General features: G+C 63.9%; 34 protein-coding genes. 19 read left to right on the top strand and 15 right to left on the bottom strand.

What is annotated here, in order from left to right; all coding sequences use genetic code 11:
* On the bottom strand, positions 1-700 hold a 700-nt coding region (locus BLW40_RS16115; RefSeq protein WP_139305640.1), incomplete at its 3' end, for an enolase N-terminal-like fold-containing protein.
* Positions 701-1,038: 338 nt separating this feature from the next.
* Positions 1,039-2,214, bottom strand: a complete 1,176-nt coding sequence (locus BLW40_RS16110; RefSeq protein ID WP_074770402.1) for an amidase — start codon at positions 2,212-2,214, stop codon at positions 1,039-1,041.
* 162 nt (positions 2,215-2,376) lie between these two features.
* Between BLW40_RS16110 and BLW40_RS16105 the strand changes: the two genes are divergently transcribed.
* The 7 genes from BLW40_RS16105 (at position 2,377) to BLW40_RS16075 (ending at position 13,634) form a co-directional block, all read left to right on the top strand.
* Entirely contained in the window at positions 2,377-4,587 is a 2,211-nt protein-coding gene (locus BLW40_RS16105; RefSeq protein WP_074770400.1) for a heavy metal translocating P-type ATPase, read from the top strand.
* 109 nt (positions 4,588-4,696) lie between these two features.
* The gene (locus tag BLW40_RS18100; protein ID WP_280139929.1) at positions 4,697-5,800 is read left to right on the top strand and encodes a divergent polysaccharide deacetylase family protein; all 1,104 of its coding nucleotides are present in this window, start codon (positions 4,697-4,699) and stop codon (positions 5,798-5,800) included.
* 49 nt (positions 5,801-5,849) lie between these two features.
* Positions 5,850-6,050, top strand: coding sequence for a heavy-metal-associated domain-containing protein (locus BLW40_RS16095; RefSeq protein ID WP_074770397.1), 201 nt, complete (start codon positions 5,850-5,852; stop codon positions 6,048-6,050).
* A gap of 250 nt (positions 6,051-6,300) precedes the next feature.
* Positions 6,301-7,800: a glutathione-disulfide reductase gene (gene gor, locus BLW40_RS16090; RefSeq protein WP_074770395.1), complete on the top strand. Its 1,500-nt coding sequence runs from the start codon at positions 6,301-6,303 to the stop codon at positions 7,798-7,800.
* Positions 7,797-10,313, top strand: a complete 2,517-nt coding sequence (locus BLW40_RS16085) for an AsmA family protein (RefSeq protein WP_074770393.1) — start codon at positions 7,797-7,799, stop codon at positions 10,311-10,313. The genes gor and BLW40_RS16085 overlap by 4 nt, the downstream gene beginning before the upstream one ends.
* A 775-nt stretch (positions 10,314-11,088) precedes the next feature.
* The gene (locus tag BLW40_RS16080) at positions 11,089-12,813 is read left to right on the top strand and encodes a sensor histidine kinase (RefSeq protein WP_139305639.1); all 1,725 of its coding nucleotides are present in this window, start codon (positions 11,089-11,091) and stop codon (positions 12,811-12,813) included.
* 365 nt (positions 12,814-13,178) lie between these two features.
* Complete coding sequence (locus BLW40_RS16075) at positions 13,179-13,634, top strand: hypothetical protein (RefSeq protein ID WP_139305638.1); 456 nt, start codon at positions 13,179-13,181, stop codon at positions 13,632-13,634.
* Here the strand turns inward: BLW40_RS16075 and BLW40_RS16070 are convergent.
* A complete protein-coding gene (locus BLW40_RS16070; protein ID WP_074770387.1) occupies positions 13,625-26,152 on the bottom strand; it encodes a non-ribosomal peptide synthetase in 12,528 nt (4,175 codons plus the stop codon). The two genes, BLW40_RS16075 and BLW40_RS16070, sit on opposite strands and share 10 nt — an antisense overlap.
* Positions 26,153-26,601: 449 nt before the next feature.
* On the opposite strand from BLW40_RS16070, the gene BLW40_RS16065 reads away from it, so the two are divergent.
* Positions 26,602-27,837: a radical SAM family protein gene (locus BLW40_RS16065; protein WP_074770385.1), complete on the top strand. Its 1,236-nt coding sequence runs from the start codon at positions 26,602-26,604 to the stop codon at positions 27,835-27,837.
* A gap of 119 nt (positions 27,838-27,956) precedes the next feature.
* Here BLW40_RS16065 and BLW40_RS17720 read toward each other — a convergent pair whose 3' ends face one another.
* Positions 27,957-28,463: an IS630 family transposase gene (locus BLW40_RS17720; protein ID WP_280139930.1), complete on the bottom strand. Its 507-nt coding sequence runs from the start codon at positions 28,461-28,463 to the stop codon at positions 27,957-27,959.
* Complete coding sequence (locus BLW40_RS16055) at positions 28,420-28,869, bottom strand: winged helix-turn-helix domain-containing protein (RefSeq protein ID WP_211656792.1); 450 nt, start codon at positions 28,867-28,869, stop codon at positions 28,420-28,422. Before BLW40_RS16055 ends, BLW40_RS17720 begins: the two co-directional genes overlap by 44 nt.
* An 83-nt stretch (positions 28,870-28,952) precedes the next feature.
* Here BLW40_RS16055 and BLW40_RS16050 point away from each other — a divergent pair, with 83 nt between their 5' ends.
* The 5 genes from BLW40_RS16050 (at position 28,953) to BLW40_RS17500 (ending at position 31,597) form a co-directional block, all read left to right on the top strand.
* Complete coding sequence (locus BLW40_RS16050; protein WP_083386837.1) at positions 28,953-29,273, top strand: hypothetical protein; 321 nt, start codon at positions 28,953-28,955, stop codon at positions 29,271-29,273.
* A gap of 205 nt (positions 29,274-29,478) precedes the next feature.
* Complete coding sequence (locus BLW40_RS18215; RefSeq protein WP_483099578.1) at positions 29,479-29,685, top strand: hypothetical protein; 207 nt, start codon at positions 29,479-29,481, stop codon at positions 29,683-29,685.
* On the top strand, positions 29,686-30,213 hold the full coding sequence (locus BLW40_RS18210) for an IS3 family transposase (protein WP_083386835.1): 528 nt from the start codon (positions 29,686-29,688) through the stop codon (positions 30,211-30,213).
* 83 nt (positions 30,214-30,296) lie between these two features.
* Complete coding sequence (locus BLW40_RS17505) at positions 30,297-30,755, top strand: hypothetical protein (RefSeq protein ID WP_139305636.1); 459 nt, start codon at positions 30,297-30,299, stop codon at positions 30,753-30,755.
* Positions 30,756-30,874: 119 nt separating this feature from the next.
* Positions 30,875-31,597 (top strand): hypothetical protein, encoded by a 723-nt coding sequence (locus BLW40_RS17500; RefSeq protein ID WP_139305635.1) that lies wholly within the window; start codon positions 30,875-30,877, stop codon positions 31,595-31,597.
* 69 nt (positions 31,598-31,666) lie between these two features.
* Here BLW40_RS17500 and BLW40_RS16040 read toward each other — a convergent pair whose 3' ends face one another.
* Both BLW40_RS16040 and BLW40_RS16035 read right to left on the bottom strand, forming a co-directional pair.
* Entirely contained in the window at positions 31,667-32,317 is a 651-nt protein-coding gene (locus BLW40_RS16040; RefSeq protein ID WP_139305634.1) for a helix-turn-helix domain-containing protein, read from the bottom strand.
* Between the two features lie 321 nt (positions 32,318-32,638).
* Positions 32,639-33,304: a hypothetical protein gene (locus BLW40_RS16035; RefSeq protein ID WP_074770377.1), complete on the bottom strand. Its 666-nt coding sequence runs from the start codon at positions 33,302-33,304 to the stop codon at positions 32,639-32,641.
* A gap of 159 nt (positions 33,305-33,463) precedes the next feature.
* On the opposite strand from BLW40_RS16035, the gene murA reads away from it, so the two are divergent.
* Complete coding sequence (gene murA, locus BLW40_RS16030) at positions 33,464-34,762, top strand: UDP-N-acetylglucosamine 1-carboxyvinyltransferase (RefSeq protein ID WP_074770375.1); 1,299 nt, start codon at positions 33,464-33,466, stop codon at positions 34,760-34,762.
* A gap of 111 nt (positions 34,763-34,873) precedes the next feature.
* Here the strand turns inward: murA and BLW40_RS16025 are convergent, their stop codons facing one another.
* Complete coding sequence (locus tag BLW40_RS16025) at positions 34,874-36,247, bottom strand: SGNH/GDSL hydrolase family protein (RefSeq protein WP_139305633.1); 1,374 nt, start codon at positions 36,245-36,247, stop codon at positions 34,874-34,876.
* A 123-nt stretch (positions 36,248-36,370) separates the two neighbouring features.
* Between BLW40_RS16025 and rarD the strand changes: the two genes are divergently transcribed.
* Entirely contained in the window at positions 36,371-37,339 is a 969-nt protein-coding gene (rarD, locus tag BLW40_RS16020; protein ID WP_244511232.1) for an EamA family transporter RarD, read from the top strand.
* Between the two features lie 122 nt (positions 37,340-37,461).
* Complete coding sequence (locus BLW40_RS16015) at positions 37,462-41,100, top strand: vitamin B12-dependent ribonucleotide reductase (protein ID WP_074770369.1); 3,639 nt, start codon at positions 37,462-37,464, stop codon at positions 41,098-41,100.
* Positions 41,101-41,597: 497 nt separating this feature from the next.
* On the opposite strand, the gene BLW40_RS16010 is transcribed toward BLW40_RS16015, so the two are convergent.
* The gene (locus BLW40_RS16010) at positions 41,598-42,197 is read right to left on the bottom strand and encodes a hypothetical protein (RefSeq protein ID WP_139305632.1); all 600 of its coding nucleotides are present in this window, start codon (positions 42,195-42,197) and stop codon (positions 41,598-41,600) included.
* Positions 42,198-42,237: 40 nt separating this feature from the next.
* Entirely contained in the window at positions 42,238-46,011 is a 3,774-nt protein-coding gene (locus BLW40_RS18025) for a hypothetical protein (RefSeq protein ID WP_244511231.1), read from the bottom strand.
* Positions 46,012-48,818: 2,807 nt separating this feature from the next.
* Here BLW40_RS18025 and BLW40_RS15995 point away from each other — a divergent pair.
* Positions 48,819-49,451 (top strand): tyrosine-type recombinase/integrase, encoded by a 633-nt coding sequence (locus BLW40_RS15995; protein WP_074770361.1) that lies wholly within the window; start codon positions 48,819-48,821, stop codon positions 49,449-49,451.
* 108 nt (positions 49,452-49,559) lie between these two features.
* Here the strand turns inward: BLW40_RS15995 and BLW40_RS15990 are convergent, their stop codons facing one another.
* From BLW40_RS15990 to BLW40_RS15980, 3 genes are all read right to left on the bottom strand, one after another.
* Positions 49,560-49,988, bottom strand: coding sequence for an RES family NAD+ phosphorylase (locus BLW40_RS15990; protein WP_074770359.1), 429 nt, complete (start codon positions 49,986-49,988; stop codon positions 49,560-49,562).
* Complete coding sequence (parS, locus tag BLW40_RS15985) at positions 49,989-50,420, bottom strand: type II RES/Xre toxin-antitoxin system antitoxin (protein ID WP_074770357.1); 432 nt, start codon at positions 50,418-50,420, stop codon at positions 49,989-49,991.
* Positions 50,421-50,506: 86 nt separating this feature from the next.
* A complete protein-coding gene (locus BLW40_RS15980; protein ID WP_074770355.1) occupies positions 50,507-51,175 on the bottom strand; it encodes an O-methyltransferase in 669 nt (222 codons plus the stop codon).
* On the opposite strand from BLW40_RS15980, the gene BLW40_RS15975 reads away from it, so the two are divergent.
* Positions 51,174-51,908: a TetR/AcrR family transcriptional regulator gene (locus BLW40_RS15975; RefSeq protein ID WP_425283723.1), complete on the top strand. Its 735-nt coding sequence runs from the start codon at positions 51,174-51,176 to the stop codon at positions 51,906-51,908. The genes BLW40_RS15980 and BLW40_RS15975 overlap by 2 nt on opposite strands.
* Before the next feature lie 270 nt (positions 51,909-52,178).
* On the opposite strand, the gene BLW40_RS15970 is transcribed toward BLW40_RS15975, so the two are convergent.
* Both BLW40_RS15970 and BLW40_RS15965 read right to left on the bottom strand, forming a co-directional pair.
* Positions 52,179-52,832: a hypothetical protein gene (locus BLW40_RS15970; protein WP_074770351.1), complete on the bottom strand. Its 654-nt coding sequence runs from the start codon at positions 52,830-52,832 to the stop codon at positions 52,179-52,181.
* Positions 52,832-53,104: a hypothetical protein gene (locus BLW40_RS15965; protein WP_211656791.1), complete on the bottom strand. Its 273-nt coding sequence runs from the start codon at positions 53,102-53,104 to the stop codon at positions 52,832-52,834. Before BLW40_RS15965 ends, BLW40_RS15970 begins: the two co-directional genes overlap by 1 nt.
* A 22-nt stretch (positions 53,105-53,126) precedes the next feature.
* Between BLW40_RS15965 and BLW40_RS15960 the strand changes: the two genes are divergently transcribed.
* Positions 53,127-53,380: IS5/IS1182 family transposase (locus BLW40_RS15960; protein ID WP_074768779.1), on the top strand; the 254-nt coding region annotated here is incomplete at its 3' end.

Below are 53,380 nucleotides of genomic sequence, written 5' to 3'. Positions count from 1 at the left end.
GGTTGTAATGGGCGTTGATCGCGGCGACCCCCAGCGCCATTTCGAGCGGATCCCACGAGCCAGAAAACTCAGCCAGCTGCTTCAGGCTCATCTTGCGAAATTCGGGCAGACGGCCGATCAGATCGCGGGCATTGCGGGGCAGATAGGCCAGACCGGCCCCGGCCGGACCTTCGACCATCAACCAGCGCGGACCGATCACGATCTGGCGGACTTCGTCGGCGGCGACGCCCAGGGCCAGATCGCGATAGAGCCGCTCCGGTCCCCACCAGCGCCACAAGCCCCGCATCGCAGGCGGGATCAGCGCGCCGCCGGTGCCGACGAAATCGTGCCAGTGCTGGACGCTGCCATCGGGAATGGTGGTCAGGACCGGCATGCCCTGCGACGCCCCCTCGCCGACGGCGGCGGTCAGTTCGGTTGCGGCATGACGGAACGCCTCGAACCCGCCGACCACCGCGAGATCGGCATCGTCGCGCATCGCGGTGCGCAAAGAGCGGGCGGCGGCGTCTTCTCCGCTCATCGCCATCGGCTGTCCGCTGGCGAGATCGACCGTCTCGTCGCCCAGACGCAGGCAGCCGCCGACGGTAAAACCGCGATCGGCGATGGTGCGGGCAAATTTCGCGATCATCTCGTTGACCGGAGCTTCGGGTTCGTGGATGACGACGCCGGGGCTGATCCAGGGAGCCTTGGTCGGTGCGAACATCCTACGAAAATCCTTGAAAACCGGTCGGGATCGAGATCGAAAATTACAAAAGCAAGCGCCATGCCATTCTAAACGATCGCCTTAATCGACGAGAGAGAGCGGCACGGCTGTCCTTCCGGCGCCAGCGCGACGGTTTCGACGCTGTCGCAACCGTGACAGACCCTGTCTGAAACCGGACAGCGGGCTCGGACGGTCGCGGCGGATTGTCGGCAGTCGTTATGTAGCCTGCCTTTATCACGGATTATCGCGCCCCGCACCCGGTCGAACGGCATGGCACGAAAAAGAAAAGGGCGCAGACCGGTCTGCGCCCTTTCGTCTTCGACGCTGACGCTCCAGCGCTACGCCTTGCCGATCCGGCGGGCGGCGGCCAGCAGCAGCGAATCACCGCCGCGCGGCCCGATCAGCGACAGACCGACCGGACGACCGTTGACGTTACACAGTGGCAGGCTGATCTGGGGGCATCCCGCCATTCCGGCAATCGCGGTCAGGCTGATGATGCGCGAGCGGATATCCCACATCACCGAACGCGGGCTTTGCACCGGCGGCGCAGTGACCGGAGTGGTCGGCAGCACCAGCACCGCATGGCCTTCCAGCGCGTCGAGCACCCAACGCCGCGCCCGCAGCCGGAACCCCCGCGCCGCCGACAAGGTGCGGTTGGCGACCCGCGAGCCTCTCAGGAAATTGTCGGCGACCTCGAAGCCAAAGCGGGGGTTCGAGCGGTTGATCCAATCGCCGAACGTCTCCCACGCCTCGCGGCCCTGAATCGCGTTCTGGGGCTCGATCCAGTCGGACAACGGCACCGGCGAGATGCGGACACCGCGCGTCACCGGGGCCACCGCCTCGGCGATCCGGGGCAGCGCCGCCTCGATCACGGCAGCAACCTCGGGATCGGCGGCTTCCAGCGTATCTTCGAGCACGACGGCGCGGGCCGGGCGCTGGTCGGCCACCTTTTTACGCAGCAGAACCTCGCCCATCCGCGCCAGCACGTCGGGATCGGCGGCGAGCAGCCCGACCGTATCGAACGTGTTGGACTGGCCCAACACGCCGTCCATCGGGACCACCCCCAGCGTCGGCCGCAGCCCGAACACGCCGCAGAACGAGGCCGGAACACGGGTCGAACCCGCCGTGTCGGTGCCGAGCGCCATGTCGGCCAGGCCACCAGCGACGGCGACCGCCGAGCCGCTGGACGATCCGCCCGGAACATGGCCGGGAGCACGCGGATTTTCCGGGGTACCGTAATGGGAATTGTCGCCGAAGATGCCGCGGGTCAATTCGTCGGTGTGGGTCTTGCCGACCAGACGGGCGCCGGATTCCAGCAAGGCCGACACCGCCCAGGCGGTCTGTCGGGCCGGTTCGGCCAACCGCCGCCAATCGGGATTACCGGCACCGGTAACATAACCGGCGACGTCGAACACATCCTTAGCGGCAAAGGTCAGCCCGGCCAGCGGACCTTGGCGGGCGCCATCGATATAGACATCGCCGCCGAGAGTGAAAGCGTTATACGGATCATGCACGGCGGGCACCTCTCCAAGGAAAACCTGTCGGAACCAGCCTGAAAATTACCCGTAAAGACAGGGTGCGGTCCAGCGGAATGGCAGGGCGGAGGTTTAGGCTTGACCTCGCCGCCGCCGCCTCCCCATTTAAGAAATGTTCGCAAATCGACGAGGCCCGCAGCGATGACGTCGCACTCTTCCCCGGCGAAAGACTTGGCCGACCTGTCGCTTGGCATCAACGGCATGACCTGCGCCGCGTGTTCGACCCGGCTGGAGCGGGTGCTTGGCCGCGTCGAGGGGGTCGAGCGAGCCCTGGTCAGCCTCGCCGCCGAACGGGCCGACATCCGCTACGATCCCGCCCTGGTCTCGCCGCCGACGCTGGAAGCCGCCATCGTCAAGGCCGGATTCGCCCCCGACCCCGCCCGTTCGGGCGAGGACGAAGACCTTGACCGCGCCGAGGCCGACCGAATCCGGCGAGACAGACGCGATCTAGGGCTGCTGGCGCTGTCGGCGCTGCTGGCCCTGCCGCTGATGCTCGACATGGGGCTGGAGATGGCGGGCGGACACGCTTTGCTGCCGCCCTGGACCCAATTGATCTTGGCCGCCTTGGTCCAATTCGGCATCGGCGCGCGGTTCTATCGTGGAGCCTGGGCCTCGCTGCGCGGCGGGGCGGGCAACATGGACGTGCTGGTGGTGCTGGGAACCTCGGCGGCGTTCGGGCTGTCGGCCTATCGGGTGCTGAGTGGCGATGCCCACCACGGAACGCTGTATTTCGAGGGATCGGCGGTGGTCATCACCCTGGTCCTGCTCGGCAAGACATTGGAAAACCGCGCCCGCCATTCCGCCGCCGGAGCGATCCGGGCGTTGATGCGGCTGAAGCCCGCGACGGCGAGGGTCGAGCGTGACGGACTCGAGATCGAGGTTCCCGCCGCCCTGGTCGGGATCGGCGAAACCGTGCTGATCCGCCCCGGCGAGCGGGTGCCGGTCGATGGCACCATCAGCGCAGGCGACAGCACCTTGGACGAGTCGCTGGTGACGGGCGAAAGCCTGCCGGTCGGACGCGGCGCAGGCGACATGGTGGTAGCCGGATCGGTCAATGGCGAGGGATTGTTGCGGGTTGCCGCCACCCGTGTCGGCGCCGAATCGACGATCGGCCGGATCATCCGGCTGGTGCGCGGTGCCCAGGCCAGCAAAGCCCCGGTCCAGGCGCTGGTCGACCGGGTCTCGGCGATCTTCGTCCCGGTCGTGGTGGCGCTGGCGGCGGCGACCTTCCTGGGCTGGTGGGGATTGGCCGGTGACAGCACGACCGGCTTTGTCGCGGCGGTGTCGGTGCTGGTGGTCGCCTGCCCCTGCGCGCTGGGATTGGCGACCCCGGCCGGATTGATGGTCGGCACCGGTCTCGCCGCCCGTCACGGCATCCTGATCAAGGACGCCGAAGCGCTGGAGCGCGCCCACAAGGTCGCAGCGATTGCGTTCGACAAGACCGGCACCTTGACCGAGGGACGCCCGGCCCTGGCGGCCGTTTGCGCTCTGGACGGCGACCGGACGGCGCTGCTTCGCCTCGTCGCCTCGGCCCAGCAGGGCAGCGAACATCCGCTGGGGCGGGCCACCGTCGCGGCGGCAACAAGCGAAGGACTGGGTTTGGACCCGGTCAGCGAATTTCGTGCCCTGCCCGGTCGCGGCCTGACCGCGATTGTGGCAGAGAGGACAATCGTGATCGGCAGCCGCCGCCTGATGACGGAAAGCGGGATCGATCCCGCCCCGCTGGCCGAAGCGGCCGAGGCGGAAGAGGCTTTGGGCCACACCCTGATGTGGGTGGCGGCGGATAAGGCCCTGATCGGCTTCGTCTCCTTGGCCGACCCGGTCCGCCCGACGGCGGTGGCGGCGGTGGCGGCGTTGAAGCGGATGGGACTCGTCCCGGCGATGCTGACCGGCGACAGCCCCCGCGCCGCCCGGGCGGTGGCCGCGAAAGTCGGGATCGACCGGGTCAGCGCCGGAATCCTGCCCGAGGACAAGGTCGCCGAACTGGCCCGGCTCAAATCCGAATTCGGCGTGGTGGCGATGGTCGGCGACGGCATCAACGACGCTCCCGCCCTGGCCGCCGCCGATATCGGAATCGCGATGGGCGGCGGCAGCGACGCGGCGATGCAGGCCGCCGGGCTGACCTTGATGCGGAGCGATCCGGCCCTGGTGCCGCAAGCTCTGGCGATTTCGCGCGCCACCTCGCGGAAAATCAGCCAGAACTTGGTCTGGGCCTTCGCCTATAATCTGATCGCCCTGCCTGCGGCGGCGGCGGGGCTGCTCAGTCCGGCGCTGGCCGGGGCGGCGATGGCGCTGTCCTCGGTCTCGGTGGTGACCAACGCCCTGCTGCTGAAGCGGTGGCGCCCGTCGTGATCACCGCCTCTCTTGCCTTGGACCGTCCTCCCGCCCGGTCTATAACCGCCGATCAACCGAAATCGTAAAGGAGACCCGGGTGGGCCGACGTGAGGTCAGACGGATGCTGATGGGGTACAGACGCCCACTGTGGCAACGCCCCGGCGTGATCGTTGCGGCTTTGGCCGCCGTGCTGGTGCTCGGACTGCTGCTAGGGCTCGGTCTCGGCCGCTGGTCCGGTCCTCCCCCCGCCCCCGTCGCTCCTCCACCGGTCGCGACGATTCAGCCCGAGCCGCCCCAGACCGCCCCGGAAGCTCCGCCGCTGCCGCCGTTTTCGTCCGAGGAGGAATCTGCCCCCGCCGAATCCGGCCCGCCGCTGATCCAGCCGCCGCCGCCGCGCCCCGATCCCGGTTCGTCGGAATCGCTGGAAATCGGCCGTGCCTCGGACGTGGTGGCGATGCTGCCCGCCCCGCCGCCGTCGGTTCCCTCGGCCAAGCTTCCCCCCGCCGGAGCGGCGGTGTGGATGCGCCATGCCGCACCGTCGCCCCGGGTCGGCGGCCGCCCGATGATCGCGATCATCATCGACGATCTTGGCATCGACCGCCGCCGCGCCGAGCGGATCTCCGCCCTGCCCGGACCGCTGACCCTGTCCTTCATGACCTATGCCGAGGATTTGCCCCGGCTGACCGCCGAGGCGCGCCGTCGCGGCCACGAATTGATGGTCCATGTCCCGATGCAGCCGCGCGGAGCCAATTTCGAAGCCGGTCCCGAGGTACTGGAGGTCGGCCAGACGCCCGAGGAAATCCGCCGCCGCCTCGACTGGGATCTGTCGCGTTTTGACGGTTTCATCGGCATCAACAACCATATGGGCAGCCGTTTCACCGGAGATCCCGCCTCGATGCGGGTGGTGATGGCCGAATTGCGGCGGCGCGGTCTGATCTTTGTCGATTCCGTCACCACCGAGCGCAGCGCCGGAGCCGAAACCGCCCGCCAGTTCGGCGTGCCGTTCGCCTCGCGCCACGTCTTCCTTGATAACGACCAGGGCGTCGCCCATGTCCGCGCCCAGCTCGCCAAGGCCGAAGCCTATGCCCGCCGCCACGGCTTCGCCGTCGCGATCGGCCACCCCCACGACGGCACCATCGAGGCGCTGGCGGGATGGGTACCGGGGCTGGAGGCCAAAGGGTTGGTGCTGGTCCCGGTTTCGACCATCATTCGTACTGGAGCGGGGGGCTAGCAAAACCCCCGCCCGCCGCTTGTGTCGTTTCAGCAGAGGAGAGCAACCGATGTCCACCACCTATCGCGTTTCCGGCATGACCTGCGGCGGCTGCGCCCGCGCCGTCTCCCAGGCTATCGCCGAAGCCGCGCCTATGGCCACGGTCCAGGTCGATCTCGACCGCCAGGCGGTAACCGTCGATGGAGCCGACGAAGCCCAGGTCAAAGCCGCAATTGATGCCGCCGGATTCGGCTTCGAAGGCCGGGTCTAGACCGGAACGCCCCAACCGGCTTCATGGCGGGTATGTGCGGCGGCGCACAAAAAAAGCTTGCCGCAGCGGGGGCAATAGCTGGAATCATGGTCGGAGCCGGGGTTGACCTGCAACGCTGGCTCCCACCGGTCTGGTTCCGCCGCATGTCGGCGTCTGTCGGCCAGACGCCGGAGCCGCGCCTGACGTGGCGCTTCTCGCTGCCGATCCGTCTTGGTAGAAAGAAGGCCTTCCCCGGCCGAAGGATTCACCCATGACTGCCTACGATTTCGACTTGATCACGATTGGGGCCGGTTCCGGCGGCGTTCGGGCCAGTCGGCTAGCGGCCGAAGCCGGGCGTCGGGTCGCGGTGGTCGAGGGATCGCGAGTCGGCGGCACCTGCGTGATGCGCGGCTGCGTGCCCAAGAAGCTGCTGGTGATCGGGGCCGGGTTCGCCTCTGAACTGGCCGATGCCGAGGCGTTTGGCTGGCGAATTGAAGGGGCGGAGTTCGATTGGGCAAGGCTGGTCGCGGCGAAGAACGCCGAACTGAACCGGCTGGAGACGATCTATGCCCGCGTGCTGCGCGAGGCCGGGGTCACCCTGGTCGAAGGACGCGGCACCCTGGTCGATCCCCATACAATCCAGGTGGGCGAGCGCCGCCTGACCGCCGCGACGATTCTGGTCGCGACCGGGGGCAAGCCCTTCCTTCCCACCCTGCCCGGGATCGAACACGCGATCACCTCGAACGAAGCGCTGGACCTGATGCAATTGCCGCGTCGGGCGGTGATCGTTGGCGGCGGCTATATCGCGGTCGAGTTCGCCGGAATCTTCAACGCGCTCGGAGTCGAGGTCACCCAGATTCTGCGCGGCGAGGCGATCCTGCGCGGCTTCGATCCCGATCTGCGCGCGGCCCAGACCGAGGAGATGCGGGCGCTGGGCGTCGATATCCGCCCGCGCACCCTGGTCCGCGCCATCGAGCGCGACCGCACCGGCACGCGGGTTCTCACCGCCGATCCCGAGGGCAATCCGGGCGAGACGATCGAGACCGATCTGATCCTCTATGCCACCGGTCGGCGGCCCAACAGCGCCGGGTTGGGGCTGGAGGCGGCGGGAGTGGAGATCGACGAGCGGGGCGCGATCATCGTCGATGCCTTCTCCCGAACCTCGGTCCGCCATATCTGGGCGGTCGGCGACGTCACCAACCGGCTGAATCTGACTCCTGCGGCGCTGGCCGAGGCCGGAGCCTTCGTCCGCACCGCCTTCCAGGGGTGCCCCACCGCGATCGACCATCAATTGGTGCCGACGGCGGTGTTCGGCGCGCCGCCGCTGGCGACGGTCGGGCTGGGCGAGGACGAGGCACGGCGGCTGTATGGCAGCGTCGATGTCTATCTCTCGCGCTTCCGTCCCCTGCGCCAAGGCCTGACCGGCCGCGAGGGGCGGGCTTTGGTCAAGCTGGTGGTCGAGCGCGACGACGATCATGTGCTGGGGGTCCATGTCATCGGCCCCGATGCGCCCGAAATCATTCAGGGCTTTGCGGTGGCGTTGCGCTGCCGCGCCACCAAAGCACAATTCGACGCGACCCTGGGGGTCCACCCCACCGCTGCCGAGGAATTGGTGACCCTGCGCCAGCGACGGCCCGAACCGGTCCCGCCGTCTGCGCCCGACGCGGACGCGACCGACTCCCCTTCCCTTTCCCCCGCGCCGGAGCCTGACGCCCAGCCCCAGCCGGACCCCGACACTGACCCCGAACAGACGGCCCCTGATCCATCATGACTGTTGTCTCCCTGAAAATCGCCGCAGCAACCCTGGCTGGCGGCGTGGTGGCGGTGCTGGCGGTTCCGGCCTTGATCGATTGGAGTTCGTTGCGTCCGGGGATCGAACGTAGCGCAACGGCGGCGCTGGGCTGGCCGGTGGTGGTGTCGGGACCGATCTCGGCCCGTCTGGTTCCCAGCCCGGTTGTCACCTTGAAGCGGGTCGCGATCGGCACCGCCGGATTCGAAACGGTTCGGCTGGAATTTGGCATCTGGCCGTTGTTGTCGGGGCGGATCGCCCTGGCCGAAATCGGCCTGATCGGCGGACGGTTGGGAGCCGGGGCGTCGCTCGACGGCACGGTGCGACTAGGCGAGATCTTCGCGTCCGGGGGACGGTTGGACGGCGGCTTCACTGCCAGTGGCACGTTGGGATTGGGCGGATTGTCCCTCCCGTTCGAAGCCGAGGGAGCCCGGCCCGGCGGCGGACCTGCGGTTCCGTTGCGCGCTCAATTGCGGCTACCCGATTCGACCGGGGGGACGATCCGGCTCGAATCAACGGTCACCGCAACCAGGGCCGATGGGCGGATGTCGCTCGACCTGCCCTCGCTGGCCCGAGCGGCGGGATCGGACGTGCTGCCCGACCTGCCGTTGACCGCCGAGGGACGGCTGTCGGTAACCCCGGACGAGGCGGCTTTGCAGGAAATCACCGTCGCATTGGGCGAATCGCGGGCGGGCGGCGAGATCGTCGCCATTCTAGGGGCCAGCCCGGTCGCGGTCGATGTCAGCCTGCGCGCCCAGACCCTCGACCTCGATCAGTCGAGTCCGGCTTTGGTCCGGGCCAAGGCCAAGGCCGAGGCTGAGGCAGCGGGAAGCGCAACGACCGCTCCGCCCCCCTCGGCCCCGACCAAGGTCACCAAGGCGACCAGCCCGGCGCTGCGTCTGCCGTTGCCCGCCAACGTCACGGTCAATTTCGACCTTGCCGCCGACACGGTGCGCTGGCGCGGCGGGGTGGTGCGCCGTCCCCGCCTCAGTGCGATGCTCGACGGCGGCATCCTGACCCTCAGCAACGTCTCGGCCCAGCTTCCCGGCGCCACCGCGCTGGGTCTCAGCGGGATAGTATCGACCGGAGAGCGCGGCCCGGCCTTCGAAGGCCGGATGCGGCTCGACAGCGCCGATCCGCCCCGGTTGCGCGCCTGGGTCTGGCCGGGCAGCGGCGGCGGGGCCTGGCCCAGCAATGCCCGGCTCGACGCCACCCTGTCCGGCCGGGACGGGCGTCTTGATCTGTCGCCGCTGGTGCTAGGGCTCGACGACATCCGCGCCACCGGCTCGGTCAGCCTGGGACAGAGCATCGCCGCGCACCTGTCGGTGCGGGGGATCGAGGCGGCGTTCGATGGCGGGCGCGGCGACGACGGCACGCTGGTCGGCGCGCTGGAACTGCACGGCCCCAGTTATGCCGAGGCGGTGCGGCTGCTGGTCTCCGATTATCGTCCCAGCCGCGACGGAGCCTTGAGGGCAAGCGCGACGCTGGGCAGCGACAAGGGCAGCTTGACCCTCGACGATTTACGCCTGACCGCCGGAGCCGCCCAGATCGGCGGCACGGTCCGGATCGAGCCGGACGGCCCGGTGCGGGCAGACCTGACTGCGGGCGAAGTGCGGCTTGACCCCTTCCTGCCGCCGGAAGGCAAAGGCACGGCGCTGGCAGCAGCCCGGGCTCCCCGCCCCGCCGCCGCCGGACACTCCACCCGGACGCGGGGCGAGGAAAGCGCCCCGCCGCCCCCGGTGCCGCGCGGGCGGGTCGAGGCGATGCCGCTGGGCGGGCTTCCCCGCGCCGAGATGACGGTCCGCATCGCCACCCTGATGGTCAAATCCTGGAGGCTGGATGGGGTTTCCGGCCATCTCGCTTTGACCGGAACGGGCAACGGAGCCACGATCGACGGGTTGCGCGCCCAGGCGCTGGGCGGACGTATCGAGGGAAGCGCGCGGCTGATGCCGGGCGGTCTTAGCGGCGATCTGACCCTGTCCGGACTCGATGCCGGCGGTCTCAAACTGTCGGCGGGTGGACTGACGCTGACCGGGGGCAAGCTCGACGGCCAGGCCCGTCTGTCTGCGAGCGGACTGGCTCCGGCGCACTTGGCTGCGACCCTCAGCGGCGAGGCCAAGATCACCATTGCCAACGGGTCGATACAGGGTTTCGATCTGGCCGAGGCCAATGCCAGATTGAGCCGACACGACCTTGCCGGGCTGTTGTCGGGCGGGCGGATCGGGGGCACCACCCGCTTTTCAGCCTTGTCCGGCAGTTTCCGCGCCGAAAGCGGCACCGTCTCCAGCCGCGATTTGACCCTGACCGCCGAGGGCGGCCGCCTGACCGGAACCGGCAGCGTCGATCTGGGCGGACAAGCGGTCGATGCCCGCCTCACGATCGCTCCGGCCAATGCCGGTCTGCCCCCGCTGGGGATTCGCCTGCACGGGCGGCTGGATGCCCCCGACGTCGTATTCGACGCCAACGACCTGATGCGGGCAATGATGAAAAAATAGAAGCACAGGGAAATCGGCGAGTTAATCGCACGAGCCCCTGAATTGCCCTGCTAAACAACACTCAAGCATAGATGAAAGCTAGATGATTGGCAGGGAATTAATGTTTAGTATAACAATTTACATTGAGTAAAATTTCTATTTCCTTTGTTCAAATTTTCCTAACCTGTCCGGTTCAGCCCAACCTCTGGATAGGCCATAGTTCAAAATCCATCGTCGCCGCGTTGGGAAGCACCCGCTGCGCCAGCATCGTCCGCGTCTTGGACGCGACCCATGCGCAGGGATGGCAGGATCACTGGCTCGGCAACGCGCGTCGGCTACCCCAGTGCCGGAACGCTCCAGCCGAATCGCTAGACCTTTCTTCTTCAATAGAAATTTCCGCCCGCCTGGGAAGAATCGGGACGAGGCATCGACCCGTCGCCAGGACGCCTCCGCCTCGTCCGGGTTCGTCGCATCGGGGAACCAACCGGAGGTATAGGTTGAATGTTGTGTAATTTTATTCTTCTTTTCAGGAAATGAGAGGGCAAAATCTGTCGTTTTAATCTTTAGTATGGGGTTGTTTTTCGTCTTAGATTTTTAAATTTATTGAGACATTCCGTGTATTGAAAAAAATATAAAACTATTTCTGGACGATCAACATGTCGGGATAACCCTTATATTCACAGGGTTCTTTTTTGTATGGTGAGGTATGCCAAAAAGTTTGCCTCGCCAGCATTGCGAGAGACTTTTTGACGGATGTAATATTCCTTTCGGATGTTAAACGGGGATTGGGGGAGCCGTGGACGCGATCATAGGGCATCGTCCCGCACGGATGGTCGTTATCGCCGTGGCGGTTCTCTCGATCCTGGTCGCCTGGGTCTCGGCCGTTCTGTGGCTGGCGGAAGATTATCGCAACACCGAGCGCGAGAGGCTGGACGGGCTGGACCGGATGAGTCAGATCGCCGCCGAGCATGTGCGACGTCTGGTTTCGCTGACCGACCTTTTCCTCGGAACGCTCGAACAATCCGTACTGCGCCCGACCGGGCCCGATCCGGTCGCGGCGGCCCGCTTCATGGCGATTATGGGTGATGACGATTGCATCATCCCCGTTGCCGTGATCGGCCATGACGGCGTGTTGCGGACGCTGAGCGACATGCAGGCGTTTTCCGTTGCCGACCGGCCTTACCTGAAAGACGTGCAGCCGGGACGGATCGTCGTTTCCGCTCCGATCGAAAGCCGTCTCAACGGAAAGACGGTCATTCCGCTGGTCCGCGGGGTCGCCGACCCGACCAGCCCGATCGCGACGATGCTCACCGCGATTGATATCGAGGCGCTGGAGCGTCTCTATAACGGTTTTCGGGTCACGAACGGCGGGGCGATCACCCTGTTGCGGAGTGATGGACTGGTCCTGGCCCGCGCGCCGCATGTGCCGGGCGCGGTCGGTCGGGTTCTCGACGCCGATCCGACCTTCCTGCGCTTTGCCGGAAAGGCCGAGCGGGGCACCTTCACCGAAACCTCGCCGCTTGACGGTCTGACCCGGACGGCGGCTTTCAGCGTGGTTAAACCCTATGGGTTGGCCGTGGTGGTTTCGATGTCGCGCCAGGAAATCCTGGCTCCCTGGTGGCGCAGGGTCGAAGTCGGCATCGTTACTCTGTTGGCGGTCAGCGGGGTCATTTGGGGCGGAACCCTGCTGGTGCTGCGCCTGCTCTCGCAGCTTGAGCGTGAAGCACAAAGCCTGGAATGCCGGGTCGAGGAACGGACCCGCGATCTGCGCCGGATGATGGAACGCCGCCGGGTCTTTCTGGCTTCGCTATCCCACGAATTGCGCTCGCCGCTCAACGTCATCTTGGGCTTTTCCGATGCGCTGATGGCGGGACTGCACGGCTCATTGACCCTGGGTCAGCGGGGCTATCTTACCGATATCCATCGCTCGGGCGGGCTGTTGCTCGATCTGGTCAACGATCTGCTCGACAGCGCCGCGATCGAAGCGGGCAGCCTGCGGCTCGAGCCCTCGACTCTCGATCTCGTCGATCTGCTGCACGAGGTCGAGGCGATGCTCTCGCACCAGGCCCGCTCTGCCGGGATCACCGTCAACGTCCGGGTCGATCCCCCCGGCCTCAAATTGTGGGCCGATCGCCGCCGCCTGTTGCAGGTGCTGCTCAACCTCGGCACCAATGCGGTCAAATATGGCGGGCATGGCTGCCGGATCGACATCGTTGCCGCCGCCGCTGCCAATCAGGACTGCAAGATCATCGTCAGCGATAACGGGCGGGGGATGAGCGAGGAAGAGGTGGCCCTGGCCCTCACTCCGTTCGGGCGGTCCAACAGCGTCGCCGCGATCGAGGGAACCGGGCTTGGCCTGCCGCTGTCGGCGGGCATCTGTGCCCTGCATGACGGTCGTCTGACCGTGACAAGCCGGGTCGGCCTTGGAACCCGGATCGAGATCACCCTGCCGCAATCGCGGGTGTGCCTGCCGGACCCGGACGTGGCCGCTGTCCGGCCTACGCCGGTCATGGTCGGCTAAGGACGCGTCCCCGCTCCGGCTATTGTCCCAGGATCGGGGCGGCGCAGGCCGGGATGGCAACCGCGAAATTAAGCATGGAAAAAGCAACACGGATGGCACGGTAAATCATGGGAGAGGCTCCGCTTCTCAATTCGTCTCGGCCGGGATGGCGACGAGCAGAGAGTGCACGCTTTCCCCTGAACCAGCCTTGAACGGCGCGTTCATTCATCCGTTTGCCGCGATGACAGGAAATGATTGACGCGGCGGCACGGCAACCGCAGAACGTGGTATACTACGCGCAGACGTGCGATCGCGAATCGGCGCATTATCTGGTTTCGACTGTCGGCGGGGGATATGGCCGACGGTGGTGCGGGGAGAAGAAGACCATGACGTTGGCAAGGATGGGGCGGATCATCATTGGTGCCGGAATCGGGGCACTGATTGGGGTGGCGTCGATTACCCCCCTTTATCTCTTCATCGCGTCGGTGGGGATGGTTCCGTCCAGCCCGTGGCGCAATGCGATGATCTTCGCGGTTCTGTGCTCGCCGCTCCTGTTCGTCGGGGCCGTTGCCGAACGCTATGAAGGCCCCAACCAGCAGCGCTGGCTGCGCCGGATTGTTCCGTATTGCTTGGCCACGGCCGCCATCGGTGCCGTGTTGTGCGCCGGTCCGGCCTTTGTCGCCAACGAGACCAAGACAGACGCCTCGGTCGTCTGCTTCCTGGCTTTCGGCTGGCTGTCGGGGATGCAGGGAGCGTTTTTCATCCTGCTCGCCCGCAGCACGCCCCGTCGCGCCGAACCGATCATCACCAACGCCTCGGATCGGATCACGCCCTATTGGTGACGTCCCGGCGGGACGTCACGCGACGCGGCAGCCCCCTCCTCAAATAGCCCGGCCGCCCGGCGCAGGACGTCCGCCCATCCCTCGGGCGGAACCGAAGGCCACGCGAACCCCAGTTGCGACAATCGGCTTTGCGTCCGGCTCGACACGATCTCTAACCGACGGGCGCGGGACTGGGGGGAGAGTCCACGGAACAGACCGAAAGTCTCCATCGTCTCGGCCAGCGCCGCCGCCAGGGCCGGATCGTCGATCGCCTGATCCAGCCGGTCGATAAACGCGCCAAAATCGCAGGCCGACAGGTTCGGCATCAGCTCGGCCAGGGTCAGCCGCTCGGCATTCTCGATATGGTGGGTCAGGTGGGGGCTACTGGATTGCTCGGCCAGCAGCACGATCGCGCGCGCCACGCAATCGACATGGCACAACCAGACGTGGGACTCGGCGGGCACCGCACCGAGGCGGAGGAAGGCGCCCACTTGGCGGAAGAAGGCGTTTTCGCCGATGTTGGCCTGGAGCGGCCCGCCCTCGGCGGCGAAGACGACATTGCCGACCCGATGGATTGCGACATTGGCGAGCCGCTCCCGCGCCGCGACGACCAGCCGCTCAGCCTCCTGCTTGCTGCGGGTATAGTAATTCTCGTCCAAAGACTCGGGAACCGGGTCGTCTTCGGTGAACAGCCGGAAGCCGTGATCGGGGGCCTTGCCGCAGACCGACAGGGTCGAGATGAAGTGAAGATCGGCCCCGGACGCCTCGGCCAGCGCGATCATCTTGGCGGTCGCGGCGACATTGTCGGCGGCGAAGGCGCTATACGGCCCGAAATGCTTCACATTGGCGGCGCAATGGAAGATCGCCCCCAGCCGCTTCGTCAGACGGGCGCGCGCCTCCGGCGACAGGCCGAGATCGCCTTGGCGCAGATCGCCCGCCAGGATGGTCAAACGGGGATCGTTGCCCAGCGCCGCCGCCGCCTCTGCCCCGAAATAGTGACGGAGCAGCCCGCCAAGACGGGTCCGGGCCGCGCTATCGCAGGCTCCCCGGACCACCACGGTAACCCGCCGCTCGGGCTCGGCCAGCAAGGCGCGCAGCAAATAGATCCCGAGATAGCCGGTCGCCCCGGTCAGCAGAACCTCGTCATAACTGCGCCGCGCGCCGGTCGCCCCGCTCAGGCAGGCTTGGGTGCGGGCGGCATAGGCCCGTTCCGCTTCGGCCAGCATCGCGGCGCGCCGGGCCTCGTAGGCGGCAAGAGTGTCTTGATAGGCCCGCCAATCCGCCGCCGCATCGCGCAGCAGGCCACGGAGATGCTCGGGCCTGGGACGGCAGCGTTTAGCGAAATCGGCCAGCCGGGGATGCTCGTACAGATCGTTGATCGCGCATTGAACGTTGCGCCGTAACTGGTTGACGACGGCAATCGCCCGCAAACTGTCGCCGCCCAAGTCAAAGAAATCGTCGTCGCGGCCGATGCTGGCGCGGCCCAGATGCTCGGCCCAGATGGCGGCGATCCGGCGTTCCATCTCGTCCTGCAACGGGCTGTCCTTGTCAGCGCCGCCTGCGTCGCTCACCTGCGCCAGCAGTGCGGCCCGGTCGATCTTGCCTGAAACCGTCAGCGGAATATCAGGCACGACAACGACCGCCGAGGGCAGCATGTAAGAGGGCAGCGTCAGCGACAGATACTCCTGCCAATCGGCGGCATTGGGCGGCACCGCGCCGTCTTCCAGCCGGACGAATGCCCACAGACTTTGCCCGCCCGGCTCGGTCGTTTCGACCAGGGCGACGCTGTGGCGCACCAAGGAGTGGGCGTCGAGCCGCCGCTCGATCTCGCCCAGTTCGACCCGCTGTCCGCGCAATTTGACTTGGCTATCGGCGCGGCCAAGGATCACCAACTCGCCCTCGCCGCTCCATTGGCCGAGATCGCCGCTGCGATAGAGACGTCCCTCGGGGCGCTCGACAAACACGGCTTCGGTCAGATCGGGCCGGTTGAGGTAGCCCGCCGCCAGCCCGGCCCCACCCAGCCAGACCTCTCCGATCGCGCCGGGGGGAACCGGCCGTCCGTCGGGATCAAGCAGATGGATGCTGGTGTTGGCAAGGGGACGCCCGGCGGTCAGCCGCCGTGCCTCGGGCGACACTTGGCCGATCGCGGCGGCGGCGGTGGTCTCGGTCGGGCCATAGCCGTTGATATAGCGCAGCCGGGCGGCGTAATGGCGGGCATCGGCCAGGATCGGCGGCTCGCCCACCGTCATCAGAACCCGCAGATTGGGGAAATCGGCTTGGCCGAACAGGCGCAGATAGGATGGCGGCATCGTCGCCACCGACAGGCCCAGCCGGGCCATCGTCGCCGCCATCCCGGCGATATCGTCGATCTCGTCACGCCGGACCGGAACCAGCGCCGCCCCCGCCGCCCAGGCCATCGCCAGATCGGAAATCCAGGCATCGAAGGCGGGCGAAGCCATCTGCAACACCCGGTCCTCAGCGGTTATCCCCAGCGCGGCGGCCAGCGCCTCGCCCAAATTGTTGAGCCCGCGATGGGTGAGGACGACTCCCTTGGGCTGGCCGGTCGAGCCCGAGGTGTAGATGATATAGGCGGGATCGTCCCCGCTTGGCCCCGCCGCCGCCCGACGCGGCACCGGCGCGATGGCGGGCAGGCATTCCGGACGCAACAGGGGCAGGCGGTCGAGACCAGCGGGCAGGTCCAGCCCGTCCAGCGCAACGATCAGCCCCAGCCCGGCATCCTGGGCGATAAAGGCCAGCCGCTCGGGCGGCAGATCGGCGGACAGTGGCAGATAGGCCGCGCCCGCATTCCAGATCGCCAGCACGATCTCGGGCAGAGCAGCGGAGCGATGGGTCAGCACCCCGACCGACCGCCCCCGCCTTGCCCCGTGACGGCGCAGGGCATCAGCCAGATGGAGGGCGCGGGCCTCAAGCGCGGCATAACCGACCTCCCCCGCTTTGGTGATCAGAGCGGGATGATCGGGCTGAGAGACGGCCCAATCGCGGACCCGCTCGGGCAGGCTGGGGGCTGGCAACGACAATACCGGGCCGGTCTGCCAGCGGGCCAGCACCGCCGCCTCGCCCGGCAGCAGAGCGGGCGGTGCGGCCTCGGCATCCAGGCTTCCCTCGCCCCAGACCCGCGCGGTTTCGGCCAGCGACTCGATCCACCGCCGCGCTGTGGCGGCTTCGTACAGGGCCGCATTGACGTACCAATGCAGGACCAGACTTCCGTCGGGCTGGGCCTCGTGAACCAGCACCATGTCCTGGGCGGGGGCATTGCGGCGCAGTTCGTAGCGCGGCTCCGGACCGCTCGGCAAGGTGACGGCGGCAAAGCGGACCGGACCGGGTGCGACCGCCTCGCCCGTGCCGGGATTTTCGGTTACCGCGACATCGAACAAGGGGAACCGGCCCGGATGCGGGGGATGGGACGGATCGCGCCGCGCCTCCTGAGACATCCGGGCGAAGGGATAACGGGCGTGGGGCAACGCCTCGGTCAGCGTCTGCTGCATCGCCCGCAAGGTCGGAGCGAGCGGCGCATCCGCCTCGATCCGGCAGGGCAACGGGATCATGTTGATGCCATAGCCGACCGTCTCCGCCTCGGCCGCACTCTCGCGGGTCGAGGCCGCCATTCCCAGCAGGAAGGCCGACCGTCCGGTGCGGCGTCGCACCTCGCGGGCCAGCAAAGTCAGCATCAGCGCGTGCAGGCTGGCCCCGTTGGTGCGGGAAAGCTCACGCAAACCGGCGGCGGTGGAGGGAGACAGGCGCAAGCTGTAGCAATGCGCGCCGGGCCCGGTTCGGGTCGGGGGACGGGGGAAATCGAGCGGCCAATCGTCGAACGGATGCCCCCCGTCCGGGGCACCATCGCCGAGCGATTCCAGCGCACGCCGCCAATAAGCCGCATCCTCCCGGCTGGCGGGTGATTCGAGGTAGCCCTCTTCCCGACCGACCGAAACGGCAAACGTGTCGGCCAGCGGAGTCAGCGCCTCTCCCCGCAGCAGAGCGGACAGATCCTCGACCAGCACCCCCAGCGAAACGCCGTCCCCGACCGCATGGTGCAGCGCCAGCCAGAACAGCGGCGGTTCCGATCCGGCCAGGGTGACCAGCCCGGCCCGCCACAGCGGCAGGCAATCCATCGCCAACGGTTCGCCTTGGCGGGCGCGGATCGCCGCCAGGGCGGCGGAAAGGTCGGGGGCTTCGCTGACCTCGAACCGGCCGTCGATGTCCTCGGCAACGATCCGGCATAGCACCCCCGATTCATCCTCGGCAAAGCGGGTCCGCAGCGCCGGATGACGGGCGACCAGCGCCGCCCAAGCCCGTTGCCAGAGACACGGCGGTGGCACCTCGCCCTCAACCCGCAGGATCAGCGGGAGGATGAAGCCGCGCGTGTCGAACCCGGCCTGCGCGGCAACCCAGAAATCGCGCTGGCCCAGGCTGGCGCGGTCGGAGTGGCGCGATGCCTCGGGCGGCTGGGTGGCTTGGGCCGCAACGCGGCGGGCGAACCCGGCCAGGGTCGGGTCGGCGAACAGATCGCGGGCCGAGACCGGATGGCCCAATTTGGTTTCGAGCCGGTGCGCCAGCGCGATGGCCAGCAGGCTGTGGCCGCCCAGGGCAAAGAAATTATCGTCGCGAGAAACCGGACCGTGGCCTAGCACTTCGCTCCACAGAACGGCGATCTCGTGCTCCAGCCCCTCTTGGGGCCGCTCGCGCTCAGGCCCCCCTTCCGTCCGGACGGCGAGCCGACGCGCCAACGCCACCTTATCGACCTTGCCCGAAACCGAGAGCGGGATCGCGGCGATCTCGATCAGCGCCGCCGGGATCATGTAAGCGGGCAACGATTCGGCCAGAAAAGCCCGCCATTCCGCATCGGCGGGCAGGGCGTGGCCGGGAGCAAGCCGGACGAACCCCCACAGACTTTGGCTTTGCCCCGCCGCGCCATCCAACACCACCGCCGCCTGGGCGATGGCGGGAAGACGGCCCAGCGCGTACTCGATTTCGCCCGGTTCGATCCGGATGCCGTTCAGTTTGACCTGATCGTCGGCGCGGCCGAGAATCTCCAGCTCGCCCGCCGCATTCCACCGCCCCAGATCGCCCGAGCGATAGCGCCGCCCCTCGGGCGTGTCGATGAAGGCGGCTGCGCTCGCCTCGGGCCGTGCGAGATAGCCCTTGGCCAGCCCAGCCCCGCCCAGCCAAATTTCGCCAATCGCGCCGGGCGGCATTCTGTGCCCTGTTGAGTCGCACAGATGGACGCTGGTATTGGGCAGCGGCCGCCCCGCAATCAGCACGGCCACCGGATCGGGCGACAAAATCCCCATCGTGCTGGTGATCGCGTTCTCGGTCGGGCCATAGGCGTTGAAGTAACGAAGCCGCCCGGCATAGGCCCGGACATCGGCGGCGAACGGAGCCTCGCCCCCCGTCACCAGCGCCCGCAGACTGGGCAGATCGGCCCCGTCGAACAGCCGCAGATAGGTCGGCGTGATGTCGGCGACGCTGATCTTCATCTCGGTCAGGAAGGCGCGGAAACGGCTGGGCGCACTTAAAACCGGATAGGGCACCGGGCACAAAGCCGCGCCAAAGGCCAGCGGCAGCCCGAAATCGGACAGCGAAACATCGAACGAGGGCGAGGCCATCGCCAGGGTCCGATCGTCGGGGCCAAGCCCCAGCGCCTCGCCCGCGCCCAAAATTGTATTGAGGTAGGCATCGTGGCCGATCAGCGTCCCCTTGGGCCGCCCGGTCGAGCCGGAGGTATAGAGGATATAGGCGATTGCGTCGGCCGCGCCCAACGGCTTCGGGCGGTGGAGATGAGTGACACGAAACGCCGGATCGATCGCCTCGGGTCGCAGCGGCGGCGGCAGGATCGCGGCTAGGTCGAGAGGCACCACAAGCCCGTCCAGCGCGATCAGATCGGCGATTCCGGCATCGGCGGCGATCAGCCCCAGCCGCTCGGGCGGGAGGTCGGCGGCAAGCGGCAGATAGACCGCTCCGGCTTTCCACAGACCGAGGAGGGCAGCGGGCAAAGCCGCCGAGCGTTCGGTCAGCACACCAACCACCGCCCCCGGCCCGACGCCCCGCTGCGCCAAGGCATGGGCGATGACGTTGGCATCCTGCTCCAGCGCGTCATAGCTGACAGTGCTGTCCGAGGTCAGGATCGCCGGGCGCCGCCCCTGCTCCACTCCACCCCGGTCGAGCATCTGTTCAAAAAACTGGTCGAAGCGAAGCGGCGGACGGGCCACCGCACCTCCCTGCTCGCAGTCTCTCAGCCACGCCGCCTCGGCGGGCAGCAGCGTCGGCAGCGGCGCTTCGGCCCGGCCGATCTCCTCGCCCAGCCAGCGCGCCCAGCCGGTCAGGGACTCGAACCAGCGCTCTGCATTGTCGCGGCGAAACAAAGCGGCGTTGACATGCCATTGCAGCGCCAGACCGCCATCCTCCGCCCCTTCGTGGGTCAGCACCATATCCTGGCCGGGCGAGGCGTCGGTCCGTTCATAAGGCGCAGATTCCAGCCGGACCAGACGGCACCGGTCAGGCACCGCTGAGACAGGCGGGAGCGGGTTTTCCGTCACCACCAGATCGAACAGGGGAAAACGGGCGGGATGGCGAACGCCGGTCCTGGTGCCGTGCCACTCCTGGTAGATCCGGGCAAAGGGGTAGCGGCCATGCTGCAAGCCCTCGGCCAGCGCCGCCTGCACCGCCCGCAACGCTGCCCCGAACGAGATCGGCCGGGGCAGATGGCACGGCACCGGCAGCATGTTGACATAGCAGCCGACGATCCCGCCCTCGGCCTCGGTTTCCCGGAGCGAGGCGGGCGAGCCGAGCACGATATCGGTCCGACCGTCGCGCCGCCCTGCCTCCAGCGCCAGCAGGGTCAGCATCAAAGCGTGCAAAGACGCGGCATGCGCCCGGGCCAGCGCCTTCAACCCATCGACAATGGCGGGTTCCAGCCGCGCCTCGAAACGATGATTGCCGGGCGGCACCGCCAGCGAACGGGGATGGTCGAGCCGCCCATCCTCGAACGCGGCATCGGGCAAGGCGGCCAGACGCGCCCGCCAGAAGGCGGCATCGGCCGCCGCCTCAGGCCCGGCCAGATAGGCGTCTTCGCGTGCGGCCGATTGGGCGAACAGGCCAGGGGGCGGGGCAAGCCGCTCGCCCCGCAGCCGGGCGGCGAATTCGTCCAGCAGCAGCCCGACCGACTGGCCGTCGCCGATCGCGTGATGAAGCGCGAGCCAGACCAGACTCTCACCGCTGGCCTCGACGCCTACCCGCCCCAGCCGCCACAAGGGCGGGCTCCCCATCGCGAAGGGAACGCCCTGGCGCTGGCGGATATGGCTGCGGGCGGTAACAAGATCAGGGCAAGCCGCATCCTCGATTGTGATCCCCCCCTCCAGCCGGGGGGCAATCACAATCCGCAGATCGCCCGCGTCGTCGGGGTGGAACGAGGCCCGCAACAAAGGATGACGCTCGACCAGATCGGCCCAGGCCCGGCTCCACGCCTCCAGCCCAGGCGGCACCCCCACCATTTGGCGCAGCACCGGAATGGTAAAGGGGCGGGTGTCGAGCCCGGCCTGTTCGGCGGTCCAGAACTCGATTTGGCCCAGGGTAGCGCGGTCGCTGGCATCCTCCCCTGCCCCGCTGTCGGCGGCATCGGCCGCCGCGACCCGCCCTGCGAACTCGGCCAGCACCGGCGCGGCGAACAGATCGCGCGCCGTCACCTTGCGGCCCAGCTCGGCCGACAGACGGTGGGCGATGGTGACAGCCAGCAGCGAATTGCCGCCAAGGGCGAAAAAATTATCCTCACGCCAGATGTCGGTCCCCAGCAACGAGCCCCACAGAGCGGCAATCGCCGCCTCGATCTCCCCTTGCGGCGGGGTGCGGTGGCTGTCGTCGGGGCGCGACCGGGGCAGGGCCAGCAGCGCCGCCCCGTCGATCTTCCCCGCCAGGGTCAGCGGAATCGCCTCGATTGCCAGGATCGCGGCGGGAATCATGTGGTAAGGCAGGCTTTGCCCCAGCTCTGCCCGCCATTCCTCTGGCGACGGCAGCGCCGCACCGGGGCGCAGCCGGACAAAGCCCCACAGCGCCTTGGTCCCGTTCGCCGCCGCCTCGACCAGCACGACGGCCTCTTCGATCGCAGGCAAGGCGCGCAGGGCCTGCTCGATCTCGCCCAGTTCGACCCGCTGGCCGTGCAACTTGATCTGAAAGTCGATCCGACCGACGATTTCCAGCCTGCCGTCGTCGCTCCACCGCCCCAGATCGCCGGTGCGATAGAACCGTCCGTCCGGGCCGGTGATGAAGCGCTGGGCATTCAGGTCGGGGGCGTTGGCATAGCCGCGCGCCAGCCCGGCCCCGCCCAGCCACACCTCGCCGGTAACCCCCGGCGGTACCGGGGTTCCGTCCTCGCGTCGGATCGAAATCCTGGTATTGGCCAGCGGCCGACCCACGGTCAAGGGCCGCGACCGGTCGAAATCGGCGGGGATCAGATCGGCGCTGACAAAGATGCAGGTCTCGGTCGGGCCATAGGCGTTCCAGAACGCGGCCTGACCGGCATGGCAGGCGACATCGTCGAGCGTCGGGGCCTCACCGCCGGTCAGCAGGACCCGCATCCCGCGAAACGGGGTCTGCCGACTGATCCGCAGATAAGACGGCGCATGAAACGCCGCCGTGACGCCATGGCGGGCGTAATAGGCCTTCAACGCCCACGGATCGTCACGCAAGCTCCGCGAGACCGGCACCAAGGCCAGACCGAGCAACAGCCCGATCCCTAATTCCCACAAGGACGCATCGAAACCCGGCGTCGCGACCAGGGCAAAGCGGTCGTTTGGCGTCAGGCCAAAGCTCTCCCCGCTCATCAAGATCGCGTTGATCAGGCTGTCATGCTGAAGCAGGACCCCTTTCGGCGTTCCCGTCGTGCCCGAGGTATAGATGATATAGGCGATGTCCTGCGGCGATCCGGCGATGCTCGGGCGGGGCGGGGCGACCTCATCCCCTGCTGCGTCGGATTGGGGGCGCAGGATCGTTGCGACCGCATCCTCCAGCGCCGGTGGCACCGCCAGACCTTCCGGCGCGATCAGAATCCGCGCCCCGGCATCGCGGGCCATCAACGCCAGCCGCTCGGGCGGCTGTTCGGCGGCCAGCGGCAGATAGGCCGCCCCCGCCTTCCAGATGCCCAGAAGTGCGGCGGGCAGGTCGGGACCGGTTTCGGCCAGCACCGCCACCGGCTCCTCGCGGGCGACGCCCAATCCGATCAGGCGGGCGGCGATTCGGTTGGCGCGGCGCTCCAGATCGCCAAAGCGGACAAGGCCGCCCTCGCCCGCCACCGCGATCCGCTCCGGCTCAAGATCGGCCCAGACCTCGAACACTTGATGCGCCCGCAGCGGCGGTCGGGGCCGGACCGGACCGGCTTCCCAGCCCGCCAGCAACGCCGCCTCGGATGGCAGCAGCGGCGGCAATGGTGCTTCGGCCCGGCTGATATCCTCGGCCAGCCAGCGCGCCCACCCGGCAAACCCGGCCAGCCAGTCCCGCGCCGTCGCCGCACTGAACAGATCGGGGTTCCACAGCAACATCAACTCGATACCGCCCTCCTCGGTCGGTTCGTGGCTGAAGACTAGATCGAGCCCACCGGCCGGGTGCGCCCGCCAGCCCGGAGGGGTTTGCGGCACCAGCGCGAACGGCGCCGCCGGATCGGCACTTCGCCGCGACGGATTGGCGGTCAAGGTGATGTCGAACAATTCGGTGCGCGATTGCGGCCGCGCCTCGGGATGGAGGCGACGGAAATCGCGGTAAATCTCGCCTGACGGGCTGGCGGCATGGTCGGCAGCCTCACTCAACACCGCCTGGGCCGCGACGATCCGCTCCGCCAGCGGCACGGGACCGCCGACCGGCAGGATCAGCGGCAGCAGATTGACGAAATAGCCGACCGAGCCCTCCGCCCCCGGCGGACGGGTCTCGATCGCAGTGCCGAGCAACAGGGAGCCGCGCCCGGTCCGCCGCCCCGCTTCCGCCGCCAGCAGCGCCAGCAGCAGCGCGTGCAGCCCGACCCGTTGCGCCTGGGCCAGCCGGGTCAGCGCGGCGGCAATTTCGGGACCAAGGTGCTCGACCAGCGGGGCCGCCCCGTCTCCGCTGGGGACCGGCGGACGACGGCGGTCGGTGGGAAGCTCGGCGAACAGCTCGCCCCCCCCTTGCACTGCCGCGTCCAGCCGGTCGCGCCAGTAGGCGGCATCACGCCCGGCCCGGCCCGAGGCGATGGCCCGGCGTTCGGCGCGAGCGGCCTGCACCGCCCCGTCGGCGGCGGGCGGCAGAGGGAGCCCTTGCGCCAGGGCATACAGATCGTCCTGGACGATCCGGGCCGACAGACCGTCGGCAACGGCATGATGCAGGGTGAACCAGACGAGTGTCTCGCCCCCCGCTTCGACCAATCCGGCCCGCGCCAAGGGCGGGCGGGACAGATCGAAGCTTTGATCGGCCCGCGCCGCGATCCGGGCGGCGACCTCCTCGGCGCGGTCGCAACGGTCCAGGCTGAACCCGGCTTCGGACGGCAAGTCTGCAACGGCAATGGTCCGGCACTGCACCGTCCCTGCGGCGGTTGAGGCAAAGGCCGAGCGCAAGGCGGGGTGACGGGCCAGAACCTCGGCCCAGGCCGCCCGCCAGCGTTCGGGCGGCGGCGCACTGCCCTGCACCGCCAAAATCCGGGTGATCTGCGCCCCAATCGTCGCCAGCCCGAGTTGGCGGGCGAGCCAGAAATCCTGCTGTCCGGCAACCGCCAGATCGTCGGGATTGAACGCCTCCTCCACCGCCTCGTCCTCGGCCAAACGCTCGATCCGTTCGGCCAGAGCGGCCAGGGTTCCCGCCGCCAGCACGATCCGCGCCGTCACCGGATATCCCGCCCTCTGCAAATGCTGGCTGACCGCGACCGCCAACAGGCTGGTGCCACCCAGAGCAAAAAAGCTGTCCTCGCGCCAGACCGCGCCGCAGCCCAGGCACTCGTCCCAAATCGCGGCAATCTCCTGCTCCAGCGACCCTTGCGGCGGCGTCCCACTCCGCGCCGATGCCGCCTCGTCGGCCAGCGCCTGCAACGCCTTGCGGTCGGCCTTGCCCGAAGGATTGAGCGGCATCCGGGCGATCATCCGCACCTCGGACGGCATCATATAGGCGGGAAGCGTCTGCCCCAGAACCGCATGCCATGCCGCGAGCGGACGCGCCATCGCCGGATCGCTTTCGACAAAGGCGATCAGCCGCCCCCGGTGCTGGATCAATGCGACATGGCCGATTCCGTCCTGGCGCAACAACGCGGTCTCGATCTCGCCCAGCGCCACCGCCTGCCCCGAGACCTTGACGACGTCATCGGCCCGCCCGAGCGAAACCAGTTCGCCGTTTTCGTTCCAGCGACCAAGATCGTTGCTGCGATAGGCCCGGCCGAACCGGGTCTCGACAAAGCGTTCGGCGGTCATCTCCGGCCGGTCGAGATAGCCGCGGGCGAGCCCCACCCCCACCACATGGATTTCGCCAATCCCTTCCGCCGGAACCTCGTTGCCGTCATCGTCCAGCAGCACGATTGCCATATTGACCATCGGCCGCCCGCTCGGCAGCGGATCGGGATCGTCGGGCGATACCTTGCGCATGCAGATGGTGCCGCAGACCTCGGTGGCACCGTGGATGTTCCAATAATCGAGCCGGGCGGCATAGGCCCGCGCGTCCTGGGCGTTGGGACGCTCCCCCGCCGTTATCACGCAGCGCAGACCGTCCGGCACCGCCCCCTGGAACAGCCGCAGATAAGACGGCGTGAACATCGCGACGCTGACCCTGTGGCGCGACATCAGAGCCAGCATCGCGGCGGGATCGTCGAGCAAAGCGCGCGAGGCCGGGACATAGGCAGCCCCGGCCAGCATCGGCAGGCACAATTCGCGCAGGCCCAGGATGAAGCCGGGGGTTGCCGACAGCAGGAAACGGTCGGCGGCGGTGATGCCCTGGGCCTCGATATGGCCCAGGCTCATATTGATGCAGGCATCGTGCTGAAGCAGCACGCCCTTCGGCTCGCCGGTCGAGCCAGAGGTGAACAGGATCACCGCCAGATCGGAGGGAGAGCCGGGCCGGTCGGGCCGGTGTCCGTCGCGGGCCAAGTGCTCTGGCGTCAGATCCTCGGGCCGCAGGATCGTTGGGGCCTTCATCACGTCGAGCAGGGCTGCGGGCGGCTCCACCCCGTCGAGCACGATCAAATGCCGCATCTTCGCCTGGGCGGCGATATTGGCCAGCCGCAGCGGCGGCAAATCCGCCCCCATCGGCACATAGACCCCGCCCGCCTTCAAGATCGACAGAAAGGCCAGCGGCAAATCGCCCGAGCGATTGGTCAGCACCCCCACTGCCTCTTCGCGGGTCACCCCCAGGGCGATCAAAGCATGAGCCAGGGCGTTGGCCCTTTGCTCCAGATCGCGATAGGTCAGCAGGCCATGGTCAGAGAGGATCGCCACTGCCTCGGGCTGGCTTTCGGCAACCTGTTCAAAGCATTGATGGAAGCGTCGGACCGGCCAAGCCCGCTCCGGACCGGCGTGGTGAGGCACGAGGCGCGGTGGCTCGACGGAAGATGACGTGTCTGCGTTCATATCTGGAGACAGAATATCCATTGATGGCCGTCCCTGCGCCCCCTCTGCGGCGATCAAAACCGGGGATCCGCCGAATCCATCGCGATTTTCGAACAAGAATATCACTAGAGTTTAAAAAAAATTCTTCATACCTAGGAGACAGTTTCAATCTATAATTGTGATAGATTTATTTCCTATTATCAATATAATTACAGTTTATTATTTATAATAAACCAGACCATAAATTGACTAAACAGGATACACTTGAGATCAAAATTTGTCGATACCAACCCAGGTTTGCATCGAAGCCGATTGATCGTGTATTTTCGACACATTGCCATCGTCAACGTACCTTACTTCAGACCGCTGCGGCACGGAACAGAGTCCCCGGTCCGCTCGGCGCGTCACTCAACCGAAGAGGCGGACAAATGCCAGAATTCATCAACCTTGAAGATCACGGCAGCGCCCACGATCTGGCCGATTTCTCGCCGATCATGATTGATGACGCCCTGATCGATTCCCTCGGCCTGCCCTATCCGGTCACGGCGGAGGTCCGCCAGGCGTTGCTGGCGGGGTCACAACGCTACCTGAGCCTGTTCGACAATCGCAGCCTGCAACCGGTAACGACCTATCTGGAGGCCGAGACTGACCCCAGCGAAGACCTCGAAATCCACAATTACACCAACATCTGCCCGACCAACGTCCTTGAGGTCACGCCCTCGGTGGGTTCGTGCTCGATCGCCTGCCAATATTGCCTTGTCACCGACGGCAACCAATGCACCCAGATCGCAATCTTCACCAACTACACCGACAAGCTCCGCCGCTCGCTTGAAGCGAATCGGGACAAGAACACGTTTTACTATTTCTCGCCCAAGACCGACGCGTTCAGCGAGCCGCATCTGGTGTCGGGGCTGGCCCACGACATCCTGCGCACCTTCATCGACCATTTCGAAGCCTATCCCGACTCGCGGGTGCGGGTGTTCATCTGCTCCAAGGCGGGGCTGAAACAGGTCGAATTCGCCCATCGCGGCGACACGATCCTGTCGCTGGCCGGGCGTCTGGCTGGCCGGGCGCAGTGGAATGGCAGCATCGGCATCATGCCGCGCTATCTCCGCAACATCCTGGAGCCGCACGCAGGCACGATCGAAGACCGGCTCGAGGTGATGGTGCGCGCCCGCGACCTTGGGCTGGTGTCGGATTCGGTGCTGTGCCAGCCGCTGATCCTGCCATTCCTGACCCCGGAAAATGTCGAGGATTACATGTCCTCGCTGGCGAAGGCAGGCGTCATCAACATCAAGCCGGAATTCCTCACCGCCGATCTGGCGAACCTGGCTCTGATCGCCCAATACATCAATTATTTCGACCCGACCCGCCTGCGCGAATTCTTCGTCTCCTACCTGATGGAGGAGAACCAGACCCACCTGAAGCAGCGCTCGCGCCTCGCCCCGGAAAAAGCGATCTGCGTCGAAAAGCTCGACCTGATCCGCGCCGCGACGCAGCGCCACGGCATCTCGATCAGCATCTGCAACTGGGTCAAAAAAGAACTGACCCCCGAGGCAAGCTGGGTCGGCAGCATCGCCCAGGATACAGGATCGATCGCCAACGGCTATGCCTGCCTGGGCTATTACACTCGGCTGTTCGGCGAACGGGCGGCGGCGCAGTAAGACCGACCGTCCTATGAAATGACTTCTTTGATACATGGGTAGAGGCAGAGGGTTTTGATGCGCTGAGCATCTGCGGCCAGGACATTCCAGGCATCACAGCATGCCTGGATGATGGCTTCCTAATCTGGGCAAACTTGGAGGGACAGGAACCGCTCTCGCAGGTAGAGCCAGATGCGTTCGACGGGGTTGGATTCTGGTGAGTAGGGCGGCAACGGGACCAGCGTGATGTTGTCCGGAACCGCAAGGGCTGCGCTGCCGTGCCACCCGGCACCGTCCAGAACCATCACAGCGTGGTCGTCGGGAGCGAGAGTGTTGGCGAACTCGGTCAGGAACAAGCTCATGGTGACAGTGGACACCGTTGGCAGGACGAGGGCGAACTCGGCTCCGGTGGCGGGTTCGACGGCAGCGAAAATGTAGGTCCAATCGAAACGCTGATCGCACAAGCCCGGGGGCCTTTGCCCCTTCACCCACCAAAGATGGCATGTGCGTCCCTTCTGGCCGACACGGGCTTCATCCTGAAAAAACAGCGGATGCGCTTGTCGGGATGGGACAGGGCGGCAGCGGTCAGGGCTTCGGGGAGCCCTATTTTTGGAAGCGCTCCTGCGCTTTCGGGTTCGCCTTGGGATGGACGGGCCGCGCCTTTTGCCGCGACATGCCGGTGCGGCGTAGGATGCGGCCGACGCTGTCGGGATAAATCGACTTGCCGAATTTTTCCGAGATCCAGATCGCCAGCGCCTCGCAGGTCCAGGTGCAAACACCATCCACCGGCGGATCCGGCCCCTTGAAGATGGCAGCCGCCAGTGTGGCCTGCTCGGCCTCCGTCAGCCATTCGGGCCGATGCCCTTTGGGCTGGTCGAACAGGCCATCAACGCCCTCGGCATTATAGCGAACAACCGCGTCCCGAAGCGCTTGGCGCTCCATGCCCGCCAGGCGGGCCGCCTCGGCCCGGCTCAGCCCATCCAACGCATTGGCAATCGCATAGAATAGACCCACGCCGCTGCCCGCCCATTGCCGCAATGCCCTCTGTGCCAATGATCCTTGCAACACACTCCCTGCGTGGGGTTGAGTAAGCAATGATCAGAGGAAAGCGACCATGGTGGGGAAAGTGTCTTCAAATGCAGTTGGTGGCGATCCGGTGGCGCAGTTTCACGGCGGCCTACAAGGCGGCGCTGCTGGCCGAACTGGATGGCTGCCTGCATCCCGGTGAAATCGGCGCCATTCTGCGGCGCGAAGGCGTCTATTCGTCTTCGGTGCCGAAACAGCGGTGGGACGGCGTGCTGGTGAGCGTCAAGCGCGGCCCCCCAGCCCGCATTGCTCCGGCCCAGTCCGCCGGTGACGACGACGACCGTGCCTTGCGGCGTGAGAACGCCAAGCTCCGGCGCGAGCTGGAGGCGGCCCGACTTGCCATCGACATCCAAAAAAGGTTGCGGCCCTGATGGAGATCAAACTGACCGGGAGCGACGGCGGGTCCTGACGGACACCATCGCCGCACAAGTCCCCTCCGGCTTGCGCCGTGCCGTTTGTGCGATCCTGGGTCTCGACCGGAGCGGCCTTTATCCCCGCCGGGCAAACCCGGCAACGGAGGCGCCGCCGCCCCGGAAGGCCCATCATCGGGCCTTGTCGGCGGCGGAACGCCAAGCCGTGATGGATGTCCTACACCAACCGCGCTTCGTCGATCTGGCCCCAGCCGAGGTTTACGCCACCTTGCTGGATGAAGGACACTGTCTGTGCTCGATCCGCACCATGTATCGCCTGCTGGCGGCCAACGCCGACGTGCGCGAGCGCCGCAACCAGGCCCGCCATCCTGCCTATGCCAAGCCTGAACTGCTGGCCACCGGCCCCAACTAGGTGTGGTCGTGGGACATCACCAAGCTGAAGGGGCCGAACAAGGGGCAGTTCTTCAATCTCTACGTCATCCTCGACATCTTCAGCCGCGCCGTCGTCGGTTGGCTGCTGGCCGAACACGAGAACGCCGCCCTGGCCGCCCGCCTGATCGCCGAGACCTGCAAGCGTCATGGCATCCGCTCGGGAACCCTGACCATCCACGCCGACCGGGGCGCTCTCATGACCGCAACATCGACGGCGCTGCTGCTGGCCAGCCTGGGCGTCGGTAAAAGCCATTCCCGGCCCCACCAATCCAATGACAATCCCTTCTCGGAAAGCCAGTTCAAGACCATGAAATATCATCCGACCTTCCCCGAGCGGTTCGGATCGATCCAGGACGCCCGCGCCGAGGCCGTGCGCCATACCCGTCAGGCCGTCCTCGATCAGGCCCTCCAACGCCATCCGCAGCGTTTTGTATGCAAGCCGCCACAGACGCCAGATCCGCCCAATGCGGTCTGGATCAATCCCCCAGCACAGAGAATTGCTGCCTAAATTGTCAGAGCCGGTGTCGCGGATTCATTGACAGGTTCCGTTATGAAATGTTAGTTGTCTCAAATTTCCCCTTCAGGTTGGGCGTGGAATCACGCTATTTGGTGCTGTTTGGGGGCCGGATAAGCCGTCAAAGGGAAATTTCAGCTTATTCCATTAAAAAGGAATGCTATGCCCATTTGCTTGAAACAAGGAATTGCAACTGCCGCAGCCTGCATAATGGTTTCATCTTGCATGAGTGGACCATATTTGGGCGTCGCTCAAGCAAAAAAATGGATGATACCTGTGAATCAATCGATGGCTTTTTTTGCTATGATAGGAATAGCTTTGAGTTAAAGTGCGTAAACGGAATGAATATTTACGAAGCATATAGTTACTCTGGGCGTGATATTTATGAAAATTACTGCAAAGAAAAAATTTCTCGAAGAAATTCAAATTTATTAAATTTGGAAATTGAGGAAAATAAGGCATATTTCATGACTTATCATTCAAAGATAAGTGTTGCTAATGCCTTTTTCGAAAAAGGGAAAAAACAAATAATGTAAATAACTTTTTATATTCTAAAAAATTACTGCAAATTGCTAGAAATCAGATTGATATCGAAGGGGTAAGTGAGAGCGCAAGAAAAAGATATTTATTTTCAGAAAAAAGTCATGCACTCAGCATGGCGGAATATGGGCATGATTTTTTTGGTGATGTTCAAAGCATAGATTTTTTTATAAATCTGGCAAAAGAAGATATTCTCGATATTGATAAAAAGATAAAAGAAATTGATTTTGATCTATACAAAAGAACTCCAGAATACGCTCTTGAGCAGAAAAAAATAAATGAAATTAAAAAATCAGAAAATGACAATATAATTAATTCTGAAAAATTAGAATTTAGCAAAAAAATATCTGACATTAACCACTCTTATGAGAGTTTGTATACTTCTATTTCTGATGCCATTAAGGATGACTCTAAAACATGGGTCTTTAATAAATATAAAATTAACAGCCTAAGCTCCCCCATAGATTTGAGTGTTTCTAAATTCGGTGGTGAAAATTTTCATTTTATAAAAGCATATTATACATACAATGGAAACCTGACCGGTTACGCTAGATTTGCATTCAGAATAAAATCGCGATTTTCTCCTTCTAATCAGGCGGCAGGACCTGCTTGCATAATTTATCATGACGCTGAGGACAATTGTCGATCGCCCGGAAGCCCTGATATCGTTGCAACCGAGAGAAGGTATATTAAAGAATATCCAAAGAGTGCTAAGGAAGCCGAAAAGGAAATTAAAAAAAGGTCTGCCGTAGAATGCAGGGTAATCCAGGGTGAAAACTTATTTGAAGCGGAATCGCCATTTCGTAGACCATTCAAGAATGCACTTTGCGGAGAATAATTTAGGATCAGGGCTCATAACTAGTAGCTGACAGTTGCCGCGATGCACACGGCAGCCATGAAGTTGACGTCACCCCCGAACGTGTCCAGTCTGGTCAGGAAAGACTCTGGATTGACTGGAGGACAGATTTGTCGCCCCCGGACTCCTGCGGCTTTCGCTGGCCCCGAGGCAACGGGCCAGACCGTCGGCGAAGCTGGCGGCAAGGCGGGGCCGGAAGTGGTGGGGGAGCACCCGTTCGGTGATCTCGATCGCCTGAGCGATCACCCAACCGATCCGGTTGCAGATCAGTCGGGTGCGGATGTAGCCGTGCTTCCGCAGTTCGGCGAGATAGCGCTGGATGGTGCGGACGCAGACTCCGAGTGCGACGGCGAGGCCGTTGCGGCTGATCCGGGAGCCCTTCGCGGTCAGCGCTCGGATGATCAGCAGCGCGGTGCGCGCCCCCATCGTCAGCCGCCGATCGCGGGCGGCATCGCACGACACCGCCTTCGCCCATAGCCGCGAGGGTGTCGGGCCGGGATTGTCGTCGCGGGTCCGCCGGTTCCGCCGCCCCTCATTTCGGGCTGCTTTGGCCCGCTCGGCACGCTCGGCCCGCGCTCGCCATGTTTGCTCAAACGCCTCGGCCTCGGCCGGGCTCAGTTCGGCCGCTCGGGCTGCGCACACGGCGCGCTTTTGCGCCATAGCAGCCGCCAAGGCCGCCCGCATTGGGGAATCGCTGGTCATCGCCCCTCCTGCGGAGGGCGTGGATCACGTAAGTCAAAAAAGGACGAGCCAACCAGTTCGGAAAACACATGGTTTTCCGTTGACACTACAACCCGCCTCGCGGTAAGAAAGGAGTTGCGACACACGCTTTCTAAGCACGACAACAGGCCGTTAATCCTCTGGATTGGCGGCCTTTTTGCTTATGTCATTGGTCTTCCACGCCTCTCCCGCACAAGAGCGTCCTTGCTGATGCCACTTTGGGTGTGCTATTAACATACCCAGGATTCGGCAGGTCCAATCCAAGTGGCATCACGTCAGTGACCGGTTGGTATCTCCGTGGGCTCAGCCTTCGGCGTACCAGCGGACGAAGAACGTCTCGTCGCCTTCTTCGCGGACGCCCATCGTCGGACGCCCATCGCCGTCGATCAGCCCCATTTCCGCCAGCCAGCGCACCACCTTGCGGAAATGGGCGACGTTGTGGAGGCTGGCACCGCCCTCCATCCAATTCTGTTCGAGAAACGCCAGCACGGCGGGATGGCCGAGTTCGGCTTCCCACAAGATACCGAGGAGCGAACAGAGTCCCTCTTCGACGTCGCGTTCAGGCAGGAACAGGCTTTGCACCGCGTCGGCCTCTTCCTTGCGGCCGGTCTCAGGCCCGGCGCCTAGGCCGAAATCATAGACCTTGCGCCGGGCCGGGGCGGCCAATTGATAATGGCCGACCTCGTGGACCAGCACGCTGGGCTCGATCCGGATCGCGACCGAATGGCCGTCCCAGGTGAAATGATCGGACGGGGCCAGGTCGAGAATGCCAAAGCCGAACCGACGGCACAGCTCGACCGCCTGGGTCAATTGGTCGGGATCGGTCGAGAGGGTGAGCAGGTCGCCCTGGGGCCGCAACGCGGTAACGCGGGCGAACACCGAACGGGACAGCGGGTCGTCGGCCAAGGCGCGATCGAAATCGGCGGCAAGACGGTCGAGGGTGGCGTGATCGAGCGGGGTGAGAATCATAGCGGGCTTTTACCCGAACCGCGCCCGCCGTTCCAGCCGGAACACCGAGGGCGGAATCCGCTCCACCCTGTCGCCACTCTTGACCGGAATCGGGGCGGGGTCTAAACGGGGCGTCTTGCTCACGCTCACCCCGCTTTCGCCAAGGAACAGACTCAGATCATGGACAGGATCCGCATTATCGGCGGCACGCCGCTTCGGGGAGCGATCACCATCGGCGGGGCGAAGAATGCCGCCTTGACGCTGATGCCAGCCTGTCTGTTGACCGACGAGACGCTGTCGCTATCGAACCTGCCCCATCTGGTCGATATCACCACGATGGCCAACCTGCTGGCCCAGCATGGGGTCGAGATGCTGCTGAACGGCGCCTCGGCCGATGGCGGCCATACCGGCCGGGTGCTCGACCTCACCGCCGCGACGATCAGCAACACCACCGCGCCCTATGATCTGGTGCGCAAGATGCGGGCCAGCGTGCTGGTGCTCGGTCCGCTGCTGGCGCGCGAAGGCCAGGCCCGTGTCTCGCTGCCGGGCGGCTGCGCCATCGGCACCCGTCCGGTCGATCTGCACCTCAAGGCGTTGGAGCAGATGGGGGCCAAGATCGCGCTGGAAGGCGGCTATATCGTCGCCAGCGTCGAGGGACGGCTGAAGGGGGCCAACATCGTGTTCCCCCAGGTGACCGTCGGCGGCACCGAGAACATCATGATGGCCGCGACCCTGGCGGTAGGCGAGACGGTGATCTCGAACGCCGCCCGCGAACCCGAAGTCGCCGATCTGGCTCATTGCCTCGTCGCGATGGGGGCGAAGATCGAGGGAATCGGCAGCGGAACCCTGCGGATCACCGGGGTCGACCGGCTGCACGGAGCCTGCTATTCGGTGGTGCCGGACCGGATCGAGACCGGCTCCTATGCCATCGCCGCCGCGATCACGCGGGGCGATATCGAACTGGTCGGCGCCCGGCCCGATCTGATGGACGCGGTGACCAAGGTGCTGATCGAAGCGGGCGTGCTGGTCGAGCCGACTGCGCGCGGGATGAGAGTCTGCGCCGAGGGACGCGAGATTCACGGCATCGACATCATGACCGAACCCTATCCCGGCTTCCCCACCGACATGCAGGCCCAGTTGATGGCGCTGATGGCCACCGCCTCGGGCGCGTCGATGATGACCGAGACGATTTTCGAAAACCGCTTCATGCACGTCCCCGAGATGAACCGGATGGGGGCGCGGATCAACGTCCACGGGGCGTCGGCGATCGTCCGCGGCGTTCCCCGCCTGTCGGGTGCCGAGGTGATGGCAACCGACCTGCGCGCCTCGGTCTCGCTGATCCTGGCCGCGCTGGCCGCCGAGGGCGAAACCATCGTCAACCGGGTCTATCACCTTGATCGCGGTTACGAGCGGGTCGAGGAGAAGCTGGCCGCCTGCGGCGCCCGGATCGAACGTCTGAAGGGAAGTGCCGCCGAGTAATATCAATCTGCACGGATCGGAGTCGATCCGTGCAGGCCCTCAAGCGGCGGGCGGGGCGCCTGCGCGCCCCTTGCCTTCCGCGCCACGAGGCGCGGCGGCCCCTCACCCTCCCTATCCTCCGAAACGCGCCGCCGCCATCAGATCGATGATGGCGTGATTCTCCTCCGCGAAGGGCTCGAGCGCGGCACGCCCCGCGTGCAGGCGGCGGTAATCGCGCCAGCCGAACAGCAGCGGCGTCCACTTGGCCGAACAATGCTGAATCAGCCAATCCTCGCGGCACAGCGCGTCGAGGTCGACCTTCGCCGCCTGCGAGGGGGAGGTTTCGGTCTGGGCGATCACGTCGAGCACCCGCTGGGCGACAATGCCGTACCCGACCGTGGTTGGGTGCATCCCGTCGAGCCCGAACAGACCGCCATGAGCAAAGCCGCCCAGCAGTCCGGACTGGAACGTGTTGTTGCTGATCCTGTGGTTGGCGGCCCAGGTGGCGCGCGAATCGCCCCAATGCTTGGCGTCTTTGTCGGTCAGCAGGCCAAAGAAATCGACGAAGGCCAGACGGTGGCGGGTGATCCCCTTGGTCAGGATCTCGGCGATCCGGGCGTTGGCCTGGGCGACCCGCTGGTCGAGCGCGCTCATCTGCTCGGCCGACAGGAGATTGTAAGCGGGCGACAGAGCAAAACGGTTCTCGTAGGATTCGAAATACGCCTCGCCGGGGTGGGTCGCCCACTCGACATTGTCGGGATTAGGCATCAGGTTGGCGACGCAACGCGGACGGCCCAGGCTGTTGAAATAGATCGTTTCAACCTCGGGCGGCAGGGAATCGAGCGCTTCGGCCAGAGCTTCGATCTGGCTGTAATCGTCGGGATCGCTGCCGCCGGGTTTGCCGAAATACAGACCGGCCTTGGGATCGCCCTTCAGACACATATCCCACAGACCGTTGTTGCTGCCGATATTGACCAGCAGGCGGCGGGGCTTCCTCTCGGCGACCCAGCCGATCTGAGTCTTTTCGGCATGGTCGGGCAGATTGCCCGGGTTGAGGACGAAGCGGGAATTGATGCCATAAATCATCCGGCTGAGATCGACCTTGCCGATCGTGGACAGCGACAGCGGCGCACCCCCCAGTTTGGCGAATTCCTCCCGCGCCTGGGCTTGGCCTTGCGTGGCGGTGAAGTCGTAGAGGTGCCAGACCTCCGACCCTGCCACAGAAACATTGTCGAAGCAGGCGAGCCCGTGCGGCGAGCCCGGCTCCTTTTGCCAATAGGCGGCGTATTCGGCCAGTTCCCGCCCAAGCTTATGCGGGTCTTTCAGCCATCTTTCCGGATCAATGATCATCGGATTGCCCGGATCGGGCGAGGCGAACTCGGTCTCGCCCAAGGCTGCGGCCACCTGGGCTGGCGTACTCGTTCGACACAGGTCGGTCTTGATCGTCATCGACCGCACCCCCTGATAGAGCGAGTCGCCGATCGCCATAAGCTCCAAGTTCGACATGATATCCCCCTTACCGAAACAAGGAAGGCCGCATTATATCCTAACGAGAGACTTGATCTCGACGATTTCTCCTTATCGCCACAGAGCAATGGCTCTTCTGTCCCTCGCACGGGCCGGGCTGATATGACCAAGGAGGGGTTGCGGCGGCGGCGACGGCTCGGGCATCGTGCCAGGATGGTCCCCTCCCCTCCCCCCGATTCGTCCGCCCGCACCCGCGAAGGCGTCTTTTTCGCTCTGGCCTGCTATGGCGCGTGGGGGATGTTCCCCGCGTTCTGGAAACTGGTGGCGACGGTGCCGCCCGCCGAAGTTCTCGCCCATCGCATCTTGTGGTCGCTGCTGTTCGTCATCGTCCTGGTCTGGTACCAGCGCCGCTTCGACGAATTGCGGATGCTGGTCGGGTCCAGGCGCCGCCTGCTGGTGCTGACCGCCTCGACCCTGTGCATCAGCTTCAACTGGCTGGTGTTCATCGCCGCGGTTTCCGGCGGCAACATCTTGCAAGCCAGCATGGGCTATTTCCTCAACCCGCTGGTCAACGTCGCGCTCGGCGTGCTGGTGCTGAAGGAAAAGCTGCGGCCGCTGCAATGGCTGGCGGTCGCGCTGGCGGTCGGCGGCGTCGCCGAGCCGGTGCTGGCCGGGGATCAGCCGCCGTGGGTCGCGATCTCGCTGGCGGTTTCGTTCGGGGTTTATGGCCTGTTGCGCAAGCAATTACCGGCGGTGGCGCCCCTGACCGGTCTGGCGGTCGAGACCGGTCTGATGGCCCCGCTGGCGCTGGCCTATCTGGTCTGGCGGGCGGCGGCGGGAAACCCGCTGTTCGGCGGCTCTCCCGAATTGGCGCTCGCGCTGATCGCGGGCGGCCCGGTCACCGCGCTGCCTCTGCTGTGGTTCGCCGCCGCCGCGCTGCGGCTGCGCTATGCCACCCTGGGCTTCTTCCAGTATCTCGCCCCAACCGGGCATTTCCTGTTGGCCGTGCTGGCCTTCGGCGAGAGTCCAGGGCCGCACACGATGGTCACTTTTGCCTGCATCTGGGGCTCCATCACGCTGTATTCACTGGAAAGTTGGCGCTACCACACCCGCAAGCCCAGCACTGATTAACCCTATATTGTGTGCACATCACCACACATAAACCAGATATTGACGATTTAGGACGATCCGTCATAGGATCGCCTTCGCCGGGGCCAAGGCTCCGTCTCCCCCCACCACGCGAAGGAAAAGCCATGCGGGTCCAGCGACATTTCACCCGAGCCGGCCAATCGGCCTATGCAGGCATCGAGTTCCGCACGGCATCGAGCGAGATCCGCAACCCCGACGGATCGGTGGTGTTCTCCGCCGCCGACATCGAGATTCCGGCGGCGTGGTCGCAGGTGGCGAGCGACGTGCTGGCCCAAAAATATTTCCGCAAGGCCGGGGTTCCGGCGGCGACCCGCCCGGTCGCCGAGGACGGCGTACCGGGCTGGCTGTCGCGGTCCGAGCCCGATCCGGTCGCGCTGGCGGCGCTGCCCGAGGCCGAGCGCTTCGTCGGTGAGCGCACCGCCCGTCAGGTGTTCGACCGGCTGGCCGGAACCTGGACCTATTGGGGCTGGAAAGGCGGCTATTTCGACACCGAGGACGACGCGCTGGCCTTCCGCGACGAACTCGCCCACATGCTGGCCCGCCAGATGGCCGCGCCGAACTCGCCGCAATGGTTCAATACCGGGCTGCATTGGGCCTATGGCATCGACGGGCCGGGCCAGGGCCATTCCTATGTCGATTACCGCACCGGCAAGCTGGTCCAGTCAGACTCCGCCTACGAGCATCCCCAGCCCCACGCCTGCTTCATCCAGTCGATCGCCGACGATCTGGTCAATGAGGGCGGCATCATGGATCTGTGGGTGCGCGAAGCCCGGCTGTTCAAATACGGCTCGGGCACCGGCACCAACTTTTCCCGCCTGCGCGGCGAAGGGGAAAAGCTGTCGGGCGGCGGGCGCTCGTCCGGACTGATGAGCTTCTTAAAGATCGGCGACCGCGCCGCCGGAGCGATCAAATCGGGCGGCACCACCCGGCGCGCCGCCAAGATGGTGGTGGTCGATGTCGATCACCCCGACATCGAATCCTTCATCGCCTGGAAGGTGCGCGAGGAACAGAAAGTCGCGGCTTTGGTCGCCGGGTCGCGTCTGGCCGCCCGCCATCTGACCGAGGTGATGCAGGCCTGCCGCGCCGAGGGCGCGGTCAAGGACGATGCCCGCTTCGATCCCAAGCGTAACGCCAAGCTGAAAGCGGCGATTCTGGCCGCGCGGCGTTCGGAAATCCCCGAGAATTACATCCAGCGGGTGATCCAGTTCGCCCGGCAGGGCTATTCGAAGATGGATTTCCCGGTGATGGACACCGATTGGGATTCCGAAGCCTATCTGACCGTGTCGGGACAGAATTCGAACAATTCGGTGCGGGTCGATAACGCCTTCCTCACCGCCGTCACCGAGGATGCCGATTGGGCGCTGACCCATCGCACCACCGGCAAGGTGATCCGCTCGTTGAAGGCGCGCGATTTGTGGGAGCAGATCGGCGAAGCCGCCTGGGCCTGCGCCGATCCCGGCATCCAGTTCGACACCACCATCAACGAATGGCACACCTGCCCGGAGTCCGGCCGGATCAACGCGTCGAATCCGTGCTCGGAATACATGTTCCTCGACGACACCGCCTGCAACCTCGCCTCGCTGAACCTGCTGTGCTTCCGTGGTCCCGACGGCAAGTTCGACATCGAGGGCTTCCGTCACGCGGTGCGGCTGTGGACGATGGTGCTGGAAGTCTCGGTGCTGATGGCCCAGTTCCCCAGCGACCGCATCGCCGAACTGTCTTATCGCTTCCGCACCCTGGGGCTTGGCTATGCCAATGTCGGCGGCCTGCTGATGGCCGACGGCATCCCCTATGACAGCGAGCACGGCCGCGCCCTGATCGCCGCGATCACCGCGCTGATGACCGGCGAATCCTATGCCACCTCGGCAGACATGGCCGAAGCGTTGGGCGCGTTCGCCGACTTCCCGCAAAACCGCGAGTCGATGCTGCGGGTGATCCGCAACCACCGCCGCGCCGCCCACGGCCTGGGGACCGGCTATGAAGGGCTGTCGGTGCCGCCGGTGCCGCTCGACGCCGCCAATTGCCCCGACGCCACCCTGGTCGCCGCCGCCCGCCGCGCCTGGGATGTCGCGCTCGACAAAGGCCAGCGCTTCGGCTTCCGCAATGCCCAGGTCTCGGTGATCGCGCCGACCGGCACGATCGGTCTGGTGATGGATTGCGACACCACCGGGATCGAGCCCGATTTCGCCCTGGTCAAGTTCAAGAAGCTGGCCGGTGGCGGCTATTTCAAGATCATCAACCGGATGGTGCCCGAGGCGCTGCGCACCCTGGGCTATGGCGAGAGCGACATCGCCGAGATCGTCCGCCACGCCGTCGGCCATGCGACGCTGACCAACGCGCCGTTCATCAATCACGAGACCCTGACCGCGAAGGGCTTTGACGCCGCCACCCTGGCGACGCTCGAATCCAAGCTGGAATCCGCCTTCGACATCAAGTTCGTCTTCAACAAGTACGGACTGGGTGAAGAGTTTTGCACCAAGAGTCTCGGCATCCCTTCGGCGAAGCTGGACGATCCCGGCTTTGACCTGCTGGGCTGGCTGGGCTTCCCCCGCGAGCAGATCGAGGCCGCGAACCTTCACGTCACCGGAGCGATGACGCTGGAAGGCGCGCCGTTCCTGAAGCCCGAGCATCTGGCGGTGTTCGATTGCGCCAGCCCGTGCGGCCGCACCGGCACCCGCCTGCTGTCGGTCGAAGCCCATATCCGGATGATGGCCGCCGCCCAATCCTTCATCACCGGCGCGATCTCGAAGACGATCAACATGCCCAACTCGGCGACGGTCGAGGAATGCAAGGAGGCCTATCTGCTGTCGTGGCGGCTGGGGGTCAAGGCCAACGCGCTTTATCGCGACGGCTCGAAACTGAGCCAGCCGCTCCAGGCCGCCTTGCTCGACGATGGCGGCGATCTGGCCGAGGCGATTGCCGATGCCCCGGCGGCGGCGCGGGCCGGGATTGCCGCGGAAAAGCTGGTCGAACGGCTGGTCAGCCGCCGCTCCAAGCTGCCCGACCGCCGCAAGGGCTATACCCAGAAGGCAATCGTCGGCGGGCACAAGGTCTATCTGCGCACCGGCGAATACGAAGACGGCCGCTTGGGCGAGATCTTCATCGACATGCACAAGGAAGGGGCCGCCTTCCGCGCGATGATGAACAATTTCGCCATCGCGATTTCGGTCGGCTTGCAATACGGCGTGCCGCTGGAAGAATTCGTCGAAGCCTTCACCTTCACCCGGTTCGAACCGTCGGGGATGGTCGAAGGCAACGAGACGATCAAGATGTCGTCCTCGATCCTCGATTACATCTTCCGCGAACTGGCGATCTCGTATCTGGGCCGCAACGACCTCGCCCATGTCGAACCGGCCGACCTGACCCCCGACACGGTCGGACGCGGTGCCGCCGAAGGTCAGCTTGACCCCCGCGCCTCGGCCCGTCAGCTTGAGGTGGTCAAGCGGGTCGCCTCGACCGGCTATGTCCGTTCGATGTTCCCCAAGCGGGCAATTCAGACCGCGCTGACCGCCGACGCGACCGGGGAAATGCGGCTGGCCCCGCCCCCGCTGGCGCTGGCCTCCGACGAGATCGACGCCGACGCGATGCTGGAGGAGTTCGACGCCCGCGCCGAGCAAATCCGCACCGCCCGGATGAAGGGTTATGAAGGAGACGCCTGCCCCGAATGCGGCAATTTCACCCTGGTCCGCAACGGCACCTGCCTGAAATGCGACACCTGCGGCGGCACCACCGGATGCAGCTAACGCCGATGGCCCGTTATGCCGCGCACCATAGTTTGGCCGGTGCGCGGCATAACGTGGCCCAAACGAAGCAACAGCGTGCCGCAGTCCATTTTGAGGGATCGTTTTTTCTATCTTGGATCCCTCAATGCAACGAGCCGGCTCCCATACCAGAGCCGGCCCTTAGCTTATGGAATAATTGGAAGACGGTGGACGCGGCTGCTCGACATCTATCACCACAGCAGTGCTATCGAGGCCGGTGAGTAGGTTTATCGGAAGCGAACGAGCGCAGCTTAGTGTTTGAGGTCCGCTTTGCGCCTCATTCCGGCCATTCCACCGCATAGTGCCCGCATCCAAAAGCGGACGTTAAAAGTTGCGCTTAACACCATTGTTTTTCGCCAAAAAACTCGCAGATCATCGATTCGACGACAATAGCTTTCCTCGACGTTGTCCTGCCCTCTGAACACCCCATTTTCTGACCGTCAGAATGAGGCGAAGAAGGAAGTGCTGAGGCAGGAGATTTAGCCAGCGCCGTCGTTCGGCTCCTCTTCTGCGCTTTTCACGGCGGCGGCGATCTTGATGTCGAGTTCCTGGCGGATACTGCTCACGACTTCCAGCAATGCGTCGATTCGATTTTGTAGCTGCATCAGTTCGTTGCCACGCCGGTGAGGCGTATCTTCCTCGAAGAGAATGCTAATATCCGCATACAGAACCCTGGCCAGTCGCGCGTCCTCACCGTCATCAAGCTGTTGGGCGACGTCATCGTCAGCCCACGCGGCATCGTCGCCCGAAGTCTCCGCGACAGCATGATTCATGCACCAAGCGATGAGATCGCGGGCTGCGACGTCGAGTACCCGCGCCTTATCAATCCAGTCTTCGAGAAAGTGATTTGAAGCCCTGGCATTTTGCGCGAAATACCAGGGGCGCGAACGGTCGATGAAAGTCCTCAGCTTGTCGGCCAAGTCATCCGTTTCACGAAACGGGCGTTGATGTGTCGGCCAGTTTCCCCGGTGCTTCCAGAGTTGAAGAATCTGGTCGAAGATCTCTCGCTCCAGGCTAGCCTTCTCCGGGCCTGCCGCTCGTTCAGCATCCAACAGACGTTCCGCAAGATAATGAGCCATCCACCGGCCGAGTGTGTCTGTCGGTTCCAACTGTAGCGCATCAATCAGCTTCCGGCCAAAGTCGCACAGATCCGTGAAGGGTATGGAGGCATCCGGTTGCGCCTCGCAGGAGGTAGATTCGGTTGTAGGACCGATCGGCGATATGCTCGTGATCGTACCGTCCTGGTTGGTCTTCGTATTCACGTTCAATCTCCACCTCGACGATCAGATCGCAGCCGAAAACGGAAAGCATGTCTTTCAGGAATGGTGTCGTGACCGACACACGATGCCCGCTGTTGGACGAATCACCGCGCCGTTCATCCACACGGGCACCCCAAATTTCCGAGCGCATGGCGGGCTTGGTGCCCTGATACCAATTCCGGCAATCCTTGTCGGGTCGCAACTCGAAGAATTTCAGGATGTCGTGTGTCGGCTTCGGGGGTGGCCAGGAAACCTCTCCGGCGAACACGTCTAAGCCATCCAGCCCCCGATCACGTTCCGCGGAGGTGACAAGGTTTCTCAGCTTGAAGATGGCCGGAACCTCGTCTCTATCCTCGTCGATATTATTCAGATTGAAGGCGTAGGGATTCTCCGCCGTCTGTAAGGTCCGGAGAAGTGCCATGCTGGTCGCGGGCGACGCCATTGCCGAACTGACGTGGACGCGCTGGTTATTTTCGTATCGGCTTTGGAACAACGAGGCCTCCACTACCAGTTCATCCGTCGGCGTTTCGTTCAGTCCCAGGACGGCATCAAGGTCAGCGGCCCCGATGGAATATGCCCAAATCTCCCTCTTTTCCCGGTCGTAGCCCACCTCTCCCATTTCCGGGCCGAGGTTGAGCGGCACCGGATCCCGCCGGTCGGAAAGCCAGCGACCATCATCTCGCGTCAGGTCCACGCGGCGGATCCATTCCTTCCAGCCATTCTCCTCGTATCGGAGTGCGGGAGGGAGTTGCCGGACCAGTTCCCCCGCCGCGCAGAGCAGGGCGTGCCAGCACACATAGAAACGGTAGGAATCGAAAGTCGATAACTGCTCCCGCCCGATGCCATGGCGTCGTTCCTTGCCGCTTCGTGGCTCAAAATAGTGGTCTGGAAGTGAAATACCCCAGCGTTCGCAGATCCATTTCTCAACTCTCTCCGACACGTCATCGGGATGAATGCCGAAGGCATTTCCCAGTGGGGCAATCCAATTCCCGTCGAACTCATAGGGCATCAGACTCCGTCCTTGGCCTCGTCGGAGATCATATCCGGTGTAGTGCCTATGATCAGACGCCACCGGCTCCATGGCGCCAGAATTGATGGAGCTCAGTCGCTTGATGACGTCGTCGTCCAGTTCTGCCCCTTCCGGGACCGCAAAGGCCAAAACCGCTTGGGCGGCAAAATGGCGGATCAGGACATGAGGCTCATCGGCGTTCAAAGCCCAGTAAATGAGCGTTTCCCGATAGGGCATCACGGCTTGAGGAGTGTCCACCGCCAACCGTGCCAGGGCGATCAGGAGCCACAATCGGGCATGAAGCGCATAGAAGGGCAGCCCGGCACCGGTGAAGGCGGATAGTTCTGTCCGGGGCAAGAGGTTCACCACTGAACCCAGCAGCGAAGACTGGCCAAGGCGCCCTAATCGGACCACTGCATGGGCAGCCCGCCATCGGGTTTCCGCCTCTGGCGAGGCCAGCATTGCGTATAGGAATCCAGCAATGGCTTCCTCATCCGAAGCTGGAGGGGAAAGGTCCTCGCACCAGGGACCATCGCCATCCTGATCACGGAGAGCGCCTTCCAACCGGTCGAGGGCATAGGCCAGAACCTTCAGGGACTCATCTTTTGAGAGGGATTCTTTTGCGAGAAGATTCACGAATCGAAACAATTCGCGCGCAGAAATATCGCGCACCCGTTGGGAGATGGAATGTGTCATGAGCCGGATCAATTGGGGGCGACTTTGCCCACCCACGACGACACATCGCCCGATGTCATCCTGATCCCAGCCCGTGAACGGAAGCAAGTCCTCGGCTTTCTTATCCACAACGATTCTAACCGCCTTTTGAAGCGCGGCTAGCACACTCGGGACATACCTCCAATCCTTCCAGCACCCCTCCAGCGCCTCGATGAGCCAACGGCCATATTCAAGGTCGCTATTGGCCAAAGCCGCAATATGGTCGGTATGCTTGTTTCGGGGAACACGTTCCCTCATCGTCGCAAAGACGTCACCAATATCAATACCGCCTCGACCATCCCGCCAACGGGATATCGCTTGGTTGATGTCGGCGGCAACTCCCAGATCCAAGCCCTCCAGTAGCTTGTCCAAATCCGGTAGCTCTTTCTCTACGACCGAAAATGTTGCCGCTTTCTTATCTTCCCGGTCCGAGTCTTGCCCCAGGGTCGTAAGCGACTCCAGGTACGCATTTACCAAGCCGTAGCGGCGTGCTTCAGCCTGAAGCTCTTTGGAGGATATTCCCGCTGCCGTCCGGTCGAGTTCCTGGTCGGACACCAGGATGTCGAGAGCGGTCTGACGCCGCGCCTTGTTAGGCAAACCGGCAAACAACTGCTTGGCAAGGTCCTTGCTGCCCCAATATCCACCAAAGGCATGTAACGCAATCAGGGCTTCAGGGGAAAGGCGGCCAAACTGCATCGCCATCGGAGCAAGGCTCGATATCGTCCAGTGAACGGCCTCGACCCCCCGGTCATCCCAACGGGCGATTGCGGTAAAGGCGGAGGGCAAATCCAGTCGAGCAACGGATGTGGTGACCCTTTCCCAGGGGAATTTGTGATCGTTATAGGCATGCAGAAGTTCGGCAGCCCGAGCCAAACGATACGCCTCTGGTGCCGAAGATCTGCCGGTTCCAGCACATTCCGCCAGGGTAAGCAGAGTATCCAGGTGTGGGTGTATTTCGTCGCCCAACCGCCCCACATGGTCGAGGGCTTCTTGCAGGTAATAGCCGGCCTCGGTCGGCCCCAGGGGCAGGATTGCCCTGGCGATGGCCATAAAATCGTCTGCAGTTTGGTCGGCGTCCTGGCGTTCGCTTGCCGTCGCCTCGCGGGCACGGCCCGCACACATAAGGGCGAATTCGGTCAGAGCCGACCGTGACGAGGCGAGTCTCGCCAGACTCGTCCAGGTCGCGCATGGGAAGGCCAATTGTTCGGTCTTTGCCCAATCTTCCAAATCTGCAGCGCAGCCGTTGGTTCCATCGGCCCAAAGCAGGGCCTCCATGCGCAGAAGGGCAATGTCTCGATTATTCGAATAGCAAGCTGGACCAACACCCTTGTATTGCTCTTGGAACGCCTCAATAGGGATTTCGGTTGCACCGGACTTGCCCACGATTGCTCGGGCTCGGGTCATATGCCAGGGAATAAGCTTGCTATAATAATCTGAGAACTCGCGCTCATCTCGCCCATGCCCACTGTTTTTCTCCCAAGTGTCGCGCAAACGGCTGGGCACAACATCCTTTATGGTGAGCTCACGCCCTTCCATGATCGCCGCCATGGATGCCATCCGCAGAAGGGCGTTTCGCTTATCTCCGGGATCGTAATGGGTGTATGCCCGTTCATGCGGCACCGGGTAACGGGCCAATAGCTCCTGAATTCTGACACTCGGGCATTTGGCTCGCATCGCCGCTTCGGCAACAGACGCGATAGCAGGAAAAAAGGGGCTGTCATCGAGCTGCTCAGGCAGTTCGATGGGAGTGGGCTCGACGAGGAGCTCTTCCAGCAGACACAGCGTTGATGCAGTCGGCGGGACGATGCACCGCTCGACCAGTTCCTCGTTGACCGCCAGGCGGACCAGAAGCGCGGCTCTTTCGTCGGCAAGTATCTCCTCAAGAATATCTTGGCCACCTTTGTCCAGCATCCACCTTGCCACAACACGCCCCGCCAGGAACGGCATGCCCCCCGACCAGCAGCCAAGGAAACGCACCATTTCTTTAGGCCCTTCCAGTCTGGAAAAAACCTCCGCATAGAGAGCGACTGCCGCAGGCTTAGCCCTTCACGAGAATGATCGTCTGGGTGTGCCCGCCTCTCTGCGGCCCAATCTCTCAGCCATTGCATGGCGAGGCGGAAATATTGTCTGGCTTCTGGCAAACCCAATGGGTTGGCCGAGAGCATGGCTGCGCAGGCGATGAAGGCCTTTCCACTGTCTCGCCAAGGGCGACGTCGGAAAACATGCTCCGTGACAACCTCGGGAGCGGCCAAATGGCCGATCATATCCGCATGACGATTGAGAAACGCGACCTGCCGGACATCTGCGGCAACGTCCTCGGCTGCTCGAACCAGCAGTTTGGCGGTGTCCGTGGTTCGTCCGCGCGAAGCGGCAACCCTGAGCCCGTAGGTTACACGCTGCAGGACAATCGCCCGCCGCTCCACCGGGTCCGCCGCCTCGGGGGGTGCGTCACCAAGGGCCAACTCCATCAACCGATCATGACGACCGGCCTGATGCAGGACGATGGGCAGAATAGCAGCGACGTAGGCGTCTGTGTCGGCAGAGGACTCCAGCCGGTCGGCCATATTCTCCCAATGCGCTGTAGCATTAGCGAATTTGTCTTTGAACCAGGTTTCCGTCGGTTCGTCTTGGAATTGGACCGCGTCGTTGCGGATTAGAATGGGACGTCCATTGGCGAAGTCAGCGACGAAGCTACGGATTGCGTCTTCCGTAAGTCCTGATGCCTGCGCCAACGTCGTGAGCGGAACGGGCGGCGGTAACATGGCGAGGGCGGCACCCAGGCGATAGAGTTCGTCGCCCACCGCCTGTTCGCGCAGGACTTTGTAGAATGCGGAGTCGAGTTGTCCTTTGACCAGCGTCTCGGCGGTTTCTACCGTCGGCCCAAGGCTTTCGCACAAAGCGGCCAGATCGCTTGCCACACGCAGGGCGTTGGCTTGGACGCGCGGATTGCAGTCGGTGAAATGGTGGAAGGGGGTGACCTGCTCGTCCGATGCCTCGGGAAACTTTGTCCGAAGTAACTCCCCGCTCTCCGCGACGGTAAACGGCTGGAGGTGGATGTGGATGACCTCCGCCCTTGGGCGCAGGTATTTCTCGACCCGATGAGGGCGGGCAAGGGCGACGATGTGGCACCCAGGCGGTGGCACGTCCTGCAATAAGGCCTCGGCGAAGCTGCTCTCGCTCGCGTCTTCGGCCGCCATTCCCAAATTGTCGGCGGCATCAATGATCAGCAAAACCACGGCATCGGGGGACTGGGCTTGCACGGTTTCGGCGGCTTGCCCAAGCCTGCGCCATAATTCCTTGAGATAGGTCTGTGCCGTCAGCCCAATTTGCGGCAACAGAAGGTCGCACAGCCCTTTGGCAGCCAGTTGGTTGACAATCTGGGGCACTCCGCAGGCCGCACTGTGCCGGTAGCTTCGACGATTGCGGTAGTCTCCGGCGGCAAAACCATCAAACAGGATGGTTTCGGAGCCGGGCGGCATGTGGTGGCCCAGGCGCTGCGCCAGGATGGTCTTGCCGATACCCCCCGGGGCCTGAATGACGACCGGCCAACCCGCCCCAAGGATCGCGGCCGCGATATCCTTTTCTTGGGCACGCTGAAACGAGGACTCGGCGGGTTCAAGTTTGGCCGGGGCCGGGAAAAGATCATCGGATGTTACGCCGAAGGCGACCAGGACCTTTTCCCGGTCGATGACCTTGTCCCGAGTCTTGTCCGAGGTGGTGTGCGCCTGGACCAAGGCTTTCATCCGCAGGGTCGCGTCACTGTCGAGCGACACCCGCCTAGCGTCTAAAGCCAACAAGTTGGTGAGGTTTCGGCGATCAGGCTGCTCCGCCAGGAACTGAACGAGGCTTGCGAAATCCTGGAACTCGGCGACTGACAGGCCCGTTTCCCTAAGCAGCGCCTCCCTGGCTTTCTGCACCGCGTTGCCGAGGCCGTCAGGACGTGTTCCAAGCCTCAAAGCCTCGAACGCGGCAAGTACATTGGCGGAAATCGGGCGATTGGTCACGAACTGGAACCGGATTTTCCCCAGAACTTCCGGCGTGCCGAATTCGGACGCCTTCTCTTGAAAGCTCTCAGCAAAGCCCTTCAGCGTATCGGCCAGGCCGGAAACCGGCCAGGGCGTGGCAGAATCCTGGGTTGAGTATTTCAGCTGGCAGTAGACAACCAGCCGGGCCTGACGGATATCCTGCGAGCCATAATACTCGGCGGTATCGACGACCAGCAATCCGGCGGCAAGCTCCTTGCCATCGACTTCGCGCTCGGACACACCCTCGACCGATACCCCGATGAGATCCGAGGTCGGATCAAGCAGCCTCAATGCCCGGCGGGCCGTCCACAGGATGTGGAAGTCGTCACCGTCATTGCGATACCGGACGAGATTGCTCGTGTCTGCCATAAAATCGGTATATCAGGTGCACGGTCCGATGTCGCGCCTCTGAACTTTATACGGGATACAGATGTTATAACAGATATCTCAAAGGCGTCTCCCGCTATCGCGCAATCAGCCTTCCGCTGCTGTGCACATTCGCTTTCAGGAAAAACAGACGCGCCTCGCGCGCATTCAATTTGAGTCGACCCATAACCCTATTTCCAACGAATTGAACGTCCCTACTCACTTCGTTAAAGCATGTCAGTGTGCTATTGGCCCATCGCCATCAGCATAAACCAAAATTCGCCCTACCATTCCCCCTTGTCGCTGTTTGCCAGAGGGAGAATTGTTATGGGGCATTCAGAATATGATCTGGGCGTAAAAGATCGGAGGCCGTGGAACGCAGGCCGAATAATTGGTGCCAAGCGCCCACTGAAGCCGCAGCAGGTTTGGGCTATCCGGTTCTGGTTGGACCGAGAGGGTCGCCTGCGTGATCGTGCGATGTTTGATTTGGCGATTGACAGTAAACTTCGCGGATGCGACGTGGTCAAAATTAAAATCGGTGATCTTGTCAGCGGGGGACATATTCGCTCACGAGCGATCGTCGTTCAGCAGAAAACGGGGCGGCCCGTTCAGTTCGAACTCCTTGAACCCGCCCGCAGCAGTCTCTTGGCATGGCTGGAACGTCGAGGTGGCACACTTGACGATTTCGTCTTTCCGAGCCGCATTAATCATGCCGAACACATCAGTACCCGCCAGTATGCTCGTCTCGTTGACGAATGGGTCACTGGAATCGGGTTGCGCCCCGAGGAATATGGGGCGCATTCGTTACGTCGGACCAAGGCGTCTCTCATCTATAAGCAGACCGGCAATCTGCGGGCTGTTCAGATTTTACTTGGGCATACAAAGATCGAGAGCACTGTTCGGTACCTTGGGGTCGATGTGGAAGATGCTTTGGTTCTCTCTGAGCATACCGAAATATAAACAATCAAAGAACTCCTCGGCTGCCGCGCCGAGGAGTTCGATTTATCGTGCCCGTAGCGAATGTGGGCTAAATTTACCAAACCATACGTTACGCATTCATTGCACGCCCTACAGCGGCAGCCACAGACGAGGATCGAATTTGAAATCACGCATTCCGACCACCCGTGCCGCGCTGGCTTGGGGGTGGATTGGATTGAGCAGGAGATTGCTCGCCTCCGGGACGATGAACGAGGGCGCGCGCAACACCGGGGTTCGGGCCTCGACCAGCCATGTGTCACCGAATGCCATGGGGTCGGCCGGAAAAGAGTCGATCCCTTCGACAGGAAGACCGGTCAAATCGATCTCCATCAGCACGAAATCGTTTGGTATCAAATCCGGTGTCAAATCGAGGTGAACACGGACTTCAAGAACCGCCAGTTCAGCCGTCGCGGCGGTATAAACCAGCGCCCGTCCGGGGCTATTCCAACGGCCGCCATACAGGCGAGCGCCTGTACCACTGAGATCGGCATGGTTGCGTTTGCAGATGCGCCAAGCCATTCAGACCGCAATGCCGTGGGCGATCCGCCCGAGAATCGTTTCGACCTCGCGGGCGCCCTCTTCGGTGTCGAGGAGATCGAGCGGCCGTTCGCCGCCCAAGCTTGTTGTCGTCCGGCGGAGCCAGTCGTGACCCTTGGACCGATCGGCGAAGGTCTCTTCGGCCAAGGCCAGCACCCGGGCAACCCGGATCAGGCGGTCAGATTGTTCGGAGGTCAGGGTGCCGGCGCGCTTGCGGTTCGACCACGTTTTGCGCGGCATCACCACATGGTCGAGCTCGGCCAGGGTGAGCCGACCGTTATCGAGAAGATGTTGGACAGCCTGGGCGGGAAACCCTCGGCGCACCGCCCGGACCAGATCCATGCCGTGGGAAATCTCGATGCCAAGAACCTCGCACCCTCCCACCACCTGAAAGGCTTGCCCCGCCGTGTTCATGACAACCTCCTCGCCAAACGCACTTAAAGTATGGGCGTTTGGCGAGGAAATGCAAGCGCGGCACCGTGATCGCACGCTATTCAGTCTCAGCCGATCCGCTGAGACAGCTCGATATCGGCCCCGATCGGCGTGGACAGATAGCCATGGTCGGGCGCCCGCACCAGGGCGAGATAGTCTGGGCTGTGATCGGCGTTGTCGGCGACAATCATCGCCCCCGGGCGCAGGCGGCTTTCCACCAAGCGCAGAATGTCGGGATAGAGGGCTTTGGCACCATCCAGAAACAGCAGGTCGATGCGATCGGGCAGATCCTCGGCCAGGGTCCGCAGGGCGTCCCCTTCGCGGATCTCGACCAGATCGGCCACTCCGCCCGCGATCAGATGAGCCCGTGCCCGCGCCGCCTTGGAGGGTTCGAACTCGGTGGTGATCAAATGGCCGCCGCCATTGTCGCGCAGCGCTGCGGCCAGATGCAGGGTCGATAGGCCGAACGAGGTGCCGAACTCGACGATGCTGCGTGCCTCACAGCTTCGCGCCAGGATGTACAGCAACCGGCCGGTCTCTTTCGACACGGCGAGGGGGGCGTTCTTCAGCCGGGTGTAAAAGTCGGCATAGTCGGTCCTGCTCTGCATCAATCGCGCCAGTTCTTCGGCGGAAACATTTGCCAGAGCCGGATCGGCGAGCGGCGAAATCGCTGCCGCATCTTCGAACAGGCGCTCCAACAAAGCGGCAAGCGGGGGGGTGGTCAGGGTATTCTTCATGTCGGTCTCCGATCCAAGTTTGGCGCATCCTTGCGCTGGATCGAAAATACGACTAAAGCGTCATATTTCCGATTCGCATTGGCCAAGCCCCATGACCGATCATCGAAAACCTCTGATTACCCAGCGAAAACAGCCCCGTCAGGCCCGCTCAAACGACTTGGTCGCCGCCATCCTGGAGGCGGCGGTTCAGGTTTTGACCAGGGATGGCGCTCACCGTTTCACCACCGCCCGGGTGGCTGAGAAAGCGGGAGTCAGCGTCGGCTCGCTCTATCAATATTTCCCCAACAAGGCGGCGATCCTGTTTCGCCTTCAGAGCGACGAGTGGCGGCAGACATCCGAAATGTTGCAGACCATTTTGGGAGACGCGGAGAAACCGCCGCCCGAGCGGCTGCGCACCCTGGTTCACGCTTTCATCCGGTCTGAATGCGAGGAGGCCGCGACGCGCCAAGCCCTCAGCGATGCCGCTCCCCTTTATCGCGATGCGCCCGAAGCGCGGGAAACGCGGGAGGCGGCACAGCGGATGGTCCAGACGTTTCTTCGCGAGGCGTTGCCGGAGGTCGCCGAGTCCATGCGGGCTCTGGCTGGCGATCTGATCACCATGACGTTGGGTTCCGTGGGAAAGCAGTTTTCGAGCGTGCCCCGCACCCCCGCCGAAATCTCGGCTTACGCCGATGCGCTGGCTGACATGTTCTGCGCCTTCCTGGGGCTCCTGAATGGTCGCGACAATGGCTGATCCATCCCGCCGGTATGGACCGGCCCCTTCGCGCCTCATGGTGGTCAATGGATCAAAGGGAGGCGCCCTCTGAAGCCGACATTTCGCGCGTGTTGCGCCAATTCGCCCGAACCTGGGGGCTGACCGACCGAAATGGCGTACAAACGTGCCGAGAAAAGGCTTGTCCTTTCAGACTGAAATCCTCCCACGTGAGTCCTGCTCATCGGGCTTTGGTATCAGCCGTCTTCGGCTGTCGGTTCCTTGGCAAGCGCCCAAGGTCTCCTCTGCCCATCAGCCGCTTGGTGCTGCCGCTGGCGACTTCGAAAATAGCGCGTGGCGAAGTTCGATCTCCGATCCGGCTGAGCGATTGTGCCGTGTTCGGAAGCGTTCAATTGTTTCGATTGCGGCAAGCGGCGTGGGCCCGTCAGTGAGCGCGAGAGGGGCATGACTGCCGATGGCGTCGGCAAGCCGCACCTTGGCAAAGGGCACGTCCCCGTCCAGCACATAGCCCAGCATGCAGCCGACAGGCAGATTCTCCGCATATTGCTCAGTGAGAAAACGCATCATGCCTTGGGTGACGTACACGGTGGCCAAGGAACTGCGGCTTCCGCCGTTGATCACGTTGAGCCGCTTGCACTCATAGGCTAGATATCGCTCGCGTTCCCAGTCAAAGAGCACGGCGATGTCGATTATGCCTTTGCTGTATTTCGATCCATCCGCAGCGAGGCCAAACGGCTCGAATTGATACTCAACCCAATGACACAGCCGACGGATGACCTTGTCCTTGGCGAGATGATAGACGAGGTTGATAGTAATTTCATCTTCCCCGGGCTGTTCAGGAAGAACGGCCATGCACACTGGCCACGCCGCTGCGACCCTCTCTAGAAAACGATCGTCAAACGAAACGAAGCTATCGACCCAATCCTGCATATCACCGATCAGCATTAATCGGCACTCCGCAGTTGTGGCACGGCGGCGGCTTGCTGGAGGTCGAGCGCTATTCCATCGGCATCGGCGAGCGCGGTGGAGCGTAGCCAGAAGCGCATCTGCATCGGCTTGATGAGGTAAAGGCAGTCACCAACGAAAACACGGAGATTCGGCATCAACTGGAAATTGCCATCGAGGGGCCTGTTGATGTGAGCTGCGAGTTGCTCAAGAACGTCTCCTAGGGTCAGGACCCATAAAAATGTTTTCTTGGGAGAAGCTTTGTGATTCAAGGAATCCTAAAGGAGCCCTTGAATGGACGATCATCTTTTCTGGCTGACGGACGAGCAGTTTGTGCGGCTTGCCTCGCATCTTCCGACCGATACGCGGGGCAAGGCACGGGTAGATGACCGGCGTGTCATCAGCGGGATCATCCATGTCCTGAAATCAGGATGTCGCTGGGTCGATGCCCCTTCAGCTTATGGACCGCGCAAGACGCTCTATAACCGTTTCGTCCGCTGGGGCGACAAGGGCATCTGGCAGAACATATTTCATGCGCTGGCTTCGGC

This window comes from Magnetospirillum fulvum, assembly GCF_900108475.1.
In the GTDB taxonomy this organism is placed as follows: domain Bacteria; phylum Pseudomonadota; class Alphaproteobacteria; order Rhodospirillales; family Magnetospirillaceae; genus Phaeospirillum; species Phaeospirillum fulvum_A.
This window is presented reverse-complemented; position numbering and strand designations above follow the sequence as displayed.

What these genes read in the sequence shown, in the direction of transcription:
- BLW40_RS16105 (WP_074770400.1), top strand. Translation starts at nt 2,377, where the DNA reads ATGACGTCGCACTCTTCCCCGGCGAAAGACTTGGCCGACCTGTCGCTT.
- BLW40_RS18100 (WP_280139929.1), top strand. Translation starts at nt 4,697, where the DNA reads ATGGGGTACAGACGCCCACTGTGGCAACGCCCCGGCGTGATCGTTGCG.
- BLW40_RS16095 (WP_074770397.1), top strand. Translation starts at nt 5,850, where the DNA reads ATGTCCACCACCTATCGCGTTTCCGGCATGACCTGCGGCGGCTGCGCC.
- gor (WP_074770395.1), top strand. Translation starts at nt 6,301, where the DNA reads ATGACTGCCTACGATTTCGACTTGATCACGATTGGGGCCGGTTCCGGC.
- BLW40_RS16085 (WP_074770393.1), top strand. Translation starts at nt 7,797, where the DNA reads ATGACTGTTGTCTCCCTGAAAATCGCCGCAGCAACCCTGGCTGGCGGC.
- BLW40_RS16075 (WP_139305638.1), top strand. Translation starts at nt 13,179, where the DNA reads ATGACGTTGGCAAGGATGGGGCGGATCATCATTGGTGCCGGAATCGGG.
- BLW40_RS16065 (WP_074770385.1), top strand. Translation starts at nt 26,602, where the DNA reads ATGCCAGAATTCATCAACCTTGAAGATCACGGCAGCGCCCACGATCTG.
- BLW40_RS16050 (WP_083386837.1), top strand. Translation starts at nt 28,953, where the DNA reads ATGCAGTTGGTGGCGATCCGGTGGCGCAGTTTCACGGCGGCCTACAAG.
- BLW40_RS17500 (WP_139305635.1), top strand. Translation starts at nt 30,875, where the DNA reads ATGGCGGAATATGGGCATGATTTTTTTGGTGATGTTCAAAGCATAGAT.
- BLW40_RS16040 (WP_139305634.1), bottom strand. Translation starts at nt 32,317, where the DNA reads ATGACCAGCGATTCCCCAATGCGGGCGGCCTTGGCGGCTGCTATGGCG.
- BLW40_RS16035 (WP_074770377.1), bottom strand. Translation starts at nt 33,304, where the DNA reads ATGATTCTCACCCCGCTCGATCACGCCACCCTCGACCGTCTTGCCGCC.
- murA (WP_074770375.1), top strand. Translation starts at nt 33,464, where the DNA reads ATGGACAGGATCCGCATTATCGGCGGCACGCCGCTTCGGGGAGCGATC.
- BLW40_RS16025 (WP_139305633.1), bottom strand. Translation starts at nt 36,247, where the DNA reads ATGTCGAACTTGGAGCTTATGGCGATCGGCGACTCGCTCTATCAGGGG.
- rarD (WP_244511232.1), top strand. Translation starts at nt 36,371, where the DNA reads ATGACCAAGGAGGGGTTGCGGCGGCGGCGACGGCTCGGGCATCGTGCC.
- BLW40_RS16015 (WP_074770369.1), top strand. Translation starts at nt 37,462, where the DNA reads ATGCGGGTCCAGCGACATTTCACCCGAGCCGGCCAATCGGCCTATGCA.
- BLW40_RS16010 (WP_139305632.1), bottom strand. Translation starts at nt 42,197, where the DNA reads ATGGCTCATTATCTTGCGGAACGTCTGTTGGATGCTGAACGAGCGGCA.
- BLW40_RS18025 (WP_244511231.1), bottom strand. Translation starts at nt 46,011, where the DNA reads ATGCTGGACAAAGGTGGCCAAGATATTCTTGAGGAGATACTTGCCGAC.
- BLW40_RS15995 (WP_074770361.1), top strand. Translation starts at nt 48,819, where the DNA reads ATGGGGCATTCAGAATATGATCTGGGCGTAAAAGATCGGAGGCCGTGG.
- BLW40_RS15990 (WP_074770359.1), bottom strand. Translation starts at nt 49,988, where the DNA reads ATGGCTTGGCGCATCTGCAAACGCAACCATGCCGATCTCAGTGGTACA.
- parS (WP_074770357.1), bottom strand. Translation starts at nt 50,420, where the DNA reads ATGAACACGGCGGGGCAAGCCTTTCAGGTGGTGGGAGGGTGCGAGGTT.
- BLW40_RS15975 (WP_425283723.1), top strand. Translation starts at nt 51,174, where the DNA reads ATGTCGGTCTCCGATCCAAGTTTGGCGCATCCTTGCGCTGGATCGAAA.
- BLW40_RS15980 (WP_074770355.1), bottom strand. Translation starts at nt 51,175, where the DNA reads ATGAAGAATACCCTGACCACCCCCCCGCTTGCCGCTTTGTTGGAGCGC.
- BLW40_RS15970 (WP_074770351.1), bottom strand. Translation starts at nt 52,832, where the DNA reads ATGCTGATCGGTGATATGCAGGATTGGGTCGATAGCTTCGTTTCGTTT.